The organism is Halomonas icarae, from assembly GCF_009901955.1.
GTDB lineage: Bacteria > Pseudomonadota > Gammaproteobacteria > Pseudomonadales > Halomonadaceae > Halomonas > Halomonas icarae.
Map to the genome: position 1 here is coordinate 3105082 of NZ_WUTS01000001.1, position 48755 is coordinate 3153836.

A 48755-nucleotide genomic window follows, 5' to 3' on the forward strand; every position below is an offset into this window, starting at 1 on the left:
GCTGGCGCTGGCCTTCCAGGCCTTCTTCCGCCAGGGGCGGCCGCTTGAGATGCCGGAGATCAGCTACAGCTTCTATCCGGTCTACTGCCGCCTCTACGGCATCGAGCGCCAGGCCCTGCCGCTGGCCGCCGACTGGTCGGTGGACCTCGAGGCCTTCTCGGCCACGGCCGGCGGCGTCATCTTCGCCAATCCCAACGCCCCCACCGGCCACGGTCATACCCGCGAGGCCCTCTCCACCCTGCTCGAGCGCATCACCGAGTCGGTGGTGCTGGTCGACGAGGCCTACGTGGACTTCGGGGGCGAGAGTGGGGTGCCGCTGGTGGAGCGCTTCCCCAACCTGCTGGTCACCGGCACCTTCTCCAAGTCCCGCAGCCTGGCCGGCCTGCGTCTGGGCTATGCGGTAGGCTCCCGGGAGCTGATCGAGGGGCTGGAGCGAGTCAAGGACTCCTTCAACTCCTATCCAATCGACAGCCTGGCCAGCGCCGTGGCCATCGCCTCCCTGGCCGACCGCGAGCACTTCGCGGCATGCCGAGGGCGAGTGATCACCACCCGTGAGCGCACCCGCGACCGTCTCGAACGGCTCGGCTTCGAGGTGCTGCCCTCCCAGGCCAACTTCCTGCTGGCGCATCACCCCGAGCAGGACGCCGCCCAGCTGTTCGTGGGACTGCGCAAGCGCGGCATCCTGGTTCGCCACTTCAATACCGAGGCGCTGCGCGATCATCTGCGCATCAGTATCGGCACCGAGGATGAGATGACCAGCCTCACCGAGACCCTGGAGACTCTCTGTCAGGCACCCGCCTGAGCCCGAAAGCCGGATGCCAGAAACACGAAAGCCCCATGGTGCTCAGGCACCATGGGGCTTTTCATGAGCTCACCCGCCTAGAAGTGCGGCTTGAGCTGCTGTACCAGCGCCTTGTAGAGGCGCGGACCGGCGGCCATCAGCCGACCATCCGCCTCCACCAGGGGCTGACCATCCGGGGTCCCCATCAGTGCGCCGGACTCCTTGAGTAGCAGGCTGCCGACATGCAGCTCCTGCTCCTCCAGCCCCAGCACGAAGGCGGCATCGGCACGACCGGAAGCGAGCTCGGCGAGGTCGAGCAGGCCGCTGCCGGTGGCGCGCTGCATCTCGATAAGCGGGCCCAGTTGCTGCACCAGGGTCAGATAGGCGGGCAGATGGCGGCTACGCAGGGTGGCGTCGGGCAGTCCCATGGCAATGCGCGTGCCGGTCACGGCATGGCGGCCAGGCACACGGATACGCTTGCCGTTGTGCTGGGCACCACGACCCCGGCTGGCCAGGTACTCGTCGTCGCTGAAGGGACAGATCACCACCGCATGCTCCGCACGACCCTTGATCAGGCAGACCAGCGACAGCGCGAAGCCGGGGGCAGCCACCTCGAGGTTGGAGTAGCCATGGAAGGGTTCGATGCGCCACAGCACATCGCGCCCCTCGCCTTCACCTTCACGGTGAGGCGTGAATCGACCGACGACGCCGTGCTGGGGATAACCGCGGGAGAGCTGACGCACGATCAGCGTCTCGGCGTTGCGCGCGGCATCTTGCAGCAGACGCTCGAGGTTGTGCTCTTGGTGGGAGTTCTCGATGCGCTCACGGATGCGCAGGAACTGTTCTCCGGCACTGCGAGCGGCGCGCAGCGCGTATTGGACCATCGGATGCATGATCGGGCCTTGGGGAGTCGGTGGTGTTAAAGAACGGGACGTTCACTCGAAACGATGTCGCGAATCCTAGCAGAAGCGCTCGGGACGCGCCATCCACGGCGGCGCTCGCATGCTAGACTGCGCCCCTAAACTTCCAGTAGCACCGGACCCTGACCCATGCTCGAGCGCATACGAATCGTCCTGATCGGCACCAGCCACCCCGGCAATATCGGCGCCACCGCCCGCGCCATGCACAATATGGGCCTGGCCGACCTGAGCCTGGTGGCACCACGTTGTGAGCCGATCACCGCCGAGAGCGTATCGCGCGCCTCGGGTGCCGACCATCTGGTACACGCCGCCCGAGTGGTCGGCACTCTGGAGGAGGCCGTCGCCGACTGCACCCTGACGGTGGGCGCCAGCGCCCGTTCGCGCACCCTCCCCTGGCCGATGCTCTCGCCACGTGAGGTGGGTGACCGCCTGCCCGCGGAGCTGGTCGAGCCTGATGCCCGGGTGGCGCTGGTATTCGGTCGAGAGGACAGCGGCCTGACCAATGCCGAGCTGCAGCGCTGTCATGCTCATGTGCACATCCCCACCAACCCCGACTTCAGCTCGCTGAACCTGGCCGCGGCGGTGCAGGTGCTCGCCTATGAATGCCGCCAGGCCTGGCTGACAAGTGAGCCTGCCGATACCGATGAGCCCACGAATCCCGACCAGGTCCTGGCCAGCCATGCCGAGCTCGAGCACTACTTCGCCCACCTGGAGCGCACTCTCGTCGCCATCGGTTTCCATGACCCGGCCAAGCCTCGCCAGCTGATGGCCCGGCTGCGCCGCTTTACCCTGCGGGCCCGCCCCGAGCGCATGGAGCTCAATATCCTGCGCGGCATCCTCACGGAGACCGAGAAGCTCGCCCCGCCACGCGATGACTGAAAAGGCAAGGCACCGGTGAAAAGCCCCGTTTCGCCTTGAAGGCCTTCACCGGCGCCCCCACACTAAAATGACCATCCGCGGCGGCTGCCGCCCTGCCCATCCAAGCCCAAGGACCGCTGCATGTTTCAACGCCTGCGTGAGGACATCAACAGCGTTTTCGACCGTGACCCGGCGGCGCGCAACTTCCTCGAAGTGCTGACCAACTACCCGGGCCTGCACGCCCTGCTGCTCCACCGCCTGAGCCATCGCCTGTGGCGCGCCAACCTGCGCTGGCTGGCCCGCAGCCTCTCCACCTTCTCGCGCTGGCTCACCGGCATCGAGATCCACCCGGGGGCCACCATCGGCCGGCGCTTCTTCATCGACCACGGCATGGGCGTGGTGATCGGCGAGACCGCCAGGGTGGGCGACGACGTCACCCTCTACCAGGGGGTAACCCTGGGCGGCACCAGCTGGAACAAGGGCAAGCGCCACCCCACCCTGGAGGATGGCGTGATCGTCGGTGCGGGCGCCAAGATCCTAGGCCCCTTCAGCGTCGGCACCGGCGCCAAGATCGGCTCCAATGCCGTGGTCACCAAGGAGGTGCCGGCCGGCGCCACCGTGGTGGGCATACCCGGCAAGATCGTCAAGCGCGAGGAGCCGGATACCGCCGACACCCTGGACGTGGATCCGGGTCGCCGCGAGGCGATTCGTCGCAAGTTCGGCTTCGACGCCTATGGGGTCAGCGAGGACATGCCCGACCCGGTGGCGCGCTCCATTCAGGCGATGCTCGACCATATGCACGCCGTGGATGAGCGTCTCGAGCGCATGTGCCAGACCCTGCGCAAGGTCGACGCCAGCTACCGTGCCGGGGAGATGCCCGAGCTGCGCGACGAGGACTTCGCCGAGGTACTCGACGACCCCTGCAAGCCCCCCGAGAAGGAGCCCGAGAAAGCCCCTGCTTCCGACGACAGGCGCGATCGAGCCGACGAGGGGTCCGGCACGAATGGTTGACCTTGCCACTCGGTCTTTCCCATAATGCCGTTTCGACCCGCGCGCTCCCAGCGAGCCGATGATGACCCAACGCCGCTTCGGCGGTGCCGAGGACGCCATGCGCCTGACCACCAAGGGACGCTACGCCGTCACCGCCATGCTCGACCTGGCCATGAATGCCCATAGCGGACCCATCTGCCTGGCCGATATCGCGCGTCGCCAGGAGATATCGCTCTCCTACCTTGAACAGCTGTTCGCTCGCCTGCGCCGCGGCGGGCTGGTGGAGAGCGTGCGCGGCCCGGGCGGTGGCTATCTACTGGCCCAGGAGCCGCAAGCGATCTCGGTGGCCCGAGTGATCGACGCCGTGGATGAGTCGGTGGACGCCACGCGCTGTGGAGGCCTCTCCGACTGTCAGCAGGGAGATACCTGCCTGACCCACCATCTGTGGTGCGAGCTGTCGGAACATATCCACGGCTTCCTCGACGGCGTCACCCTCGGCCAGCTGGCCGACCGCCAGGAGATCCAGCGGATCGCCAGCCGTCAACGTCGTCGCCTCGATGGTGACGGCATCCTCGCCTCGGCGACGTGATCGCCAGGCCGAACTCGAGACTACCCGAGGCCATGACCACACCCGTCTATCTCGACTACGCCGCCACCACCCCCGCCGACCCCCGAGTCGCCGAGCTGATGGCGCGCCACCTGACCCTCGATGGCATCTTCGCCAATCCCGCCTCGCGCAGCCATATGCTGGGCTGGCAGGCCGAGCAGGCGGTGGAGAATGCCCGTCGCCAGGTGGCCGACTTGATCGGCGCCGACCCTCGCGAGATCGTCTGGACCAGCGGCGCCACCGAGGCCGACAATCTGGCCCTGACCGGCTTCCTGCGTGCCAACCGCCACCGCGGCCGCCACCTGATCACCTCGGTGATCGAGCACAAGGCGGTGGTGGATACCGCCCACGCCCTGGAGGCCGAGGGCTTCGACGTCACCTGGTTGACGCCGTCCCACGACGGCCGGATCAGCCCGGCACAGCTGCGCGAGGCGATGCGCGAGGACACCGTGCTGGTGTCGTTGATGGCGGTGAACAACGAGCTGGGAGTGATCCACGACCTGGCGGCCCTGGCCGAGGTGGCCCACGCCGGTGGCGCCGCCTTCCACGTCGATGCCGCCCAGGCGGTAGGCCGCCTGGACCTCGATGTACGGCGCCTCGGCATCGACCTGATGTCGCTCTCCGGGCACAAGGCCTACGGGCCCAAGGGCGTCGGCGCCCTCTATGTGCGGCGCCACCCCGATATTCGACTGGAGGCGTTGATTCACGGCGGCGGCCACGAGCGGGGCATGCGCTCCGGCACTCTGCCGACCCACCAGATCGTCGGCATGGGCGAGGCCTTCGCCCTCGCCGGCACCGAGGGTGCCGGCGACCAGGCGCGCATCGAGGCGCTGCGTGACCGCCTGCTCGACGGGCTCGCCGATCTCGACGGCATCCACTGCAACACTGCACTGGAAGCCTCCGTACCCAATATTCTCAATCTGGCCTTCGCGGGCGTGGAGGGCGAGTCGCTCTTGATGGCACTGCGCGATATCGCCCTCTCCACCGGTTCGGCATGCAACTCGGCGAGTGTCGAGCCATCCTATGTACTGAAGGGCATCGGTCTACCGCGAGCGCTGGCGCTCGCCTCGCTGCGCTTCAGCTTCGGACGCTTCACTACCGAGGCCGACATCGACCGGGCCCTGGAGGCCTTGCGCCACGCCCTGGTAGGCCTGCGCCGCCAGGCCAGATGACGCGTTCACGACTGGCGCACCCCCTGCAACAGCATTCACAACAGGAGAGAGACCCATGTCGCATCTCACTATCACCGACGCCGCCGCCGAGCAGATCCGTCGGGTACTCGACGAGCGCGGCCAGGGCCTTGGACTGCGTGTGTCGGTCAAGCCCAGCGGCTGTTCCGGCTACAGCTACGTGCTCGACTTCGCCGACGAGGCGGCCAATGACGACACCTGCTTCGAGGAGCATGGGGTCAAGGTCTTCGTCGCGCCTGAGGCCCTGGAGATGCTCGATGGCAGCGAGGTCGACTACGTCAACGAGGGGCTCAACCGCTATTTCCGCTTCAACAACCCCAACGTCAAGGATGAATGCGGCTGCGGTGAGAGCTTCACCGTCTAGGCCCGTCAACGAAACGACCTCGACCGGCTCGACCGTCGGCTGACCACCCAGAGGCGGCGACGATTGTTCAACGCCGCCCCGGGACGCTATAATCCTCGCCCAGTCGGCGCACCGCCGAACCATCGGACGCCGAGCCGCATCACCCGATTCACCGCGCCGCCCTGCTTGCCGCAAGCCAGAGGGCGGCGTGGCGCTATCCATCGATTTCCATCACCCTTACTGGAGACAAGCCCATGGCTACCCAACGCACCCTGTCCATCATCAAGCCCGACGCCGTCGCCAAGAACGCCATCGGCGAGATCATCTCGCGCTTCGAGAAGGCTGGCCTTCAGGTCGTGGCCGCCAAGATGCTCAAGCTGGACGACGACAAGGCCGGCGGCTTCTACGCCGAGCACAAGGAGCGCCCGTTCTTCAAGGATCTGGTCGGCTTCATGACCTCCGGCCCGGTGGTCGTGCAGGTGCTCGAGGGCGACGACGCCATCGCCAAGAACCGTGAGCTGATGGGTGCCACCAACCCCAAGGAAGCCGCACCGGGCACCATCCGCGCCGACTTCGCCGAGACCATCGACGCCAATGCCGTGCACGGCTCCGACTCCCCCGAGTCCGCCGAGCGCGAGATCGCCTACTTCTTCGGCGCCGACGAGATCTGCCCGCGCTGATCGAGACTCCGGGCGGGGCCCTGTCCCCGCCTCCCCTGCGCTCCCCCCTTCCCCGACCCGCTGAACGCCATGACCGCTGAAACCGCACCCCAGAAGACCAACCTGCTCGGCATGTCCCGCCAGGAGATGGAGGCCTTCTTCCTCTCCATCGGCGAGAAGAAGTTTCGCGCCGCCCAGGTAATGAAGTGGATCCACCACGAGGGCTGTGATGACTTCGCGGCCATGACCAATCTTTCCAAGGCGCTGCGTGAAAGGCTCGCCGAGGTGGCCGAAATTCGCGGCCCCGGCGTGGTCTACGAGGGCACCTCCAACGATGGAACCCGCAAGTGGGTGCTGGAGGTCGAGGACGGCAGCTACGTGGAAACGGTGCTGATCCCTGCCGATAATGGCAAGCGCCGCACCCTGTGTGTCTCTTCCCAGGTGGGCTGCTCGCTGGACTGCAGCTTCTGCTCCACCGGCAAGCAGGGCTTCCAGCGCAATCTCAGCGCCGCCGAGATCATCGGCCAGGTCTGGGTGGCCCAGCGCAGTGTGGGCCCGCGCAAGGATACTGCCAACCGCCCGGTTACCAACGTGGTGATGATGGGCATGGGCGAACCCCTGCTGAACTACGACAACGTCGTGCCGGCCATGAAGCTGATGCTCGACGATGACGGCTACGGCCTCTCCAAGCGCCGTGTCACGCTCTCCACCTCCGGCGTGGTGCCGATGCTCGACAAGCTTGGCGACGAGCTCGACGTGAGCCTGGCCATCTCGCTGCACGCTGCCAACGACGAGCTGCGCAACGAACTGGTGCCGCTCAACCGCAAGTACAACATTCGCACCCTGCTGGATGCTTGCCAGCGTTATCTGGCCAAGTGCGACGACACCCGCGTGGTCACCATCGAGTACACGGTGATCAAGGGGGTCAACGACCAGCAGGAGCACGCCCGCCAGCTCGCCGAGCTGCTGCGCGAGCTGCCATGCAAGATCAATCTGATCCCCTTCAACCCCTTCCCCCATTCGGGCTACGAGACACCGTCACGCAACCAGGTGGTGCGTTTCCAGCAGTGGCTCTATGAACTTGGCTACACCGCCCCGATCCGCTCTCCGCGGGGCGACGATATCGATGCGGCCTGCGGCCAGCTGGTGGGTCGGGTGAAGGACCGTACCCGTCGGCACGAGCGCTATATCAAGTCGATCCAGCTCGACGCCGACTGAAGGGGCCACCTTGACTTCAACCGGGCACAACGCTTTGATGGGTCCCTGCCTCCCTCCGGCTTCCGTCAGTCCGCGGCACACCGCCGGTGGGAGCCTGTCGATCCTCGGGAGGAGTTCATGATACGCCGCTCACGCCTCACCGGAAGCTCGCTGCTGCCTCTGGCCGCTCTGCTGGGCAGCCTTTGGCTGGCCGGCTGCGCCACCCAATCACAGGGGATCGCCTCCGCGGAGAGCGAGACCAGTCCGGCCGACGCCTACACCCAGCTCGGCGTCGCCTATCTGGAGCGCAACAACCTGCGGCGCGCCATGGGGGCGCTGGACCGGGCGCTGGAGATCGCTCCCGATGACCCTGAGGCGCTGCAGGCCATGGCCATGGTCTACCAGCGCCAGGGCGAAGAGACGCTGGCCGACGAGACCTTCCGCCGGGCGCTGACGGCCGATGCCGACCTCACCCGGGCCCGCAACAACTATGCGGCGTTCCTCTACGCGCGCGGTCGCGTGCGTGAGGCCTGCGACCAGCTCGAGCGAGCCTCGAAGGATGCCCAGTATCCCAACCGAGCCCAGCTGTTCGCCAACCTCGGGCAGTGTCATCGTGAGCTCGGCGAGGTGCCGGAGGCGCGGCAGAACCTGCTCCGCGCCCAGGAGATCGACCCACGCGCTCCGCGCAGCTACTTCACCCTGGCCGAACTGGAGTATGCCGAGAACCAACTGCCCCAGGCTCGAGCACAAATTGAGGCCTTCATGCGCCTGGCCGGCCCGCGTCCTGAAGCGCTGAGACTGGCCAGCGACATCGCCAGGGCCCAGGGCGACGGCACCACTGCCGCCTTCTATACCCAACAGCTGGAGGGGCGTGGCACCACGCCCTGACCCGAGAACGCCACCAAGGATGCGCCGCCATGAGCGACCCCCATGAACAGGACCTGCATGCTGATGCCACGGCCTCGCCCGGCGAGCAGCTGAGGCGTGAACGCGAGAGCCAGGGCCTTTCCCTCTCCGAGGTGGCCGGTGCGCTCAACCTGAGGCCGGCGGTGATCCGTGGCCTCGAGGAAGACAGCTACGAGGAGGTGCCGATCGCCACCTATCGGCGCGGCTACCTGCGCGCCTATGCGCACCTGCTCGGTATCGACGACACCCCGGTACTGGAAGCCTATCGCGCCCGCTTCGGCAGACATGACGCCGCCCAGCGTCAGGTCACACCGGTTCAGATCAGCAAGCCCCCCTCACGTCTGGGCGCCTGGCTGTTCCGCCTGGTCTCCCTGCTGGTTCTTGCCGGCCTGATCGGCCTGACCCTGATGTGGTGGCAGAGCCGTGGCGGGGGCGAGCCGCCGAGCATCGGCAAGAGCGACCCGGTTGCCGTAGACCGGCTCGATGGCACCGCCAGCGTAACCGAATCCGAGGCTTCGGCCACTGCCGAACCGGACAGCCTGCCGCCGCTGCCCGACGAGCCTACGCCGGTGGAGCAAGCCTCTGTCGAGAGACCCGCCGAGGCCGCCGAAGACGCCTTGCAGGAGAGCAGCACTTCGTCGGTCACGCCGGATCCGAATATCGAGGCTCTCGCCGACGCCGAGACACAGGAGCCGACCAGCGCCGAAGCCGCTGTCGAGCCGGAGGAAGGCACCGAGTCCGCCGCCGACAGCGCGTCGAGTGCTACGCCGGCCGATGCCGGCCGCCTGGCGTTTACCTTCAACGAGCAGTCATGGACCGAGGTCTTCGACGCCACCAACCAGCGCGTCTTCGTTGGCCTGCAGGAACCCGGCACCACGGCCACCGTCGAAGGCGAGCCGCCCTTCCGACTTACCGTAGGCAACGCCTCCGGTGTCGAGCTGGTCTGGCAGGGCGAAAACATAGACCTCGCCGAGCGCGCCGGTGCCAGCAATGTCGCCCGCTTCACCCTGGGAGAATGATTCCGTCACCATGCACGCACAATCCCCTATCGTCCGTCGCAAGTCACGCCAGATCCACGTCGGCAGGGTAGCCGTCGGGGGCGATGCCCCCATCTCGGTGCAGAGCATGACCAATACCGACACCCTGGATGTGGCCGCCACCGTGGCGCAGATCCGCCAGCTCGAGACCGCCGGTGCCGATATCGTGCGCGTCTCGGTACCCGACATGGAGGCCGCCGAGGCCTTCGGTCGCATCAAGCGCGAGGTCGAGGTACCGCTGGTCGCCGACATCCACTTCGACTACAAGATCGCCCTGCGCGTCGCCGAGCTGGGCGTCGATTGTCTGCGTATCAACCCCGGCAATATCGGCCGCGAGGATCGCGTACGCGCGGTTGTCTCGGCGGCCCGCGATAACGGCATTCCAATCCGTATCGGCGTCAATGCCGGCTCGCTGGAGAAGGATCTACAGAAGAAGTATGGCGAGCCCACGCCGGCGGCCTTGGTCGAGTCGGCCATGCGTCATATCGATCACCTCGAGCGCCTCGACTTCCCGGACTTCAAGGTCAGCGTCAAGGCCTCCGACGTCTTCATGGCGGTGGCCGCCTACCGTGACCTGGCCACACGCATCGAGCAGCCGCTGCACCTCGGCATCACCGAGGCCGGTGGGTTGCGCTCGGGTACCGTCAAATCATCGATTGGCCTTGGCATGCTGCTGATGGACGGCATCGGCGATACCATCCGCGTATCACTCGCCGCCGATCCGGTAGAGGAGATCAAGGTCGGCTTCGACATGCTCAAGAGCCTTCGCCTGCGCTCCAAGGGCATCAACTTCATCGCCTGCCCCAGCTGCTCACGCCAGAACTTCGATGTTATCGGCACCATGAATGCCCTGGAGGAGCGTCTCGAGGACATCATGACGCCGCTCGATGTCTCGGTGATCGGCTGCGTGGTCAACGGCCCGGGCGAGGCCAAGGAGACCGATATCGGCCTCACCGGTGGCTCCCCGGCCAACCTCGTCTATATCGACGGCAAGCCGGCCTCCAAGCTGCGTAACGACCATCTGGTCGATGACCTCGAGCGACTGATCCGCGACAAGGTGCGCGAGAAAGAGCAGACCGAACAGGACGTGATCGCCCGCGACGCCTGAGTCGCCGGCATCCATCAAGGAGCCACCGTTGAGCAAGTCCCAAGCAAGTCCCAAGGCGCCAGCCAAGAAGATCCAGGCCATTCGTGGCATGAACGACCTGCTGCCGGAGCAGTCCGCCCTGTGGCAGTACTTCGAAGGCAAGGTCCGCAACCTCATGGCCCGTTACGGCTATGCCGAGATCCGCACCCCTATCGTCGAGCAGACCGCACTGTTCTCCCGTTCCATCGGCGAAGTGACCGATATCGTCGAGAAGGAGATGTATACCTTCGCGGATCGCAACGGAGACAGCCTGACCCTGCGCCCCGAGGGCACGGCGAGCTGCGTGCGCGCCGCCATGGAACATGGTCTGCTGCACAACCAGACCCAGCGCCTCTGGTACCAGGGACCGATGTTCCGCCACGAGCGCCCCCAGAAGGGGCGTTACCGCCAGTTCCACCAGGTCGGCGTGGAGAGCTTCGGTCTCGAGGGGCCGGATATCGACGCCGAGCTGATCCTGCTCTCGGCACGCCTGTGGCGCGAACTGGGGCTGATGGAGCATGTCACCCTGGAGCTCAACTCCCTGGGCTCCTCCGAGGCTCGCGCCGCCTACCGCGACACCCTGGTGGCCTACTTCGAGCAGCATCACGAGCTGCTGGATGAAGACTCCCGGCGCCGCCTCACCAGCAACCCTCTGCGCATCCTCGACTCCAAGAACCCGGAGATGGCCGAAATGCTGGCCGGCGCTCCCCAGCTGCTCGACCATCTGGACGCCGAGTCCCGCGAGCACTTCGCGTCGCTCCGCGCCCTGCTCGATGCCGCCGGCATCGACTATGTGATCAACCCGCGCCTGGTGCGCGGTCTCGACTACTACAGTCGCACCGTCTTCGAGTGGACCACCCGCGCGCTCGGCAGCCAGGGCACGGTATGTGCCGGCGGCCGCTACGACGGCCTGGTGGAGCAGCTGGGGGGCAAGCCGACCCCGGCGGTAGGTTTCGCCATGGGCATCGAACGCCTGGTGCTGCTGCTCGAGACCCTTGAACTGATTCCCGATGCCGCCCGCGGCGAACTCGATCTCTATGTACTGCCCATGGACGATGCCGCGGCCGGCACCGCCCTGCAGCTGGTCGAGCAGCTGCGTGGCGACATGCCGACCCTGCGCGCCCAGCTGCACTGTGGCGGCGGCAGCTTCAAGAGCCGGATCAAGAAGGCCGACCGCAGCGGCGCTCGCCTGGCCCTGCTGCTTGGCGAGGACGAGCTTGCCCACGGCACCGCGACCCTGAAGTTCCTGCGCGAGGAGCGTGACCAGCGCAGCCTGGCCCGGGACGCCCTGGTCGACGAGCTGCACGATCTGCTGGCCTGAAGGCCCACACCAGACACACAAGGAGACCGCCCGTGGCGGAGCTGAGAACCGAGGAAGAACAGGTCGAGGCGCTCAAGCGCTGGTGGAAGGAGAATGGCCTCTCGCTGGTGGCCGGCGTGGCGCTGGCCGCCGCGGGCGTGCTGGGCTGGAATACCTGGCAGGGCTATCAGGAGAACCAGGCCACCGCCGCCTCGATGCGCTACCAGCAACTGGTCAACCTGACCGCCGGCAACGACCTCGATGAGGCGCAGCTCCCCGAGGCACGCGCCCTGGTGGACGAGATCGTCGATGAGCATGGCAAGACGCTGTATGCCGACCTGGCGCGCCTGATGGATGCCCGCCTGGCGGTCGCCCAGGGTGACCTGGCCGGCGCGCGGGAGCGCCTGCAGTCCCTGGCGGATGCCGGCTCGGACAACTATGTGGCCGGCCTGGCGCGGCTGCGCCTGGCACGACTGCTGGTCGCCGAGGGCGACGCCGATCAGGCACTGAACGTCCTGCAGAGTGGTGTCCCAGAGGCGCTGGCCGCCCAGCGGGCCGAGGTGCGCGGCGATGCCTATCACGCCCTCGAGCGTCGCGAAGAGGCCGCCACGGCCTGGCGTGAGGCACTGCGTCTCGCCGCGACCAACGAGCAGCCGCTCTATGGCGTGCAGCTCAAGCTCGACAATCTGGGGCTTGAGTCGCCGGATCTCGAAGGCTCGGCCCTGGAAACATCGAGCCGCGATACCACAAGCCATGACAACCGGGGGCTGGACGCATGAAACCGACCTTCCTGATCGCCGCCCTTGCGGGCCTGACACTGCTCGCCGGCTGTGCCGGCAACCAGGTGGAACCACAGTACCCGCCCACCGAGCTCCGGGATTTCGCGGCGAGCGCAGAGCTCGACACTGCCTGGCGCGAGGGCGCCGGTGACGGCCAGGGGCGTGCCGCCTATCCCATCGCACCGGCGCGCGAGGGCGATGCCCTGTTCGCCGCCGACTACCAGGGTGAGCTGTTCGCCTTCGATGCCATTACCGGCGACACTCGCTGGGAGACGGCGCTCGACGTGCCGGTCTCCAGCGCCCTCACCGCAGTGGCCGGAGACATCTACCTGGGCACCCGCGACGGCCAGGTGCTGGCGGTGAGCCAGCGTGATGGCAGCGTGCGCTGGCGTGCCCGCGTGCCCAGCGAGGTGCTGGCCGCCCCCCAGCCCAATCAACAGTTGCTGATCGTGCAGAGCGTCGACGGCTCCATCACCGCCCTGGATCGCGCCAGCGGCAATGAGCGCTGGCGTTATCAGGCCAACCTGCCCTCGCTGACCCTGCGCGGCACGGGCACCCCCACGACCATCGACCCGGTGACATTCGCCGGCTTCGCCAACGGCCGCCTGGTGGCACTGGACAACCGCAGCGGCCAGCCGCTGTGGGAGCGGCGCATCGCCGTGGCTCAGGGGCGCAGCGATATCGAGCGCCTGGTAGACCTCGCCGGCCAGCCGCTGCTGACCCCCGACGGCCGCCTCTTCGTGACCAGCTACAACGGCCGCCTGGTGGCCCTGGAGGCGACCCGCGGCGAGCCCCTGTGGGCCCGCGAGCTCTCCAGCTTCCACACCCCCCTGGTGGTGGGTGACTTCCTGTTCGTGGTCGAGGAGTCGGGGCGAATCCTGGCCCTGGCCGCCGACAGCGGGGAGGAGGTCTGGCGCAACACCGCGCTGGAGGGCCGTCGGCCTACCTCACCGGCATTTGCCGACGGCAAGCTGGTGTTCGGTGACTTCGACGGTTACCTGCACCTGATCGACGCACGCAGCGGCGAGATGGTTGGCCGTGAGCGCATCGACGGCTCCGGCATCGGCGTGCGCCCGGTCACCGACGGCAATCGCATTCATGTGCTGGCCAATGACGGCACCCTCGAGACCCTGGATATCCGATGACACCCGTGATCGCCCTGGTCGGCCGGCCCAATGTGGGCAAGTCGACCCTGTTCAACCGCCTGACCCGTACTCGCGACGCCCTGGTGGCCGACTTCCCGGGCCTGACCCGGGACCGCAAGTACGGCAACGGCATGCTCGGCGGCAAGGCCTACACGGTGATCGACACCGGAGGCATCAGCGGCGACGAGGCGGGCATCGATGCCGCCATGGCCGAACAGTCGCTGGCTGCCATCGACGAGGCGGACATCGTGCTGTTCCTGGTCGATGCCCGAGCCGGCCTCAATGTCGCCGACGAGGCCATCGCCAACCACCTGCGGGTCAACCAGAAGAAGACCTGGCTGGTGGTCAACAAGACCGACGGCCTCGACGAGGACAGTGCCACCGCCGAGTTCTGGGAGCTAGGCCTCGGTGAGCCTCGTCCCATCGCCGCCGCCCATGGTCGCAATGTCACCACGCTGATCGACGAGGTACTCGCCCCCTTCCCGGAGCGCGACGAGAGCATTCCGGCGGACACCGGCACCAAGGGCATCCGCATCGGCGTCATCGGTCGCCCCAATGTCGGCAAGTCGACCCTCGTCAACCGTCTGCTCGGCGAGGAGCGGGTAGTGGTCTATGACGAGGCCGGCACCACCCGTGACGCCATCGAGATCCCCTTCGAGCGCCGTGGCAAGCCCTATGTGCTGGTGGATACCGCCGGCGTACGGCGCCGCAAGAATGTCCGTGAAGTGGCCGAGAAGTTCTCGATCATCAAGACCCTGGAGGCGATCAAGGAGTGTCATGTCGCCATCATGGTGCTCGATGCCCGCTCGGGACTGGTGGAGCAGGATCTGCACCTGCTCGACTACGTGCTGACCACCGGCCGCGCCCTGGTACTGGCGGTCAACAAGTGGGACGGCCTGGAGAGCGAGGCCAAGGAGAAGATGCGCGCCGAGATCAAGCGCCGCCTGGGATTCGCCGACTATGCCGACCTGCACTTCATCTCGGCACTGCACGGCACCGGAGTCGGCGACCTCTATCCGTCGCTGGAGCGCGCCTTCGCCTCGGCCAACGCCCACTGGTCCACCAACCGCCTGACCAGCATCCTGCAGGACGCGGTGGAGTCGCACCAGCCGCCCATGATTCGTGGGCGCCGGATCAAGCTGCGCATGGCCCACCAGGGCGGCAGCAACCCGCCGATCATCGTGGTTCATGGCAACCAGACCGAGTCCCTGCCCGAGGCCTATCGCCGCTACCTGACCAACACCTTCCGCAAGGTGCTCAAGGTGCGCGGCACACCGATGCGCTTCGAGTTCCGCTCCGGCAAGAACCCCTACGACAAGATGGCAGGCGCCAGCGACCGCGAGAAGGCCAAGAAGCGCGAGCTCTCGCGCACCAAGGAGGCTCGCAACAGCCGCCGCTGACCCCGCCCCCTCGACCACAGGCGCCCGGCCCGCTTTCAGGAAATCCCTGGAACGTGCCGGGCGCCTTCGTGTCTGCTGATTCGTGTTTACTGCCTGTCATGCAGCCGCCGGCGACCCACCCAGTGGTTGGCAAACTGCCAGGCGGTGCGCCCGCTGCGCCCACCACGCAGGGTGGCGAAACGGATCGCCTCGGCCCGCGCCTCGGTGCCCCAATCCTCGGCATGCCCCAGCTGGGAGACCCAGTGACAGCACGCCTCCAGATAGACATCCTGGTTGAAGGGGTGAAAGCCCAGCCAGAGCCCGAAGCGGTCGGAGAGCGAGATCTTCTCCTCCACCGCATCGCCGTGGTGCAGCTCGTCGCCCACCAGCCTCGACCCGGCGTTGTCGCTCATCGACTCGGGCAGGAGATGGCGGCGATTGGAGGTGGCGTAGAGCAGCACATTGGGCGGAGGGCCGGTCAGGGCGCCGTCCAGCACGCTCTTCAGTGCCTTGTAGGCATCGTCGTGTCCCTCGAAGGAGAGGTCGTCGCAGTAGACCACGAAGCGCTGGTCATGGTGACGCAGCTGCTCCACCAGTGTCGGCAGACCGGAGAGGTCGTGGCGATCCACCTGTACCAGGCGCAGACCCTCGTCGGCCAGGCTATTGAGCAGGGCTCGGATAAGCGACGACTTGCCGCTGCCCCGGGAGCCCCACAGCAAGGCATGGTTGGCGGGCAGCCCCTGCAGGAAGGCCCGGGTGTTATCGATCAGGGCCAGCTTCTGGCGCTCGATGCCCATCAGATCATCCAGGCCTAGCGCATCCCGGGGCGGCACCGGCAGCAGTCGCCCTCCCAGGGCATGACGCTGCCACAGGGCGGCCACATCCCGCGACCAGTCCACCTCCACCGGAGCCGGCGGCAGCCAGTGCTCTACGCGATCCAGCAGGTGCAGCAGGCGACGCGTCAGCTCAGCGTCCATTGGCTTCTCCTTCGTAAAGTCCCAGGGAGTGCTACCCCTTCGGGGCTGGCTGGTGACATGCCTCCCTGAGGCAGTTTGAACCCGTAAGCGACGGTTGACCTCGCAAGCGTTCCGAGTATCTTGTGGCGAACTCGGACCTTCGTCCAGCGTCTTACAGGCTGGATGTCATCGCCCATCAAGGAGACCCGCCATGCGCTGGCTCAAACCCCTCGCCATCGGCGCGCTATGCCTGACCGTCGCCGCCTGCACCACCTCCCCCACCGGGCGCCAGCGCCTGACCCTGGTGTCCGATGCCCAGCTTGACCAGATGGGCGCCCAGGCCTTCGAGCAATACCAGCAGGAGCGCCCCATGGTGGGCGGCGCCACCCAGCGCTATGTACAGTGCGTGGCCGATGCCCTGGTGCGTGCGCTGCCACCCGAGCAGCGTCAGTCCCAGAACTGGCAGATTCGTGTCTTCAAGGCCGAGGATGCCAACGCCTTCGCCCTGCCCGGGGGCTATATGGGGGTCCATACCGGCCTGCTGGAGGTCGCCCGCAACCAGGACCAGCTGGCCGCGGTGATCGGTCACGAGATCACCCACGTGCTGGCCCGTCACGCCAACGAGCGTGTCTCCACCCAGACCGCAACCCAGCTCGGGCTATCGGTACTCTCCTCGGCCGCCGGCCTCGAGGGAGCGGGTGGCGAGCAGATCATGGGGGCCCTCGGCATGGGCGCCCAGTACGGCATCCTGATGCCCTTCTCGCGGAGTCACGAGAGCGAGGCCGACGAGCTCGGTCTCTACCTGATGGCCGAAGCCGGCTTCGATCCTCGTGCCAGCCTCGCACTATGGGACAACATGAGCGCCCAGGGCGGTGCCCAGCCACCCGCCTGGCTCTCCAGCCACCCCAGCCACGGCCAGCGCAGCCAGGCCCTGCAGGCGCGCATGGGCGATGCCCTGAGCCGCTACGAGCGCGCCCGTCAGGCCGGCCGCACGCCCAGCTGCTCGAGGTCCTGAGATGCTGAGACTCGGACTGCTGTTGCTGATCGTCCCCATGCTGGCACTGATGGGCGTCTACTTCTGGGAGTATTCGAGCGTGCGAGAGTGCACGCTCTCGGGGGGCCACTGGGACTATCTGGAAGGGGTGTGCCGCGACACCCCCCAACCCTTCGTCTCCTGGCTACAACGCTACCCCTGGCTGGTCAATGGCGGGATGCTGCTGTCGCTGATCGGTCTGGCGTTGTGCATGGTGGGGCTGTATACCAAGCGGCGGTAACCTCGCCTGCTTCTTCGAGGCATGCTGCTCCGCCGTGACCACTTTGGGCCAAGAGCTCGTCCGAAGATCCCAACCGAGGCAGAGCTGGCGGCTTGGCCGGGGGTCTGCCCCCACAGGATGCCAAGGGGTGCGCCAGCGCTGGAGTCGCCCCCGACAAGGGCCTACTCACCTCCTCTACAGCCCCTGGCGGAGCCGCTCCAGCACCGGGGCGGTATCGGGACGCACGCCCCGCCACTGGAAGAAGGACTCCGCCGCCTGCTCCACCAGCATGCCGAGGCCATCCACGGTGCGAGCGCCGCGCTCAGATGCCCAGCGCAGGAACACCGTGGGCTCGGCGCCATACATCATGTCATGGGCGGTAGCGCCGGCGGCAAACAGTCCATCGGGCAGTGGCGGCAGGTCGCCCGCCAGGCTCGCGCTGGTGCCGTTGATCACCAGATCGAACGGCCCCTCCACCCTGTCGAAGCCCCCCCCCGAGATCTCGCCCAGGTCCCCGAAGTCAGTGGCCAAGGCCTCGGCTTTGGCGGCGGTGCGATTGGCCACCAGGAGGCTCGCCGGGTGTCCGGCCAGCAGCGGCTCCAGAATGCCGCGCACCGCGCCACCGGCACCGAGCACCAGGATGCGCGCCCCGACCAACCTCACGCCATGGCGTTCCAGATCGCGCACCAGGCCGATGCCATCGGTGGTGTCGCCATGGGTCTGGCCGTCCACTCCCAGGATCAGGGTGTTGACCGCTCCGGCACGCCGGGCACGCTCGCTGAGCGTGTCGCAGAGGCGGAACGCCTCCTCCTTGAAGGGCACGGTGACGTTGGCCCCGCGTCCACCGCTGGCGGTGAAGCGCCGCCAGGCGCCGGGAAAATCGTCACGCGGCGCCTCGATGGCGGTGTACTCGATGGTATCGGCGGTCTGCTCGGCGAAGGCGGCATGAATAAACGGCGATCTCGAGTGGGCCACCGGGTGGCCGAAGACACAGTAGCGATCGGTCATGCTCCGTCCTCCTCCTGGCCCTGGCTTCGCCCCGTCTGCTCGCCGAGCCAGTCACGGGGGCGCAGATAGTCGCGGTAGAGACACTCCTCGGCACTGCCGGGCTCCGGGTGCCAGTCATACTCCCAGCTCGCCAGCGGTGGCATCGACATCAGGATCGACTCGGTGCGCCCACCGCTCTGCAGCCCGAACAGGGTGCCGCGATCCCACACCAGATTGAACTCCACATAGCGCCCCCGGCGATAGAGCTGGAAGGCGCGCTCGCGCTCGCTCCAGGGCGTATCGACCCGGCGTTTCACGATCGGCAGGTAGGCCTCGAGGAAGGCGTCGCCCACGGCACGCTGGAAGGCGAAGCTGCGCTCGAAGCCCCATTCATTGAGGTCGTCGAAAAAGAGCCCACCCACGCCGCGGGTCTCGTCGCGATGCTTCAGATGGAAATAGTCGTCACACCACGCCTTGTAGCGCGGGTAGACACCCTCGCCGAAGGGGGCGCAGGCATCCCGGGCAACCCGATGCCAATGGACCACATCCTCATGAACCGGGTAGAAGGGGGTCAGATCGAAGCCGCCGCCGAACCACCATACCGGCGCCTCGCCGGACTTCTCGGCGATCAGGAAACGGACATTGCCATGGCTCGTCGGCACATGGGGATTCTCGGGATGCAGCACCCAGGAGACCCCCACCGCATGGAAGCTGCGCCCCGTCAGCTCGGGGCGGGCCGCCGTGGCCGAGGGTGGCAGCTGTTCGCCGTAGACGTGCGAGAAATTGACGCCACCCTTCTCGAACACTCGTCCCTTCTCGATCACACGGGAGCGACCTCCACCGCCCCCCGGGCGCTGCCAGGCATCCTCGTGGAACACCGCTCCGCCATCCACGGCAGCCAGGGCGCTGCACAGGCGCTCCTGAAGGTCGAGCAGGTAGGTCTTGACGTCTTCGAGTTGCGGGTGGGCCAACGGTGCCTCCAGGCAGGATGAAAGAAGAGTGGATGGGTCAGGAGCGCAGCACCCGGCCACTGACCAGATCGCGAATGGTGCTGGGACGCGCGAGACCACCGAGCTCCCCCTCGACGACGGCATCGAGTTCGGTGCCGAAGAGGGTGCGCACCTCGTCGGCGCTCATCGCCGGCGGCTCGCTGGCCACGTTGGCCGAGGTGGAAACGATGGGACCACCGAAGGCCTCGCAGAGCGCCGCCACCAGGGGATGGGCGCTAACGCGCAGGGCCACTCGATCATGTTCGCCATGCACCAGGGGAAGGCTGCGCCCGTTATGGGGCACCAGCCAGGTATTGGGCCCAGGCCAGCTGGCTGCCAGGGGTGCCTGCTGCTCGGCGGGTAGCCCTTCCAGCCACGCGTCGAACTGGTCGATGCTCGCCGCGACCAGGATCACTCCCTTGGCAGGGTCACGCCGCTTGAGACGTAGCAGCCTGGCCAGGGCCTCCTCGTTGTCGGGGTCGCAACCCAGCCCCCAGACCGCCTCCGTGGGATAGGCGATCACCCCTCCCTGACGCAGGGTAGCGGCGGCTTGCTCGATCTGATGGGCCTGGCTCATGGGCTCTCCTCACTCGGCTGGGCGCGAATGGCCGAGAATTCTATCACGCCGCCGTGAGGCGCACCCAACCACCGGCGACCCGTGCCGCACGCCCTTCGAGCTCCAGTGTCAGCAGGCGTCGCTGGCACTCGGCGATATCGAGCCCGGTCAGCCCCACCAGCACGTCGGCCGGCGTCGGAGTCCCGCTCAGCCAGCGCAGCAGTGGGTCATCATCCCGACCTGAGGCCTCGGCAGTTATCGTGGCGGGCGTTACCGGAGCCTGCCACTGGGTAAGCTCGGCTAGAATATCATCGACCTCACGCACCAGCACCGCACCTTCGCGGATCAGGCGCAGACAGCCTCGCGCCTGAGGATTATGCAGCGAGCCCGGCAGGGCGAACACTTCACGGCCCTGCTCCCCGGCCAGTCGTGCGCTGACCAGCGAACCACTCTGCTCGGCCGCCTCCACCACCAGCACCCCACAGCTGAGCCCGGTCACGATACGGTTGCGACGTGGGAAGAAGCCGGCCCGGGCCGGGGTACCGGGGGGATGCTCGGAAAGCAGCAACCCCCCGGCATCACGCAGACGGGCATGTAGCCGATGATGGCGCGGGGGATAGATCACATCGACGCCACAGCCGAGCACCGCCACGCTGGTGCCACCGGCATCCAGGGCGGCCTGCTGGGCGGCGGCATCGATACCCAGCGCCATGCCGCTGACCACGCACCAGCCCCGTGTGGCGAGCTCACGGGCGAAGCCGGCGGCATTGGTCAACCCCTCGCGGGTGGCGCGACGGGATCCCACCATGGCCAGCTTGGGAGGCGCCAGGCTGGTGAGGTCACCCCAGGCCCACAACAGTGGAGGCGGGTCGGCAATCTCGGAGAGCAGGCCTGGCCAGGCGGGGTGCCCGGCGTGCAGCAGGTAGTGGTCGTCACTGGCCGCCGCCCAGGCCAGGGCAGCGTCCACCCGGGCCTCGAGCGGGCTGCGCGCGGGATGGTCGAGCCATAGCCGCAATTCCGAGGCGGCCCGCCGCGGCAACACCGCCAGCCAGCCGTCGGGCCACTGCGGCTGCCGGGCGAGCAGCTCGACCAGAGCCCCAGCACCGAGCCCCGGCAGGCCCGTCAGGGCCAGCCACTCCCGGGTGCCGAGGTTAGGCGTCGCCATTGCCAGGCCTCAGCGCAGGGCGGCGCTGACCGCCCGCCGCGGGTTGTGGACGCGATCCCCCACGGCCAGCGTTCGACTGGCCTCCATAATCAGGCCGTAGCTCATCTTCTGATAGGCCTTGAAGACCATCACCAGCCCGGCATCCTCCCCCGGCAGGCGCAGCTGCTCGCCGGTACGCGGGTCGCTGACCAGTTCGCCACGCTGCTCGACTCTCAGCACATGGCCGGGCTCGAGCCCGTCACGGCGGCCGCGATCCAGCGCCACGACCTGCAGGCGACCGATGAACTGCACGCCCCCGGGCACCGCCAGGATGGTGCCTTCCACCTCGCGCTCGGGCGCGCGGGGAACAAACTCGGTCACCAGCCCACGATCCTCCAGGGGCAGCACGATATCGCCGTTGCGCACCTCCTGCTGCGACGAGGTCACCTCCAGCACCGCCATCTCGGCCTCCTGACGCTCGCGGCGTGCCTGGCCGACCCCCTCCAGCTCGAGGCCCAGCAGCTCACCGCTGGCCGGGTCCAGGAAGCGCTCCCCCACGCGATAGAATCCTACACGACCGATGGCAGGCACCTCGCCCCGCGCATAGAGCCGATCCCCCACGCCGCTCATCAATCGGCGGTCGTCACCCCCTACCACATAGGCCAGCTCCTCGAGGGCCTCGGGATCATCGACGATGCGGTGTTCACGCAGGAAGTGACGAATATCCTCCAGGGGGATCGGGGTAATCGCTTCGCGATGCGGGATGGTGCGCATCTCCGGAGAAAGCCGCACCTGACCCTGGCCGCGTTCGAGCCCGATGCAGGGGCGACCATCGCAGTCATAGAGGTAGACCACGTCCCCGGGGTAAATCAGGTGCGGATTACGGATCTGGGGGTTGACCTGCCACACCTCGGGCCATTGCCAGGGGTGGCGCAGGAAGCGTCCCGAGATATCCCACAGGGTGTCACCCCGCACCACGGTATAGCGGTCCGGGGCATCACCGCGCAGGCCATCCTCCCAGCTCAACCCCTGGGCCTGAGCGCCGGCGGCCACGGCCAGGCCCAGCCCCGCCGCCAGGCCCAACCACGCGCGCCGCATCTTGCCGTCAACCGTTTGCCTCATCCCTGCTCTCCCCCGCGTGTCACCGACCAATGCCATGGAGCGCTACCGGCGTGATATAGTCTGATGTTATCGACGTGCTGCGATTCCGGCCCTGTCGCCGACGTACGCATCACACCTGGAATTAGTGTCATTGTGTAAATGACAGCATAACGGTGAAACCAACGCCATGGCCAAATTACCTATCCTCGAATATCCCGACGAGCGCCTGCGCACCAAGGCGGCGCCGGTGGAAGCGGTCGACGACGAGGTGCGCCGGCTGGTCGACGATATGCTGGAGACCATGTACGACGCCCGGGGCATCGGCCTGGCCGCCACGCAGGTGGACGTGCATCGCCGCGTCATCGTCATGGACGTCAGCGACGATCGCTCGACACCCCTGGTGCTGATCAACCCCGAGGTCTCGCCCATCGGCGAAGAGCGCGAGCCGATGCAGGAGGGGTGTCTGTCGATCCCCGAGTACTACGCCGATGTGCCCCGCGCCCTGCGTGTTCACCTCAAGGCACTGGATCGCGGCGGCCAGCCCTACGAACTGGAAGCCGACGGCCTGCTCGCACACTGTATCCAGCACGAGCAGGATCACCTCGAGGGTGTGCTGTTCGTCGACTACCTCTCGCCGCTCAAGCGCGACCGGGTGATCAAGAAGATGCAGAAGCGCCAGAAGTTGATGCAGGGCGCCTGAGCCTCCTCCGCCAGCTTCACGAAGGCCGACGCCGAACGCGTCGGCCTTCGTCGTTTACGGCAAGCTCCGTTATCATGCAGGTATCCACTTACGGCCAGGCTGTCCCCATGTCCCGACCCCTCAATATCATCTTCGCCGGCACCCCCGATTTCGCCGCCGAGAGCCTCGCGGCGCTGCTGGCCAGCCACCACCGCATCGTCGCCGTCTATACCCAGCCCGACCGCCCCGCCGGGCGCGGCCGCAGGCTGACGCCGAGCCCCGTCAAGCGGCTCGCCCTGGAACACGAACTGCCGGTCTACCAACCCGAGAGCCTCAAACCCGCCGAGGCTCAGGCCGAACTGGCCGCCATTGATGCCGATATCATGGTAGTGGTGGCCTATGGCCTGATTCTGCCGAAGGCGGTGCTCGATACGCCGCGACTCGGCTGCCTCAATATCCACGCCTCGCTGCTGCCGCGCTGGCGTGGTGCGGCGCCCATCCAGCGCGCCATCGAGGCCGGCGACGCCGAGAGCGGTGTCACCATCATGCAGATGGATGTCGGGCTCGACACCGGTGACATGCTGCTGGTGCGACGCACCCCCATCACCACCACGACGACCGGTGGCGAGCTTCACGACAGCCTGGCGACACTCGGTGGCGAAGCGATCGTCGAGGCACTGGATGCCCTCGTCGAGGAGGGCCTCGTGGCCACTCCGCAGCCCGAGGCAGGCGTTACCTATGCGGCCAAGCTCTCCAAGGCCGAGGCCGAGCTGGACTTTCGCGAACCTGCCGCGGCACTGGCCGCTCGAGTGCGCGCCTTCAACCCCTGGCCGGTGGCCTGGTGCACCTTCGACGCCGACCGCCTGCGCCTGTTGATGGCCGAAGCGAGCGATCTCGCCGCCAACGAGCCTCCCGTCGCGCCCGGCACCCTGCTCGAGCATGACGGCGACGCGCTGCGCATCGCCTGTGGCCCCAAAGGCCGTGAGGTGCTGCGCGTCACCCGCGCCCAGCTGCCCGGTGGCAGGGCACTGCCGGTCAAGGACCTACTGCACGCCCGAGCCGATCGTTTCCCCGCTGGCCTGCTCCTCGGCCACCATCACGAGGAGACCTCCTCATGAGTCAGCCCCCCTCCAACGGCAAGTCGCGCCGCACCGCCTCGCGTGGGCTGGAGAATGACGGCGGCCTGGCGGTCCGTGCCGCCGCCGCCCGCGCCCTGGTGCCGGTGATCACCGGCAAGGGGTCGCTTGCCGGCCTCGATGACCATCAGGTGGTAGCCCGCGACCGCGCCCTGTTCAAGGCGTTGTGCTTCGGTGCCTGTCGCACCCTGCCACGCCTTGAGGCGCTCTCCGGGAAGCTGCTGAACAAGCCCTTCAAGGTGCGTGATGCCGATGTCCAGGCGCTGCTGCTGGTGGGCATCTACCAGCTGCTCTACCTGCGCATACCCGCGCACGCCGCCGTCGGCGAGACCGCCGGCGCCGCTCGTCTGATCGGCAAGGAGTGGGCCACTCGGGTGCTGAATGGCTGCCTGCGCCGCCTGCAGCGTGAGTCCGCCACCCTGCTGGCCGACGTGGACCGCGACCCGGCGGTGGCGCTGCTGCACCCCAAGTGGCTACTCAAGTCGCTGCGCCAAGCCTGGCCGGATGACTGGCGCGCCGTGGCCGAGGCCAACAATGTCCCCGGCCCCATGACGCTGCGCGTCAATCGCCGTCATGGCGACCGCGAGGCCTATCTCGAGCGACTCGACGCGGCGGGCCTCGAGGGACGGCTGTGCGCCCATGCGCCGGATGGCATCACCCTGGAGACCCCCTGCGACGTCTTCGAGCTGCCCGGCTTCGACACCGGTCACGTCAGCGTTCAGGATGAGGCCGCCCAGCTTGCCACAGTGCTGCTCGGACCCACCCTGGCCCCCCGCCCCGGCGCCCGAGTGCTGGATGCCTGCTGCGCCCCGGGAGGCAAGACCAGCCATCTGCTGGAGGTCTTCGATATCGACATGCACGCAGTGGACAGCGACGCCGAGCGCCTGGCGCGTGTCGAGGATGCCCTGCAGCGCCTCGGCCTGAAGGCCCGCCTGGCCCACGGAGATGCCACCGCCCGCGACTGGTGGGACGGCACCCCGTTCGAGGCGATTCTGCTTGATGCTCCCTGCTCCGGCAGTGGGGTGATCCGGCGACATCCGGATATCAAGCGCCTGCGACGCGCCGCTGACATCAAGACCCTGGCCAAGCTCCAGGCACGCCTGCTCGACAACCTCTGGCCCCTGCTGCGCCCTGGCGGTACCCTGCTCTATGCCACCTGTTCGGTACTGCCCGAGGAGAACAGCGAGCAGGTCGCCGCCTTCCTGGCGCGCACCCCGGATGCCGAGGCGACCACACCGCGCGACGTCGCCTGGGGCCGCCCTGCCGGTGCCGGGCAGCAACTGCTGCCGGAGGCCGACAGTCACGATGGGTTCTTCTATGCCAGACTTAAGAAAGGCTAGTACTACAGTCGTAACTGAATAAGCTACAATGCATGTGGTTGATATGGAAGCGATCACAGGGTGAAGGATGCAAGAACTGGATCTCTCTGTCTCAGCATTGTTGGATGACCTGGCAGAGCGGTTAGGCCCGCTCTTTCCGCGTTCGGAAACGCGCGATCGCGCACTACGCTACCTCCAGGGTCTGCTCAGTCAGTGCGAACGTAAGAATAGCTGGCATCTGGCGCCTTGCCATGGGTTCATCCGTGTCAGTGATCCAAACACCGACACTACACGAAAACTTCAGATCAGGCACTTAGCAGAACGGCCATTCACACTCTCTACAGCCTCCGAGCTATACAGTATCGTAGGATTCCCCGTACCTTCAAAGGAAAAGTCTTCTCCGATCACGGCACCCACAATCGCTGGCGTCCCTGTCGACTGAATCTGCCCCCCATTCATTATCACAAGACCACTAAACCTGTCATCACCCCCAAAAACTAGCGTTCCCCCATCAATGACGACAACACCACTTGCAGAGCCAGGACTGACTGTCTGACCCGGCCCAGCGTAAAAAACCTCACTAGAACCAGGTGCTTTTCCTACAGCCTCTTTAATCTCCTGGCGAATAACCTTCTTGATCGCCACCCAGCCATCTTCACTAATGTCATAACCTGAAAAACCCAACGACTCCTTGAACTCGTTGTATTGGTCCTTTGTATAAATCTCGTCACCCAACACTCCACCACCCGTTGACGACCCGGTAGCAGTAGAATTCCTATCCGCCATTATAACTGCAGGCACCATAACTTTATTTCCATCGCCATCAAGAATTGGTTCAGGGCGATTCGATCCGGTTGTTTTCCCATCCATTTTCCGGTCGGTGCCGTCAATGGCAGGCCCGGAATTACCCTGCCCGGGCATGAAATCACACTCACTACCCAGACAGCTCACTGTCGCCTCAGGGAAAAAACCAAGGAAAGCGCCAGACACCCTTACAAAAACCGGATTGCTTTCAGATATAACCGTTTCTTCTTCACCACCCACACCCTGCATTAACGAACCCATGGCAACAATATAGTCACCTTCCAACAGTCCACTTCCAAAGGCTCTTTCTGGCAATTCCATGTAGCAGGCCAAGCTGTCGCCTGTGGATAAGCATGATTCAGATGCAACATCCTTTGAGCCCAAAAGCTCATTAAAGCTGGACCAACGAAGGCCACCATCACCCCAGTCGTAGTTAGTAACAACACTCCTTGAGATCTTGTCTCTTGGAGCCGAGGCAAGGGCAGTCAGCATTGCGGAGGCCGCATGTTCTGCATTCATCTGCGCCTGAGCAGCTGCCTTGAAATTCCCCGCCATACGCTCATCAACCATGGACGAATGCATGCTGGTCACCCCCAGCATGAGCGAGACCGCTATCACCGACAGCACGACAAGCAGCGCGGCGCCCCTTTGTTGCTTCACGTTGCTTGTACCCGGTAGCGTTTTCACGAAATGTTAGGCCTCAATCGTTTCAGTATCAGCGCGCGTGAGAGCCAACACTGTTTTCTTGACCCGTCACTGCAGTGCCGCACAACCGAAGTGGCATACAAACCTTTCCGTTAGCGACAGCCGCCACCATCTTACCCCATCCTTCACCGGGCGCGTGAGCCCTCACTCTTGGCCTACCCACCGGCAACCACGGCGTGCAGCTTGCCTCCTGTTGTAAACATGCCGCCATGGCGCTATAACCCAGTGATCTCTCGGTTGTTCCTACTCCACCTGCCTGTCTCCATCAGTACAATTTGCATCGGCCCATGCCAGCCTGGATCACTGCCCTCTGGTTAGCCAGATGGGCGTTGCCGTGAACAACCCGGCGGAGGCACAACTAGCAAAGCAATCAAGGCTATCGTGCGCCCCAACCGGAAATGTTGAACCGAGAGGTCTTTGACCCACCCTTTAGGTAATCGCGATAGTTCTCGCCAATCAGGTTAAACGCCCCTTCAACTGCTGTCTCGTTGAAATATACCGACCCTTTCTTCCCACCACCGCTGAACATCAAGTTGAGATGCTGCGAGCGCTTGGAGAAGTCAAAAACTTGTGAGTCGTCGTCTAATGTTTTCATGTGCGGATTCGCCGCAAGAACCAGTCCTTCTACCACCGCAGTCCCCCCGAGAGCCAGGTCACCGCCTAGGTAGACGAGCACTCCACAAAACTTCTTGTTTCCCGAATGATCAAAACTATTCACAACCGCAAACTTATAAACCGAGCATGAATCATCCTTACCGACAAAATCAGAGTCCGACAAAGTGGTAGAAGTATTGCCTGACTCCATCGCCACCTGATAAATTTCGCCCAGAAAGGCCATGGAATCCAGACCAGTCTGCCCTAAGTTACCCCCATAATCGTAACCATCAGGGAACGTATCCTTTGAGGCGATGCTATCAAGAGTTGATGAGTTAAGCTCCACACCTTCGTAATACATGGAGCTAACACTCCCAGTTCCCGAGTCTTCGTCACCGAAGTCACCACCCGCCACCCTAGAGTTTTCAGAGGTGGGGTACCAGACCTCCTCCTTCCCTGGATTACTCCCAACCTTTTTATTTATATTGTGAATACCACCATAGATGTTTAACGCAGCGGAAACACCACCGTATGAAGAAACGAGGTCCACGACCAATGGCTCACTGACGGCGATCACCCCGCCACCCTCCACCACGACCCCCATCGCAGCGACATACTGGTTTCCCGCATTATCCTTAATAAAGCGATAGTAGCATTCGGTTTGCGTTCCTGGACACACATCCAAGCTCAGACTATCCGGCGACAACTTCCCCTTTTCTCCCGTAAACTTCACCCAATCTATCGCATGTAGGTTATTAATATTATACTCATCAGGAATTATAGAGCTAACACCATAATAAATAGAGACCACTCCCTCGGCGGCGGCTTTTTCCGCAGCCATCTGTGCTTGAGACTGTGCCTTGTAATTCCCCGCCATACGCTCATCCACCAAGGAGGATTGCATGCTGGAAATCCCCATCATCAGCGCCATCACCAGCATCACCAGTGTAACCGTCAGTGCGCTTCCGTTCTGTTGTTTCATGTTATTACTCCAACAAGGCCGACACACCAAGCAACTTACTTGGCCAGGGCGGCCACTCGATTCACGGCATGGAAGGTGATTCCCTCTGAATCGGAGTCACAGTCCTCATCCCCCGGCTCGGCGATCAGACAGAAGGTCACCTTATAGATGCCATTTTCCTCATCAGTCTCGATTACCTTGAGACCTTGGCCATTCGGGCCAAACCCGGTCACCAGAGGCTCAGGTTTAGCAATCAAACTGCCGCACTGCTGCTTCATCATCAGCGCCCACCCTTCAGAGGGACTGATGGCTTCTCCATCAGACACATAGTAATCACGTCCAACAACCTCTCCAGCATTACACCCATCCGCCTTGGAGACAGACCGGAATTGCAAGCTCAAGGTGTGCGGATCCGTGCTATCGTCCCAATCGATAAAGCCATTGTCGGAACGACGGATATCGCGAATGATCATCTCGGCGGAATAGGTCAGCGCTGCCTGCTTATTGCCCAGCAGCTCTACCAGACGAAAATTCTGCAGTCCCATTAGAAAGAGCTGTCCAGCCCCAAGTATGATGATCAGACCGATCGCCATGGCGATCATCATTTCAACTAAGGAAAAACCTGACTGGCTGTGACCAGAGCTGCGCATAAACTCTCTTCTCAATTCATATTCGGCAAGCGGAAACTGTATGTGAAATTGCCATCACCTTCCGCGCGGCGTTCTACCCACTTGACGACGACTTGATATTCACAACTACCAAGGGCATTACCATCCTCATCTGTATCTCGCAGGAGGCTTCCAGCATCAGGGATGACTACCCCTTCCCCTATCACCCAAGCGTTTTTCCAATCTTTCTCAATAGTGGATAAAGCAGTAGTTTCCGATGTATCTTCACCAGGACAGTATCGTTCTTCACTTTTGGCCAAGTACTTCCATGCTCGCTCTTGGGCATCAACAGCAGCAAGCGAGACTACAGAGCGCTGATACCCTATATGCGCCCCCTGCAGTGCCTTGAGCTGCATACCGGCTACCCCCAACAGGCCAATGGAGAGCACTAACAGCGCGATCAACGCTTCGATCAGGGTAAACCCTCGTGATGCCATCATCGCTTTCATGGTGATTCAAGACTCCTCAACTGGCAGAGGCTTGCCGACCCGGCCGAAACGGCTGACGGCGATCTTCTTGGAAGCTACCGAGCCGGCGTCATGGGCCAGGGTGATACAGCCGGCGCTGCAGTCGTCGGAGTCATCATCGATACGGCCCGTGGCATTGAAGGTGATCACCAAGTCCTCCTCATTCACCTCCTCTACTGTCAGCTTGCCACTGCCACCGGCTCGCTGTCGCAGCAGGTTGCCTTCATCATCCTTCACCTGATAGGACCAGCCTTGTGCGAGCTCGAAGCTCACCGGCTCGCGGCGCTTGATGGCTTCACTACGCGCGAACCGAAGCCCGGTCAGGATCTCGTTATATTCTGAAGCCATCTGCTGGTCGGCCACCATGTTGCGATATCCAGGCACGGCAACCGTCATCAAGATAATCGCTACTGCCATGGTGATCAGCAGTTCGATCAGGGTAAAGCCTCGCTGCGCCATCTAGTCAGTCCTCAGGACAGTCCGTTGTGACTTCCCCGGTTGCATTGATCGCCAGGCACTGCTCCTCGACATTCGCCCCAGATTCTGCCGTGGCAGCCAGTGAATACGAGGCGGCACTGCTGGAAGAGAACGCGAAACTATACGTTTCGGTAGCATTCAAATCCGGATCGCAGCTGCTGTAGCTGTAGTTTTCGGTATAACAGCGCTCTACTGCTGCAGCCCCCTCCATCAGCCTGGCCTCGGCCTCGGCAGTATTTGCGCGGGCCACATACTGGGTGTAACTCGGATACGCAATCGACGCCAAGATGCCGATGACGGCAACCGCAATCATCAGCTCGATAAGACTGAAGCCGGCGCTGTGCCGGGCAGTGCCTGCCGGACGCCGGGGAGTGCGTTGAGAGGTGTCGATGATCACGCGTGACGTCTCCCTACGAGTGATGTATTTGTTTCAGTATGTATCAAGAGGCGAGACTCCGGTAGGGTGATGGACCAAAAATGTCATGCTGCCAGGGTGAGCGGCATCCTGCACATATGCCATGACGGGCTAGGCGCTGAGTCGCTGCTGGCTACAGGGCATGATCGTCACCCCCTGACACCCATTCCCGTGTGGTGCGCCGCACACCCCTTCCCGGGAGACAGAAACGCCGCCGTCTTCCGGGTGACGGCGGCGTTTCCGGCTTGGCGCGGGCGGTGATTGCGGCGCCGCTACTCGCTGACGATCACGCGCTCACGCAGCTCGCGGGGCATGGAGAAGGTGATGGTCTCCTCGCGGCCGGCGAGCTCCTCGGGGGCGCTGGCGCCGAGGCTCTTGAGCCGCTCGATCACGCCCTGCACCAGCACCTCCGGGGCGCTGGCGCCGGCGGTGACGCCGATGGCATTGACGCCCTCGAGCCAGGCCGGGTCGATCTGGTCGGCGTTGTCAACCAGATAGGCGGGGGTGCCGACCCGCTCGGAGAGCTCACGCAGGCGGTTGGAGTTGGAGCTGTTGAGGCTTCCCACCACCAGCACCAGGTCCGCGCCGTCGGCGAGTTCGCGCACGGCGTCCTGGCGGTTCTGGGTGGCGTAGCAGATGTCATCCTTGCGCGGCCCCTGGATGTCCGGGAAGCGGGCGCGCAGGGCGTCGATCACCTTGGCGGTGTCATCCATGGAGAGGGTGGTTTGGGTAACATAGGCCAGGCGACTCGGATCCTTCACCTCGAGCGTGGCCACGTCCTCCTCGTTCTCCACCAGATGAATGGTGCCGCCGAGGCTGGTGTCGTAGCGCCCCATGGTGCCTTCCACCTCGGGGTGGCCGGCGTGGCCGATCAGCACGCACTCCTGACCACGGCGGGCGTAGCGCAGCACCTCCAGGTGCACCTTGGTGACCAGCGGGCAGGTGGCGTCGAACACCTTGAGGCCACGCTGCTCGGCCTCCTCCTGAACGGCGCGAGAGACGCCATGGGCGGAGAAGATCACGATCACGTCGTCGGGTACCTCATGGAGCTCCTCGACGAATACCGCTCCCCGCTCGCGCAGGCTGTCGACCACGAAGCGGTTATGGACCACCTCATGACGCACGTAGATCGGCGGACCGAACACGTCCAGCGCACTGTTGACGATCTCGATGGCGCGGTCGACGCCAGCGCAGAAGCCACGGGGATTGGCGAGCCTGATTTGCATGGTGAAAAATTCCTTGATGCGAAGCAGCATCAGTCAAACTGATTGCCAAGGCTGGCGAGCTTTAGAACGTTTGGCGTGAGCTTTTGGGTCAGACCCCAGCATAGCCGCCAAGCATGGCATTGTGCACAAAGCGAGGCAAACCCGACGCCTCCAAGGCTTTCCATCAGAGGCGCCGCCAGGCGTGGGGTGGCTTAGTGGGTAGTGGCCGGCACTACGTCGATGATCTCGACCTCGAAGGTCAGGGTACGCCCCGCCAGCGGGTGGTTGAAGTCCACGTCCACCTGCTCCCCCTCGATGGCGCTGATCACGCCGGGCAGCTCGCCGCCGGCGGGGTCGGCGAAGGACATCACGGTGCCGATCTCCAGGGGCTCTTCACCGAAGTCCTCGCGCTTGAGGCGCTGGATGTTCTGCGGGTTGTGCTGGCCGAAGGCGTGCTCCGGGGTGATCTCGAAGGTGGCGCTCTCGCCGGCGCTCATGCCCTTCATGGGGTGTTCGAAGCCGGGCGGCAGGTTGCCGTCGCCCAGCTGGAAGGTGGCCGGGGCCTTGTCGCGGGTGGAGTCCACCACGGTGCCGTCTTCCAGCTTGAGGGTGAAGTGCAGGGTCACTTCCATGCCCTCGTCGATGCGGTGCTGCGGGCTGTTCTGGTCGGTCATGGGTATCAGACTCGAATAAGGTGAAGATCGCCCGATAAATCGGGCTCCTGCGATAAAATCCTTGTCAGTTTCGCTGGCGGGCTCGGCGCTTCTCGCCGAACACCGACTCCCAGATCAGCCCGATGGCGCCCAGGGTGATGCCGATGTCCGCCACGTTGAAGGCGGGGTAGTACCAGCCCGCCGCGTGGAAGGAGAGGAAGTCGACCACATAGCCGTGCACCAGGCGGTCGTAGAGGTTGCCCAGGGCGCCGCCGATGATCATGGCCAGCGACGCCGCGAGCAGCGTCTCGTCGCGCTTGAGCCGGCGCATCCAGAGCGTCAGCCCGATGCTGGCCCCCACCGCGATGGTGGCGAACAGCCAGCGCTGCCAGCCTGGGTGGCTGGCCAGGAAGCTGAAGGCCGCGCCGGTGTTGTGCAGCAGCGTCAGGTTGAAGAACGGCAACACCTCCACCGGCCGGGCGTACTGCAGCCAGGCGGAGGCGGCGTACTTGGTGGCCAGGTCGAGCACGACCACCGCCAGCGCCAGCCATAGCCAGCGCAGGGGCTGGTGCACCGGCGGTATGGGCGACACCTCACGCATAGTGACGCGTCTCGCCCGGGCCATCCGGCAGGTTGCTGATGCAACGGCCGCAGAGGTCGACATGCGCGGCGTGGCTGCCCACATCCTCGCGGTGGTGCCAGCAGCGCTCGCACTTCTGGTTCGGGCTCTCGTTGACGGCGACCCTGAGGCCCTCGAGCTCGGTGGCCTCGGCCCCCTCGGGCGTTTCACCCTCGGCCAGCGGTGCCAGGCGCACCTCGCTGGTCAGCATCACGAAGCGCAGCTCGTCGCCCAGCTTGGCCAGCGTGGCGTGCAGGGCATCGTCCACGTAGAGGGTGACCTCGGCGGCCAGGCTGCCCTTGATCGCCTTGGCGTTACGGGCGTCTTCCAGGCACTTGTTGACCGCCTGCTTGACGTTGAGCACCTGCTCCCAGAAGTCGCGGCCCATCTCGGCGTCATCGGCCAGGGTCTCGAGCCCGGTGTAGTACTCCTCGAGCAGCACGCTGTCGCCGCGCGTCCCGGGGATATGCTCATGGATCTCCTCGGCGGTGAAGCTGAGGATCGGCGCCACCCAGCGCGAGAGCGCCTCGACCACGTGGTAGAGTGCGGTCTGGGCACTGCGGCGCGCCACCGAGTCGGCCTGGGTGGTGTACTGACGATCCTTGATCACGTCCAGGTAGAAGCCGCCCAGCTCGCGGGCACAGAAGCCGTGCACCTGCTGGTAGACATCCAGGAAGCGATACTCCTCATAGGCGGTCTCGATGCGCGCCTGCAGCTGGGCGGCACGGTCCACCACCCACTGGTCCAGGGCCAGCATCTCATCGAACGGCAGCGCGTCACGCTGCGGCTCGAAGCCGTTGAGGTTGGCGAGCAGGAAGCGCGAGGTGTTGCGGATGCGGCGATAGACATCGGCGGTGCGCTTGAGGATCTCGTCGGAGACCGCCATCTCGCCGGAGTAGTCGGTGGAGGCGGCCCACAGGCGCAGGATGTCGGCGCCGAGCTTGTCCATCACCTGCTGGGGGGCGACCACGTTGCCCACCGACTTGGACATCTTGCGGCCCTGGGCATCCACGGTGAAGCCGTGGGTGAGCAGGCCACGGTACGGCGGGTGGCCGTCGATGGCGCAGCCGGTCAGCAGCGAGGAGTGGAACCAGCCGCGGTGCTGGTCGGAGCCCTCCAGGTAGAGGTCGGCGCGCGGGCCGCTCTCATGGCCGTGGGGGTGCGAGCCACGCAGCACATGGCGATGGGTGGTGCCGGAGTCGAACCACACGTCCAGGGTATCGGTGACCTTGTCGTAGTCGGCAGCCTCCTCGCCCAGCAGCTCGGCGGGATCGAGGCGGAACCAGGCATCGATGCCCTCGGCCTCGACACGCTTGGCGGCCTCCTCCATCAGCTCGACCGTGCGCGGATGCAGCTCGCCGCTGGCCTTGTGCAGGAAGAACGGAATCGGCACACCCCAGTTGCGCTGGCGGGAGATACACCAGTCGGGACGGTTGGCGATCATGCTGTGCAGGCGCGCCTTGCCCCAGGCCGGGGTGAAGCGGGTGGCCTCGATGCCCTCGAGCGCACGCTCGCGCAGGGTGCGACCATCCTTGCCGGCCACGTCCATGCCCACGAACCACTGGGCGGTGGCGCGGTAGATCACCGGCGTCTTGTGGCGCCAGCAGTGCATGTAGCTGTGGGTGATCGGCTTGTGAGCCATCAGCGCGCCGACCTCCTCGAGCTTGGCGACGATCTGGGGGTTGGCCTTCCAGATCATCTGGCCACCGAAGAACGGCAGGCTGTCGACGTAGACGCCGTTGCCCTGCACCGGGCTCTCGATCTCGTCGAAGGTCATGCCGTGGGCTCGGCAGGTCACGAAGTCATCCACGCCGTAGGCCGGCGCCGAGTGGACGATGCCGGTGCTGCCCACTTCACACTCCACGTAGTCGGCCAGATAGACCGGCGACAGGCGCTCATAGAGCGGATGGCGGAAGCGGATGCCGTCGAAGGCCTCGCCACGGGCGGTGGCGATCACCTCGCCGCTCAGGCCGAAGCGCTCCAGGCACGACTCCACCAGCTCCTCGGCCAGCACCAGCAGCCGCTCGCCGGTGTCCACCAGGGCGTAGGTGAACTCCGGGTGCATGTTGAGCGCCTGGTTGGCGGGAACGGTCCAGGGCGTGGTGGTCCAGATGACCACCGCGGCCGGCTTGGGCAGCGCCTCCAGGCCGAAGACGGCCGCCAGGCGGTCCGCGTCCTCGATCGGGAAGGCCACGTCGATGGCGTCGGACTGCTTGTCCTGGTACTCCACCTCGGCCTCGGCCAGTGCCGAGCCACAGTCGAAGCACCAGTTGACCGGCTTCAGCCCCTTGAACACATAGCCGGCCTCGACCATGTCGGCCAGGGCGCGGATCTCGCCCGCCTCGTTGGCGTAGTCCATGGAGCGGTAGGGGTTGTCCCAGTCGCCGACCACGCCCAGGCGCACGAAGTCCTTGAGCTGCTCCTGGATCTGCTCGGCGGCATACTCGCGGCACAGCTCGCGGGCACGCTCGGGCTCCAGCTGCTTGCCGTGGGTGGTCTCCACCTTGTGCTCGATGGGCAGGCCATGGCAGTCCCAGCCGGGCACGTAGGGGGCATCGAAGCCGGCCAGGTTCTTCGACTTGACGATGATGTCCTTGAGGATCTTGTTGACGGCGTGACCGATATGAATGCTGCCATTGGCGTAGGGAGGGCCATCGTGCAGCACGAACAGCTCACGACCCTGGCGCGCCTCGCGCAGGCGGTGGTAGATATCCTGCTGCTGCCACTGGGCCAGCCGCTCGGGCTCGCGCTTGGGCAGCATGCCGCGCATGGGGAAGTCGGTTTCTGGCAGGTTCAGAGTGGGCTTGTAGTCGCTCATATTCTGGGGATCAGCCGTCGTCATGGTCGGCGGAGATACCCGCCGAGGAATCGAGTGTCACGGCCTCGCGCGCCAGCGGCGCCGATGCCAGAGGAAGAGAATCATCGTTACCGAAGGTCTCGGGGTGCCGAGCGCTCTTAGCACCGGCTTCGGGGTGCAGAGAACCGTTAGCACCGGCTTCGGGGTGCTTAAAGAAATAATCGCGAGCACGCTGCTGGTCGAGACCGATCTGATGCTTGAGCGCCGCGAAGTCCTCGAACTTCACCTCGCCGCGCAGCTTGGCACAGGGCACCACCACCAGACGCTCGCCATAGAGGTCACCGTCGAAGTCGAACAGGTGCACCTCGAGCACCGGCCGCACGCTGCCCACCGTGGGCCGCCAGCCGATATTGGCCACCCCCGGCAGGCGGCGACCATCGGGCAGCTCGGTCAGTACCGCATAGACCCCATGCAACGCCAGTGAGCGCATCGGCTGGGGCAGGTTGGCGGTGGGCACGCCGATGGTGCGGCCAAGCTTCTGGTCGGCCACCACGCGGCCGCCCAGACGATAGGGCCGCCCCAGCAGGCGTGCCGCGGCCTCGAAGTTGCCGCTGGCCAGCAGGGTGCGAATACGGCTGCTGGAGACCCGCTCATCGTCGATGGTAAAGGTGCGGGTATGCTCCACGCCGAAGCCTTCGGTCTCGCCCACCGCGGTCAGCAGATGAAAGTCGCCACGGCGGTCGCAGCCGAAGCGGAAGTCATCGCCCACCACCAGGTGGCGCACGCCCAGCCCCTGGATCAGCACCCGCTGGATGAAGGCCTCGGCGGTCAGGCTGCGCAGGGCGTCGTTGAACGGCAGGCAGAGCACACGCTCCACCCCCGCCTCGCCGAGCAGCCGCACCTTGTCGCGCAGGCGGGTAAGCCGCGGCGGCGCCTGGTCTTCGGCGAAGAACTCGCGGGGCTGTGGTTCGAACACCACCACCGTCACCGGCAGGCCGAGACGTCTGGCCTGCTCGCGACACTGCTCGAGAATCGCCTGATGCCCGCGGTGGACCCCATCGAAGTTGCCGATGGTGGCCACGCAGCCACGATGCTCGTCGCGCAGGTTGTGCAGTCCTCGAATCACTTGCATGGCGTGCTGGAGCCCCGCTCGGCGTCGAATGGTGGTTAAATCGTCGATTATACCGGACAGACGGCCCCTTGACAGCCGGGCCCGCCTAGCCCTTCATCCTGAAGTGCCTGAGCCGCACCCCGGTGGCGGCCAGCCAGGCGAAGTAGAGGCCCGCACCGCCGATCACCAGCGCCGCCAGCCAGGCGACACGCTGCCAGACACCCCAGCCGAGCCACGCCTGCCAGTCGGGAGAGAACCACCAGAGGCCGAGCCCCATCACCGCGCAGCCACCCAGCAGCTGTACCGCATAGCGACCCCAGCCGGGCTGGAACACCAGCACGCCCTGCTTCCTGAGCAGCCAGCCCAGCAGGCCGGCGTTCATGAATGCCGAGAGCGCGGTGGCCAGCGCCAGGCCCGCGTGGGCCAGGGGCCAGATCAGGATCAGGTTGAAGACCATATTGGCGACCATGGCGATGATGCCGACCTTCACCGGGGTCTTGGTGTCCTGGCGAGCGAAGAAGCCCGGCGCCAGCACCTTGATCAGCATGAAGGCCACCAGCCCCAGGGAGTAAGCCCGCAGGCTCATCGCCGCCATGGCGATATCGCGCTCGGTCATGGCGCCGTAGTGGAACAGCGAGATCAGCAGAGGCTCGGCGAGCAGGGTCAGGGCCAGGGCCGCAGGCAGACCCAGCAGCAGCACGGTGCGGATCGCCCAGTCGAGCATGGCGCTGAAGTGCTCGCCGGACTGCTCGGCATGGCGGCGCGACAGGGCCGGCAGGATCACGGTGCCGATGGCGATGCCGAACACCCCCAGCGGCAGCTCCACCAGACGGTCGGAGTAGTAGAGCCAGGAGACGCTGCCCGCCGCCAGCAACGAGGCGAGCACGGTGTCCAGCAGCAGATTGATCTGTGATACCGAGACGCCGAACAGCGCCGGCACCATCAGCTTCATGATCCGTTTGACGCCGGCATGGGCGAAACTGGGCCAGGGCCGCGGCGCCAGCCCCAGCCGCACCAGGAAGGGCACCTGGAAGGCGAGCTGAGCCACACCGGCGATCAATACCCCCCAGGCCAGCGCCATGGCCGGCTCGCTCATCAGCGGGGTCAGCAGCAGCGCCGCCCCGATCAGCGAGAGATTGAGCAGCACCGGGGTGAAGGCCGGCACCGCGAAGCGGTTCCAGGTGTTGAGCACGCTGCCGGCAAAGGCCGTGAGCGAGATCAGCAGCAGATAGGGGAAGGTGAGGCGCAGCATGTCGGCGGTGAGCGCCAGCTTGGCCGGGTCACGACCGAAGCCGGGGGCAAACACCCATACCAGCCAGGGGGCGGCAAACATGGCCAGCGCGGTCAGCAGGAACAGCACCGCGGCCAGGCTGCCGGAGACGGCATCGAGCAGTTCGCGCACCTCGCGTCGGCTGCCCCGGGTGGCGTACTCCGAGAGCACCGGCACGAAGGCCTGATTGAAGGCGCCCTCGGCGAACAGCCGGCGCATGAAGTTGGGGATCTTGAAGGCGACGAAGAAGGCGTCGGCCCCCTGCCCCGCGCCGAACAGCGCGGCGATCACCACGTCACGCGCCAGCCCCATCACCCGCGAGAGCATGGTCATCACGCTGACCACCAGGCCCGAGCGCATCAGCCCGCCGCCCTTGGGGGCCACTACCCTGTCGTTCTCGTCCACCGCTGCCGGTGGCGCCTGTTCGCGATCCGCCACGTCTGTTCCTCGGCTTGATAACTAACGGCCACAAAAAAACCGGCCGCAGCCGGTTTTTTCACGAGATGCCGGCCAGTGGCCGGCTCTCGATGGCATCGGACCGGCTTAGGCAGCCAGGGCCTTGATGCGCTTGTTCAGGCGGCTCTTCAGGCGCGCGGCCTTCTTCTTGGAAAGCACGTCCTTGTCGGCGATGCGGTCGATGACCGGCTGCGCCTTCTGGAAGGCGGTCATCGCCTCGGCGTGGTCACCACCGTTGATGGCGGTGATAACGCGCTTGATGTAGGTGCGGACCATGCTGCGCTGACTGGCCTTCAGGACACGACGACCTTCGGCCTGACGGGCGCGCTTGCGAGCTTGCTTGCTGTTTGCCACTTGCTGTCTCCTTGGAGATTCTTCGCCGCCCATGTAATGACGGCTGCGATAACGTATTGATCCGGCAGCAAAGAGTCATCTTTACCGCCGGTTTGGCCATCTGGCCGACCGCTGCTGGTGCGGCGATCGTTCACGGGCCGTGTCTGAGAGGATGGCGCATCCTACCATAGCCCGGGCGGGGCTTGCCAGCATGTCTACAAGGCCATCGCTGCTGCGAATCCAAGGGGCGCTGGGGACAAGCCGAAGAGAAGGTCCTACGCCAGGGAAGGCGTCGGTAGCGCCCAGGGAGGGGTTCACAGCGCCTTCTCGTCGGTCCGGCGCTCCGGGGCTTGTCGCCAGATCAGCCCCGAGCCACCAGGCTGTTAAATCGTTAACGATAGCCCTGACCTACAGCACCACCAGATTGTCGCGATGGATCAGCTCCGGTGCTTCCATAAAGCCGAGGATCGCCTCGATCTGGTGGCTGGGCTGCCCGATGATGCGCTGTGCGTCGTCGAGCCCATAGTTGACCAGCCCCTTGGCCACCCGCTCGCCCTGCTCGTCGACACACAGCACCATATCGCCGCGCCGAAACTGCCCGGCGGCCGCCCTCACCCCGACCGGCAGCAGGCTGGAGCCGCTTTCGCGCAGCACCTTCACCGCGCCGGCGTCCAGGGTCAGGGTGCCGCGCACCTGGAGCTGCCCGGCCAGCCAGCGCTTGCGCGCCGCCATGGGGGCCTGATCGGGCCGCAACAGGGTGCCCAGGCGCTCGCCATCGACCAGCCGAACCAGCACATCGGACTGACGACCGCTGGCAATGGCGGTGACGGCACCGGAGCGCGCCGCCAGGCTGGCGGCACGAATCTTGGTGGTCATGCCGCCACGCCCCAGCGCCCCGCCGCCGCCGGCCACGGCCGCCAGGGCCGGGTCGTCGGCACGCCCCTCGGCGATCAGCCGGGCCTCGGGGTTCAAGCGCGGGTCGGCGTCGAACAGCCCCTCCTGGTCGGTGAGGATGACCAGGGCGTCGGCCTGCAGCAGGTTGGCCACCAGGGCCCCCAGGGTGTCGTTGTCGCCAAAGCGGATCTCGTCGGTGACCACGGTGTCGTTCTCGTTGATCACCGGCACCACCCGCAGGTCGACCAGGGTGCGCAGCGCCGAGCGTGCATTGAGGTAGCGCTTGCGGTTGGAGAGGTCATCGTGGGTCAGCAGCACCTGGGCGGTGAGCAGGTCATGGCGCGCGAAGTGGCCCTCGTAACACTCGGTGAGGCCATTCTGGCCTACCGCCGCCGCGGCCTGCAGCTCATGCACCGCCGAGGGGCGCGCCTGCCAGCCGAGTCGCACCATGCCCGCGGCCACGGCGCCGGAGGAGACCAGCACCACCTCGATGCCACGCCGATGCAGCGTGGCGATCTGATCGACCCAGCCGCCGATCGCCGCCTCGTCGAGATCACGCCCGTCGTTGGTCAGCAGGGCGCTGCCGATCTTTACCACCACCCGGCGGGCGCCCTTCAGCGCCTCGCGACCCATCACCTGCTCGTCACTGTCCATTCGCTCATAACCCTGGCATCCATGGGGTCAGACCCCCAACCAGATGGGGTCTGACCCCATCGACTCCCGGCACCGACAAGAGCTCTCTCAGGGCGCGTATTCAACTTCGACATCGTAGTCGTCGTCATCGAAGTCATCATCGTCCTCGGCGGAGGGCTTGCGCTTGCGCCCCAGGCGCGCCTCGGTACGGGCCACTGCCTCTTCCTCCATGCGCTCGCGCATCTCGCGGGCGCGCTCGGCGGCCTCCTCGTCCTCGTTCTCCAGGCGGCGCTGCTCGGTGAGCCAGCGGTAGGCCGCCTGCACCAGCGCATCGGTGCCATCGCTGCCGATCGCCGAGACACGGAACACCGGGCCCTCCCAGCCCAGGCGACGCACGATCTCGTCGGCCGTGGCCTCGCGCTCCTCCGGCGGGAGCAGGTCGAGCTTGTTGAGCACCAGCCAGCGTGGCAGCTCGGCCAGGGCCGGCGAGAACTCGCCCAGCTCGTGGATGATCGCCTCGGCGGCCTCCACCGGGTCGGACTCGTCGAAGGGCGCCACATCCACCACGTGAAACAGTAGCCGGGTGCGGGTCAGGTGCTTGAGGAAGCGCAGCCCCAGGCCGGCGCCATCCGAGGCACCCTCGATCAGCCCCGGCACATCGGCCATCACGAAGTGCTCGTGCATGCCGAGCTTTACCACCCCCAGGTTGGGCACCAGAGTGGTAAAGGGGTAGTTGGCCACCTTGGGCTTGGCCGCGGAGACGGCACGGATCAGCGTCGACTTGCCCGCGTTGGGCAGGCCCAGCAGCCCCACGTCGGCCATCACCTTCATCTCCAGACGCAGGTTGCGGCGCTCGCCATCGGTACCTGGCGTGGTGCGACGCGGCGCACGGTTGGTGGAGGACTTGAAGTGGATATTGCCAAGCCCGCGGCGGCCACCCTGGGCGACCAGCACCACCTGGCCGATCTCGGTGACGTCGGCGATCACCTCGAGGGTGTCCTCGTCGATCACTGTGGTACCCACCGGCACCTTGACGTGCAGGTCCTCACCGGCCTTGCCGCTCATCTGCCGACCCATGCCGGGCTGGCCGTTCTGGGCCTTGTAGAAGCGCTGGTACTTGAAGTCGATGAGGGTGTTGAGGGCGTCGTCACCGATCAGGTAGACGCTGCCACCATGGCCGCCGTCGCCGCCATCGGGGCCACCCTTGGGCACGTATTTCTCGCGCCGGAAGCTGAGGCAGCCGTTGCCCCCCTTGCCGGCTTCCACAATGATCGAGGATTCGTCGACGAACTGCATCTGTCACTCTCCAGGCTGCCTGTACCGCTCCGGCCGCCATAATAAAGACAAGAAGGCCCCGCCATAGCGGGGCCTTCTCGCGGCAAGAATCAGGAGTCTCAGGCAGAGACGACGCTGACGAACTTGCGGTTCTTCGGACCCTTGGTCTCGAACTTGACCACGCCTTCGTCCAGAGCGAACAGGGTGTGGTCCTTGCCGATACCGACGCCAGTGCCGGCGTGGAACTTGGTGCCGCGCTGGCGAACGATGATGTTGCCGGCGGTCACGGCCTGGCCACCGAAGAGCTTGACGCCAAGGCGCTTGGATTCGGAATCGCGACCGTTACGGGTAGAACCCGCTGCCTTCTTATGTGCCATGGTATAAACCTCCGTTCAGGGGGATGGACCGCTTAGGCGGAGATCCCGGTGATCTTGACTTCAGTGAACCACTGACGGTGGCCCTGACGCTTCATGCTGTGCTTGCGGCGACGGAACTTGATGATGGTGACCTTGTCGCCACGGCCGTGGGAAACGACCTCGGCAGAGACCTTGGCACCGTCAACCAGGGGAGCGCCGACCTTGACCTCGTCGTCGCTGCCGACCAGCAGCACTTCGTCGAAGTCGATGGACTCGCCGGTCGGGACTTCGATCTTCTCGAGCTTCAGGGTCTGGCCTTCCTGAACGCGGTACTGCTTGCCACCGCTCTTGATAACTGCGTACATGCTTTTCTCTCCAGGACTCATCGGGTTGGGCTCTTCGTCGGCCTGCTTCGAGTGGCGCCCCTTTCGGCAACCATCTGACAGGGAGCGAGATGAGTGGGTCGCGAATTATAACGACAGGCGACCCGGCAGACAACCCGCGAGATGGGCGTTTCTGCCGCCGCCTTGACGCCCCCGAGGACGCCCCATAGCATGGCCGGCAATCCAAGGCCAGCAGGGGGCCGCCTCGCCCCGGCCCAACCGACTGTTGATACCGCCTACATGCCCATCCACGCTTCCGCTTCCGACACCGCCGCCGCCTCCCCGATCCATGCCGTCGTGGCCGAGGACTTCGCCGCCGTCAACCGCACCATCATGGCCAAGCTCGGCTCTCGCATCCCGCTGGTCGAGACCATCGGCCAACACATCATCGTCAGCGGCGGCAAGCGCCTGCGCCCGCTGCTGGTGCTGCTGGCGGCCCGTGCACTGAGCTACCAGGACGATCGGCATATCACGCTGGCCACCCTGATCGAGTTCATGCACACCTCCACCCTGCTGCATGACGACGTGGTGGACGAGTCGCACCTGCGTCGCGGCAAGGCCACCGCCAACGACGCCTGGGGCAACGCCCCCTCGGTGCTGGTCGGCGACTTCCTCTACTCGCGCTCCTTCCAGATGATGGTCGAGGTGGGCTCCATGCGCATCATGGATGTGCTCTCCTCCGCCACCTGCGTGATCGCCGAGGGCGAGGTGCAGCAACTCACCAATGTGGGCAACCCGGATATCGACGAGGCCGCCTACTTCGAGACCATCCAGGGCAAGACCGCCATGCTGTTCGAGGCGGCCAGCCATAGCGGCGCCATCCTCGCCGAGGCCACTCCCGAGCAGGAGACCGCCTTGAAACTCTATGGCCGCTACCTGGGCCTGGCCTTCCAGCTGATCGACGACCTGCTCGACTATCAGGGCGATGCCGAGGCGATGGGCAAGAACGTCGGCGACGACCTGGCCGAAGGCAAGCCCACCCTGCCGCTGATTCAGGCCATGGCCAAGGGCACCCCGGAGCAGACCAAGGTGATCCGCAAGGCGATTCGCCAGGGGGGGCTGGATCACCTGCAGGAGGTCCTGGAGATCATCAACGCCACCGGCGCCCTGGAGTACACCCGCCAGCGCGCCGTGGAGATGGCCGATCTGGCCCTGGCTCAGCTCGAAGCGCTGCCCGAAAGCCCCTACCGCGACAGCATGGCCGAGCTGGCCCACCTCGCGGTGGATCGCCAGGCATAAAAAGACCTGGCGGGGTTGCATTTTCCCGCCACCTGCGTAAACTACGCTGCGTCGATCAGGGACACCCCTCGAGAACGACATCGGAGTATAGCTCAGCTTGGTAGAGCGCTGCCTTCGGGAGGCAGAGGTCGTAGGTTCGAATCCTGCTACTCCGACCACTAATTCAATGACTTAGATGATAAGTGATGACTTACGGTAGCAGCGGGCGCTGCCAAAAACCGTCCCCCACAAGTCCACTATCATCAAGTCCCGAAGAACCGGCCCACAGCGGCCGGTTTTTTCGTTTCTGCCTGCCCCCGGGAGGCAGCGCGAGTCGCACAGAAAGCCCGAACCCACAGCACAAGCCTTGGACTCGGGCCCGACACCCCAACTGAGGACATCAGGCTTCAATCAGCGTAGCGCCTGCGCCGGACAAGTGCAGCCCCTTCCTTTCAGAACGGATAGCGGACGAATCCGTCCGCACCGAGGATGCAACGGTCTAATGCGATCGATATGCCAGATCCTCAACAGCCCTTGGCACAGCTTCGTCCAATGATCAGTGGTAGGATCAGGTTCAAACCTTGCTGGCGAATACCGTAAACGGTCCACAAACCCCATCTTCTGCATCTAAATAGTGTCCGTCAGACTGGTGTCACCCGACCCCAAGGAGGAGTCCTCCTTGGGGTCGGGTGACACCAGTCTGACGGACACTATTTAGATGCAGAAGATGGGGTTTGTGGACCGTTTACTCGATTTCCACTGCGTAGTTCAGCATCGACCTGAGCACGTTCCAAGACCGCTTGATGGACGAATACGCGAGCCCCCTTCCCTCCATCGCCAGTTGCCAGGCGAGAAGATCCTGTTTCCCCAACTCCAGCAACTCACGACTCCGCCAGTCACGGAAATCGCGATTGAGTCGCTTGAGATCCTCGCTGCCTTGCTTGTTGCGCATCAGGTGCTCGCGGAAAGGGCCATCGGCGAATTCCGCAAAGGTCACTGCCGAGACTTTCTGGTCCTTAGCCTCCAGGAGCTCCCGACGCTTACGCTCACGCTCGATGTGGGGCTCAATACCGTTGGCAATACCTGCCAGCCAACCTGTGACGATTTCTCTGGCGGCATCAGCAGATACCCCTGGCCACCTACCGACTTTCACCGCTGGACGCTTACGCTCGACCTTGGACCGGTATCGATAGAAGAACGACACCACCGACTGATCACGACTGAGCAAGCATGAAAACCCCATGATCAGGGTATCCCTGATCTCTGACACTCCCTTCTTCTTAGCATCATGAATAGCAGCTTCGGTGATACGACGCGAAATGACATTTCTGGACATAGCCCAATCCTCAGCAGAGTGGATGACTGGAGCCCCTGATGCACAGCATCAAGGGCCCGCCCAGCCGTCCACGAGCCGTCCACAAGCGTTCTGACTCACCACAGAACGATGGACGAACGGGGTGTCCACAAACTTATGCTAAGGATATTTAGGCTTTCAAGTTATCGGAAAATCGATGCCAATTGCATACATTTAGGCTCATATTTTACCGACATCGGCAACATTAGTGCTTGCAGGTGCGCTCTTCGGGAGGCAGAGGTCGTAGGTTCGAATCCTGCTACTCCGACCAAAGAATTCAGTAAAAACGGCCACTTAGCTCAATGGAGCGGTGGCCGTTTTGCGTTGCCAGCCTTCCAGGTACAAATAGGTTCCAAGTGCCAGAAAGTCGTCTGCACAGGCTGCACAAGCGGCTGGGGGCAGCGCGATCACGCCTGCCATGCTCAACTCAGCGACTTCGCCAGCGAGGACGAGTGCCAAACCTGGCTGGCACAGCGGCTCAACCATTTCGTCAACGTTTCCCGCCCGCGGCTGAAGGCGATGGCCAGGCAAAGGAAGCCTGCTGACTGTTACAGGACCTCGATGAACTCTCGCAATCGGTCCGCCGTGACGATCAGACCACAGGCCGCCAGGGTGTCGAGGTACTCCTCGGCGCTTCTTGGCGGCTTGCGCAGGCTGGCACGGTGGCGATGGACGGTCCTGAGCACCAGCCCCTCATTCAGCTCGAACTGCTGCTCCAGGAAGGTATCGGGATGGACGGCCTCGATACCGAAGCGGGCCAGGGTATCGGCCGGGAAGTCTTTCAAGTTGAAGGTGACGATCAATTGCGCCCCGGCGCGAATGGCTGCGGCCAGCACGTGGCGGTCGTCAGGGTCGGGCAGCTCGAGAGCGGGGATCAACGGCTCGTGCCCGGTGACCAGCGCATCCGGCACCGCCCGATTCATGAGCTTGACGGTTCGCGGCAGCGCTTTGGCAAGCTCTGGGCGATTATTGAGCAGGTTGCGCGTCCACTCGTCGTGAATCTGCTCGGTCCAGTGCGCCGCGTAGAGCCCCGAAGTGGCCAGTCTCATCAGCAGATCCCGCAAGGGTGCGGGGTAGAGCACGCAGGCGTCGTAGACGACCACGAAGCGCATCAGTAGCCCATATCCAGGTCCTGAGCCTGGTCGGCCAGCTCCTGAAGGGCGGCCTCGGAGACCTCCTCCTGCTGGCGCTTGTAGGCCAACAGATCCTGCAGGCGAATGCGACGGTGTGTGCCCACTCGGGAGAAGGGAACTGCACCCTCCTCGAGCAGCTTGACCAGGTGGGGCCGCGAGACATTGAGCATGTTGGCGGCTTCCTGGGTCGTCACCTCGGCATGGGTGGGGAGGATGGTCACGGCATTGCCCTGTGCCATCTCGGTCAGCAGGTCACGCAGCAGCACCAGCGCCTGACGGGGCAGCACCAGGTCCGCCCCATCCAGCTTGATATGCGCACGGTCGCTGTCGGGCCGCTCGCGTAGCAGCTGGCTAAGCTCGGTGGCGCTGGCCCTGGCCAGGTGGGTGAGCTCGAGGTTGTCGGGCACGGTATCTTGAGTGGCAACGTTCATGTCATGTCCTCCACGCGGCCCGCTACTGCAGGCTACCGTCTCGTGTTCTATCGGTACCTGCCAGGCTATTCGAAATAAACAAAAATCGCAATATCCGAAACAGGCTGCTGACCTGTCACTGGCATGCTGAGGGAAATGAATTCACACAGATAGCCACAGCATGGGAGGACCCGAAAACACGGATGCTGGAGAAGCCCTTCATCGACCAGTACTTCCTGAAGAGCGAGGACGTTAAACGGCCACTTAGCTCGATTGAGCGGTGGCCGTTTTGCGTTGCCGACGACTCCCGCCTGCCTCAAGCGGGGGTCATGTGATAGCTCAGGTCACGGTGATCACCCCGCAGCCGGCGATATGGCTGACCTTATGGGAGACACTGCCGAATATCATGCCGCGCACATTGCCGAGCCCACGGCTGCCCATCACGATGACGTCGGCGCCAATCGTTTCCGCCTGCTCCTTGATCTGCTCGGCGGGACGCCCCTGAGACACGCTCTCCTTCACGTCCAGGCCGTCGAGATCGACCAGGGAGCGCGCCTGATCGATCACCTTGCGAGCCTTGTCCCTCATCGCCTGCGCCATCTGCTCACGCTCCTCCTCGGAGAAGGGGTCGGCGGAGCCACCGACAAACAGCCCGACGTTGTCCGGCGGATACTCCGCCACGGTCATCAGATGCAGCGTCGATGCCCCGGCACGAGCCAGGGAGGCGGCGACCCTCAGCGCCTTGATGGCGTGTTCGGAACCGTCGAGGGGAACCAGAATCTTGGCGTACATGGCGTCACTCCTGCAGCAGCCGAGAGGTAAGGGGCGCGGCACGGCCCGCTTCTCTCAGCATAGCCCTTCGGTAGGGCTTCGCTTCGCTCCAAGCCCCCTCCCCGGTCTTCGCCGGCATGACGGTGGCATCAGTCGTCGTCCTCGTCAGTCTCGCCCCCCGCCGCCTGTCGCCGGGAGTGCGCCTTGCGGGCCCGATTGCGCCGATAGAGTCGCACCAGGGCGATCCATAGCGCGGCCACCACCATGGCCGCCAGGGTCCAGCCCTGCCAGGGGCGGGCGGCGTCGCCCATGACGGTTTCCAGGGTGATGATCAGAATAAAACCCAGCGCCTGACTGGCGATGGCCAGGGCACGCAGGGTGTCGAAGGCAGGCTTGGCCATGGCGGCTCCCGGTGGCGGATGCTTCGGCTAGGATCGGACCCCGCGGATGACAGCCCCGCCAACCGGCAGTAGGCTTGGCAGGATCCAGGATCGGCTGCACCACATTGTACCCCCTGGCCTTTCGTTCGCCGACCCTGCCCTCAAGGAGCCACACCCCTAAGGAGTCGCCACCCCATGGATGCCATCGCCCTGGGTCCCGTCCTGCTCTCGCTGCCGCGCCTCTACGCCTTCGTGGCTGCCCTGCTACTACTGGGTGCCAGCGCCTGGCTGCTCGGCCTGCCCCGGCGCGCCCACTCCCGCTGGTTCAATGGCCTGCTGCTGGCCTGGCTGCTCGGCGCGAGGATCGGCCATGTGGCGCTCCACCCTGATGCCTATGCCGCCGCCCCGCTGGATGCCCTCAAGCTGTGGCAGCCCGGCTATCACGGGCTCTGGGGCCTGATGGCCGGCCTGATCTGGAGCGGCTGGATGCTGCGCGACCACCTGGGCCGTCTGGTTGGCGCCATGGCGCTACTGGTCGTGGTCTCGGCACTCTGGCTGGCCACCGTCACCCTGGCGCCCTTCGGCGGTGGCATGGCTCTGAAGACCCTGCCCGACCTCGCTCTGGAAAACCTCGAGGGCGAGACCGTCAATCTGCGTGAGCTCGAGGGCGAGCGCGTCGTGCTGAATCTATGGGCCACCTGGTGCCCGCCCTGCCTGCGCGAGATGCCGCTGCTGGCCGAGGCGAGCGCTCGGGACGATGTTACCGTGGTGGTGGCCAACCAGGGCGAGTCGCTGCTGCAGGTGGTGCGCTACCTCGACGACCAGGCACTCGACTTTCGCTACCCGCTGCTCGACCCACACCAGGAGCTGATGGTGCTCAGCGAGTCTCCCGGTCTGCCCACCACCCTGCTGTTCGACACCCGGGGTCACGCCGTGGAGCAGCATGTCGGCGAGCTGACCCGTGCCCAGCTGGACACCTGGTTGGCACCGCCGCCCTAGCACTACAGTCGTAACTGAATAAGCTACAATGCATGTGGTTGATATGGAAGCGATCACAGGGTGAAGGATGCAAGAAC

General features: G+C 65.2%; 51 protein-coding genes and 1 tRNA gene (1 of these 52 running past the window's edge). 23 read left to right on the top strand and 29 right to left on the bottom strand.

Annotated features, from left to right (window positions below; all coding sequences use genetic code 11):
* A protein-coding gene (gene hisC / locus GRB80_RS14240) for a histidinol-phosphate transaminase (protein ID WP_161424007.1) crosses the window boundary here: on the top strand, nt 1–802 show its 3' portion. It extends 263 nt beyond the left edge of the window; 802 of the gene's 1065 nt are visible here — the last part of the coding sequence; its start codon lies beyond the left edge, outside the window; it ends in the stop codon at nt 800–802.
* 77 nt (nt 803–879) lie between these two features.
* On the opposite strand, the gene GRB80_RS14245 is transcribed toward hisC, so the two are convergent.
* Entirely contained in the window at nt 880–1674 is a 795-nt protein-coding gene (locus tag GRB80_RS14245; RefSeq protein ID WP_132043643.1) for an inositol monophosphatase family protein, read from the bottom strand.
* 156 nt (nt 1675–1830) lie between these two features.
* On the opposite strand from GRB80_RS14245, the gene trmJ reads away from it, so the two are divergent.
* The 14 genes from trmJ to der all read left to right on the top strand — a co-directional run bounded on the left by trmJ (nt 1831) and on the right by der (nt 15238).
* Complete coding sequence (trmJ, locus tag GRB80_RS14250; RefSeq protein ID WP_132043641.1) at nt 1831–2580, top strand: tRNA (cytosine(32)/uridine(32)-2'-O)-methyltransferase TrmJ; 750 nt, start codon at nt 1831–1833, stop codon at nt 2578–2580.
* A gap of 120 nt (nt 2581–2700) precedes the next feature.
* The gene (cysE, locus tag GRB80_RS14255) at nt 2701–3570 is read left to right on the top strand and encodes a serine O-acetyltransferase (protein ID WP_132043639.1); all 870 of its coding nucleotides are present in this window, start codon (nt 2701–2703) and stop codon (nt 3568–3570) included.
* Between the two features lie 97 nt (nt 3571–3667).
* The gene (locus tag GRB80_RS14260) at nt 3668–4138 is read left to right on the top strand and encodes an Rrf2 family transcriptional regulator (protein WP_132043731.1); all 471 of its coding nucleotides are present in this window, start codon (nt 3668–3670) and stop codon (nt 4136–4138) included.
* A gap of 32 nt (nt 4139–4170) precedes the next feature.
* Entirely contained in the window at nt 4171–5328 is a 1158-nt protein-coding gene (locus tag GRB80_RS14265; protein WP_132043637.1) for an IscS subfamily cysteine desulfurase, read from the top strand.
* Between the two features lie 55 nt (nt 5329–5383).
* On the top strand, nt 5384–5710 hold the full coding sequence (locus tag GRB80_RS14270; RefSeq protein WP_132043635.1) for a HesB/IscA family protein: 327 nt from the start codon (nt 5384–5386) through the stop codon (nt 5708–5710).
* Between the two features lie 233 nt (nt 5711–5943).
* Nucleotides 5944–6369 (top strand): nucleoside-diphosphate kinase, encoded by a 426-nt coding sequence (gene ndk, locus GRB80_RS14275; protein WP_132043633.1) that lies wholly within the window; start codon nt 5944–5946, stop codon nt 6367–6369.
* A gap of 69 nt (nt 6370–6438) precedes the next feature.
* Nucleotides 6439–7566, top strand: coding sequence for a dual-specificity RNA methyltransferase RlmN (rlmN, locus tag GRB80_RS14280; RefSeq protein ID WP_161424008.1), 1128 nt, complete (start codon nt 6439–6441; stop codon nt 7564–7566).
* Nucleotides 7567–7683: 117 nt separating this feature from the next.
* Nucleotides 7684–8433 (top strand): type IV pilus biogenesis/stability protein PilW, encoded by a 750-nt coding sequence (pilW, locus tag GRB80_RS14285; RefSeq protein WP_161424009.1) that lies wholly within the window; start codon nt 7684–7686, stop codon nt 8431–8433.
* Between the two features lie 29 nt (nt 8434–8462).
* Nucleotides 8463–9470, top strand: coding sequence for a RodZ domain-containing protein (locus GRB80_RS14290; RefSeq protein WP_161424010.1), 1008 nt, complete (start codon nt 8463–8465; stop codon nt 9468–9470).
* 10 nt (nt 9471–9480) lie between these two features.
* Nucleotides 9481–10596 (top strand): flavodoxin-dependent (E)-4-hydroxy-3-methylbut-2-enyl-diphosphate synthase, encoded by a 1116-nt coding sequence (ispG, locus tag GRB80_RS14295; RefSeq protein ID WP_161424011.1) that lies wholly within the window; start codon nt 9481–9483, stop codon nt 10594–10596.
* Between the two features lie 28 nt (nt 10597–10624).
* Nucleotides 10625–11935 carry a histidine--tRNA ligase gene (gene hisS, locus GRB80_RS14300; protein WP_272922920.1) on the top strand — a complete coding sequence of 437 codons (1311 nt, stop codon included), beginning with the start codon at nt 10625–10627 and terminating at the stop codon, nt 11933–11935.
* A gap of 32 nt (nt 11936–11967) precedes the next feature.
* Nucleotides 11968–12693, top strand: a complete 726-nt coding sequence (locus tag GRB80_RS14305; protein ID WP_161424012.1) for a YfgM family protein — start codon at nt 11968–11970, stop codon at nt 12691–12693.
* On the top strand, nt 12690–13838 hold the full coding sequence (gene bamB / locus GRB80_RS14310) for an outer membrane protein assembly factor BamB (protein WP_161424013.1): 1149 nt from the start codon (nt 12690–12692) through the stop codon (nt 13836–13838). Before GRB80_RS14305 ends, bamB begins: the two co-directional genes overlap by 4 nt.
* On the top strand, nt 13835–15238 hold the full coding sequence (der, locus tag GRB80_RS14315) for a ribosome biogenesis GTPase Der (RefSeq protein WP_132043619.1): 1404 nt from the start codon (nt 13835–13837) through the stop codon (nt 15236–15238). Before bamB ends, der begins: the two co-directional genes overlap by 4 nt.
* An 86-nt stretch (nt 15239–15324) precedes the next feature.
* On the opposite strand, the gene GRB80_RS14320 is transcribed toward der, so the two are convergent.
* Nucleotides 15325–16194 (bottom strand): ATP-binding protein, encoded by an 870-nt coding sequence (locus tag GRB80_RS14320; RefSeq protein WP_132043617.1) that lies wholly within the window; start codon nt 16192–16194, stop codon nt 15325–15327.
* Between the two features lie 190 nt (nt 16195–16384).
* Between GRB80_RS14320 and GRB80_RS14325 the strand changes: the two genes are divergently transcribed.
* Both GRB80_RS14325 and GRB80_RS14330 read left to right on the top strand, forming a co-directional pair.
* On the top strand, nt 16385–17188 hold the full coding sequence (locus tag GRB80_RS14325; protein ID WP_161424014.1) for a M48 family metallopeptidase: 804 nt from the start codon (nt 16385–16387) through the stop codon (nt 17186–17188).
* A gap of 1 nt (nt 17189) precedes the next feature.
* The gene (locus tag GRB80_RS14330) at nt 17190–17447 is read left to right on the top strand and encodes a hypothetical protein (RefSeq protein ID WP_132043613.1); all 258 of its coding nucleotides are present in this window, start codon (nt 17190–17192) and stop codon (nt 17445–17447) included.
* A 174-nt stretch (nt 17448–17621) separates the two neighbouring features.
* On the opposite strand, the gene aroE is transcribed toward GRB80_RS14330, so the two are convergent.
* Genes aroE through GRB80_RS14355 form a run of 5 tightly spaced genes read right to left on the bottom strand, consistent with a single transcriptional unit; the run spans nt 17622 to nt 22224 of the window.
* Nucleotides 17622–18434, bottom strand: a complete 813-nt coding sequence (aroE, locus tag GRB80_RS14335) for a shikimate dehydrogenase (protein WP_161424015.1) — start codon at nt 18432–18434, stop codon at nt 17622–17624.
* Entirely contained in the window at nt 18431–19384 is a 954-nt protein-coding gene (hemF, locus tag GRB80_RS14340) for an oxygen-dependent coproporphyrinogen oxidase (RefSeq protein ID WP_161424016.1), read from the bottom strand. The genes aroE and hemF overlap by 4 nt, the downstream gene beginning before the upstream one ends.
* Nucleotides 19385–19421: 37 nt before the next feature.
* The gene (gene tsaC, locus GRB80_RS14345; protein WP_161424017.1) at nt 19422–19979 is read right to left on the bottom strand and encodes an L-threonylcarbamoyladenylate synthase type 1 TsaC; all 558 of its coding nucleotides are present in this window, start codon (nt 19977–19979) and stop codon (nt 19422–19424) included.
* A gap of 43 nt (nt 19980–20022) precedes the next feature.
* Nucleotides 20023–21123 (bottom strand): DNA-processing protein DprA, encoded by a 1101-nt coding sequence (gene dprA, locus GRB80_RS14350; protein WP_132043605.1) that lies wholly within the window; start codon nt 21121–21123, stop codon nt 20023–20025.
* A 9-nt stretch (nt 21124–21132) separates the two neighbouring features.
* Nucleotides 21133–22224: a LysM peptidoglycan-binding domain-containing protein gene (locus GRB80_RS14355; RefSeq protein ID WP_237562001.1), complete on the bottom strand. Its 1092-nt coding sequence runs from the start codon at nt 22222–22224 to the stop codon at nt 21133–21135.
* 166 nt (nt 22225–22390) lie between these two features.
* On the opposite strand from GRB80_RS14355, the gene def reads away from it, so the two are divergent.
* The 3 genes from def (at nt 22391) to rsmB (ending at nt 25358) form a co-directional block, all read left to right on the top strand.
* Nucleotides 22391–22903: a peptide deformylase gene (def, locus tag GRB80_RS14360; RefSeq protein ID WP_161424018.1), complete on the top strand. Its 513-nt coding sequence runs from the start codon at nt 22391–22393 to the stop codon at nt 22901–22903.
* 107 nt (nt 22904–23010) lie between these two features.
* A complete protein-coding gene (gene fmt / locus GRB80_RS14365; RefSeq protein ID WP_161424019.1) occupies nt 23011–24000 on the top strand; it encodes a methionyl-tRNA formyltransferase in 990 nt (329 codons plus the stop codon).
* Nucleotides 23997–25358, top strand: a complete 1362-nt coding sequence (gene rsmB / locus GRB80_RS14370; RefSeq protein ID WP_132043597.1) for a 16S rRNA (cytosine(967)-C(5))-methyltransferase RsmB — start codon at nt 23997–23999, stop codon at nt 25356–25358. Before fmt ends, rsmB begins: the two co-directional genes overlap by 4 nt.
* Nucleotides 25359–25637: 279 nt before the next feature.
* On the opposite strand, the gene GRB80_RS14375 is transcribed toward rsmB, so the two are convergent.
* The 17 genes from GRB80_RS14375 to rplU all read right to left on the bottom strand — a co-directional run bounded on the left by GRB80_RS14375 (nt 25638) and on the right by rplU (nt 42395).
* Complete coding sequence (locus GRB80_RS14375) at nt 25638–26828, bottom strand: pilus assembly PilX family protein (protein WP_161424020.1); 1191 nt, start codon at nt 26826–26828, stop codon at nt 25638–25640.
* A 394-nt stretch (nt 26829–27222) separates the two neighbouring features.
* Nucleotides 27223–28422: a pilus assembly PilX family protein gene (locus GRB80_RS14380; protein ID WP_161424021.1), complete on the bottom strand. Its 1200-nt coding sequence runs from the start codon at nt 28420–28422 to the stop codon at nt 27223–27225.
* Between the two features lie 35 nt (nt 28423–28457).
* On the bottom strand, nt 28458–29051 hold the full coding sequence (locus GRB80_RS14385; RefSeq protein WP_161424022.1) for a PilW family protein: 594 nt from the start codon (nt 29049–29051) through the stop codon (nt 28458–28460).
* Nucleotides 29052–29062: 11 nt separating this feature from the next.
* On the bottom strand, nt 29063–29518 hold the full coding sequence (locus GRB80_RS14390; protein ID WP_237562002.1) for a prepilin-type N-terminal cleavage/methylation domain-containing protein: 456 nt from the start codon (nt 29516–29518) through the stop codon (nt 29063–29065).
* Nucleotides 29519–29524: 6 nt separating this feature from the next.
* On the bottom strand, nt 29525–29995 hold the full coding sequence (locus GRB80_RS14395) for a GspH/FimT family pseudopilin (RefSeq protein ID WP_161424372.1): 471 nt from the start codon (nt 29993–29995) through the stop codon (nt 29525–29527).
* A gap of 4 nt (nt 29996–29999) precedes the next feature.
* Nucleotides 30000–30410, bottom strand: a complete 411-nt coding sequence (locus GRB80_RS14400) for a type IV pilin protein (RefSeq protein WP_161424023.1) — start codon at nt 30408–30410, stop codon at nt 30000–30002.
* A gap of 290 nt (nt 30411–30700) precedes the next feature.
* Nucleotides 30701–31654, bottom strand: coding sequence for a 4-hydroxy-3-methylbut-2-enyl diphosphate reductase (gene ispH / locus GRB80_RS14405; RefSeq protein ID WP_132044197.1), 954 nt, complete (start codon nt 31652–31654; stop codon nt 30701–30703).
* 191 nt (nt 31655–31845) lie between these two features.
* A complete protein-coding gene (gene fkpB / locus GRB80_RS14410; RefSeq protein ID WP_161424024.1) occupies nt 31846–32307 on the bottom strand; it encodes an FKBP-type peptidyl-prolyl cis-trans isomerase in 462 nt (153 codons plus the stop codon).
* Nucleotides 32308–32371: 64 nt separating this feature from the next.
* A complete protein-coding gene (gene lspA, locus GRB80_RS14415) occupies nt 32372–32887 on the bottom strand; it encodes a signal peptidase II (RefSeq protein ID WP_161424025.1) in 516 nt (171 codons plus the stop codon).
* Entirely contained in the window at nt 32880–35723 is a 2844-nt protein-coding gene (ileS, locus tag GRB80_RS14420; protein ID WP_202597236.1) for an isoleucine--tRNA ligase, read from the bottom strand. Before ileS ends, lspA begins: the two co-directional genes overlap by 8 nt.
* Before the next feature lie 10 nt (nt 35724–35733).
* Nucleotides 35734–36834, bottom strand: a complete 1101-nt coding sequence (ribF, locus tag GRB80_RS14425; protein ID WP_161424027.1) for a bifunctional riboflavin kinase/FAD synthetase — start codon at nt 36832–36834, stop codon at nt 35734–35736.
* Nucleotides 36835–36919: 85 nt separating this feature from the next.
* Nucleotides 36920–38443, bottom strand: coding sequence for a murein biosynthesis integral membrane protein MurJ (gene murJ / locus GRB80_RS14430; protein ID WP_161424373.1), 1524 nt, complete (start codon nt 38441–38443; stop codon nt 36920–36922).
* Nucleotides 38444–38626: 183 nt separating this feature from the next.
* The gene (gene rpsT, locus GRB80_RS14435; protein WP_132044187.1) at nt 38627–38893 is read right to left on the bottom strand and encodes a 30S ribosomal protein S20; all 267 of its coding nucleotides are present in this window, start codon (nt 38891–38893) and stop codon (nt 38627–38629) included.
* Nucleotides 38894–39280: 387 nt separating this feature from the next.
* Nucleotides 39281–40420 (bottom strand): glutamate 5-kinase, encoded by a 1140-nt coding sequence (gene proB / locus GRB80_RS14440; protein WP_161424028.1) that lies wholly within the window; start codon nt 40418–40420, stop codon nt 39281–39283.
* 87 nt (nt 40421–40507) lie between these two features.
* A complete protein-coding gene (cgtA, locus tag GRB80_RS14445) occupies nt 40508–41695 on the bottom strand; it encodes an Obg family GTPase CgtA (RefSeq protein WP_132044183.1) in 1188 nt (395 codons plus the stop codon).
* A 98-nt stretch (nt 41696–41793) separates the two neighbouring features.
* Complete coding sequence (gene rpmA / locus GRB80_RS14450) at nt 41794–42051, bottom strand: 50S ribosomal protein L27 (protein WP_132044181.1); 258 nt, start codon at nt 42049–42051, stop codon at nt 41794–41796.
* Nucleotides 42052–42083: 32 nt separating this feature from the next.
* Entirely contained in the window at nt 42084–42395 is a 312-nt protein-coding gene (rplU, locus tag GRB80_RS14455) for a 50S ribosomal protein L21 (RefSeq protein ID WP_132044179.1), read from the bottom strand.
* A gap of 258 nt (nt 42396–42653) precedes the next feature.
* On the opposite strand from rplU, the gene ispB reads away from it, so the two are divergent.
* Both ispB and GRB80_RS14465 read left to right on the top strand, forming a co-directional pair.
* Entirely contained in the window at nt 42654–43652 is a 999-nt protein-coding gene (gene ispB / locus GRB80_RS14460) for an octaprenyl diphosphate synthase (protein WP_161424029.1), read from the top strand.
* An 81-nt stretch (nt 43653–43733) separates the two neighbouring features.
* Nucleotides 43734–43810: transfer RNA gene (locus tag GRB80_RS14465), tRNA-Pro, on the top strand.
* Nucleotides 43811–44376: 566 nt separating this feature from the next.
* On the opposite strand, the gene GRB80_RS14470 is transcribed toward GRB80_RS14465, so the two are convergent.
* The 5 genes from GRB80_RS14470 to GRB80_RS14490 form a co-directional block, all read right to left on the bottom strand.
* Nucleotides 44377–44967, bottom strand: coding sequence for an Arm DNA-binding domain-containing protein (locus GRB80_RS14470; protein WP_161424030.1), 591 nt, complete (start codon nt 44965–44967; stop codon nt 44377–44379).
* Nucleotides 44968–45533: 566 nt separating this feature from the next.
* Entirely contained in the window at nt 45534–46097 is a 564-nt protein-coding gene (locus tag GRB80_RS14475) for a PIN domain-containing protein (protein WP_161424031.1), read from the bottom strand.
* Nucleotides 46097–46549, bottom strand: coding sequence for a helix-turn-helix domain-containing protein (locus GRB80_RS14480; RefSeq protein ID WP_132044173.1), 453 nt, complete (start codon nt 46547–46549; stop codon nt 46097–46099). Before GRB80_RS14480 ends, GRB80_RS14475 begins: the two co-directional genes overlap by 1 nt.
* A 318-nt stretch (nt 46550–46867) precedes the next feature.
* Nucleotides 46868–47320 carry a universal stress protein gene (locus tag GRB80_RS14485; RefSeq protein ID WP_161424032.1) on the bottom strand — a complete coding sequence of 151 codons (453 nt, stop codon included), beginning with the start codon at nt 47318–47320 and terminating at the stop codon, nt 46868–46870.
* A gap of 128 nt (nt 47321–47448) precedes the next feature.
* Nucleotides 47449–47700 carry a hypothetical protein gene (locus GRB80_RS14490; protein ID WP_132044169.1) on the bottom strand — a complete coding sequence of 84 codons (252 nt, stop codon included), beginning with the start codon at nt 47698–47700 and terminating at the stop codon, nt 47449–47451.
* Nucleotides 47701–47874: 174 nt separating this feature from the next.
* Here GRB80_RS14490 and GRB80_RS14495 point away from each other — a divergent pair, with 174 nt between their 5' ends.
* A complete protein-coding gene (locus GRB80_RS14495; RefSeq protein ID WP_161424033.1) occupies nt 47875–48678 on the top strand; it encodes a TlpA family protein disulfide reductase in 804 nt (267 codons plus the stop codon).
* Nucleotides 48679–48755: the final 77 nt, after the last annotated feature.

Bases quoted from the DNA above. Each gene is read 5' to 3' on its own strand.
- proB (WP_161424028.1), bottom strand. From the start codon at position 40,420: ATGGACAGTGACGAGCAGGTGATGGGTCGCGAGGCGCTGAAGGGCGCC.
- GRB80_RS14480 (WP_132044173.1), bottom strand. From the start codon at position 46,549: ATGAACGTTGCCACTCAAGATACCGTGCCCGACAACCTCGAGCTCACC.
- GRB80_RS14245 (WP_132043643.1), bottom strand. From the start codon at position 1,674: ATGCATCCGATGGTCCAATACGCGCTGCGCGCCGCTCGCAGTGCCGGA.
- GRB80_RS14380 (WP_161424021.1), bottom strand. From the start codon at position 28,422: ATGAAACAACAGAACGGAAGCGCACTGACGGTTACACTGGTGATGCTG.
- rplU (WP_132044179.1), bottom strand. From the start codon at position 42,395: ATGTACGCAGTTATCAAGAGCGGTGGCAAGCAGTACCGCGTTCAGGAA.
- fkpB (WP_161424024.1), bottom strand. From the start codon at position 32,307: ATGACCGACCAGAACAGCCCGCAGCACCGCATCGACGAGGGCATGGAA.
- fmt (WP_161424019.1), top strand. From the start codon at position 23,011: ATGTCCCGACCCCTCAATATCATCTTCGCCGGCACCCCCGATTTCGCC.
- rpmA (WP_132044181.1), bottom strand. From the start codon at position 42,051: ATGGCACATAAGAAGGCAGCGGGTTCTACCCGTAACGGTCGCGATTCC.
- murJ (WP_161424373.1), bottom strand. From the start codon at position 38,443: ATGCGCTCGGGCCTGGTGGTCAGCGTGATGACCATGCTCTCGCGGGTG.
- ribF (WP_161424027.1), bottom strand. From the start codon at position 36,834: ATGCAAGTGATTCGAGGACTGCACAACCTGCGCGACGAGCATCGTGGC.
- dprA (WP_132043605.1), bottom strand. From the start codon at position 21,123: ATGGCGACGCCTAACCTCGGCACCCGGGAGTGGCTGGCCCTGACGGGC.
- rlmN (WP_161424008.1), top strand. From the start codon at position 6,439: ATGACCGCTGAAACCGCACCCCAGAAGACCAACCTGCTCGGCATGTCC.
- GRB80_RS14290 (WP_161424010.1), top strand. From the start codon at position 8,463: ATGAGCGACCCCCATGAACAGGACCTGCATGCTGATGCCACGGCCTCG.
- GRB80_RS14325 (WP_161424014.1), top strand. From the start codon at position 16,385: ATGCGCTGGCTCAAACCCCTCGCCATCGGCGCGCTATGCCTGACCGTC.
- GRB80_RS14330 (WP_132043613.1), top strand. From the start codon at position 17,190: ATGCTGAGACTCGGACTGCTGTTGCTGATCGTCCCCATGCTGGCACTG.
- cgtA (WP_132044183.1), bottom strand. From the start codon at position 41,695: ATGCAGTTCGTCGACGAATCCTCGATCATTGTGGAAGCCGGCAAGGGG.
- aroE (WP_161424015.1), bottom strand. From the start codon at position 18,434: ATGACCGATCGCTACTGTGTCTTCGGCCACCCGGTGGCCCACTCGAGA.
- pilW (WP_161424009.1), top strand. From the start codon at position 7,684: ATGATACGCCGCTCACGCCTCACCGGAAGCTCGCTGCTGCCTCTGGCC.
- ispG (WP_161424011.1), top strand. From the start codon at position 9,481: ATGCACGCACAATCCCCTATCGTCCGTCGCAAGTCACGCCAGATCCAC.
- GRB80_RS14485 (WP_161424032.1), bottom strand. From the start codon at position 47,320: ATGTACGCCAAGATTCTGGTTCCCCTCGACGGTTCCGAACACGCCATC.
- GRB80_RS14470 (WP_161424030.1), bottom strand. From the start codon at position 44,967: ATGTCCAGAAATGTCATTTCGCGTCGTATCACCGAAGCTGCTATTCAT.
- trmJ (WP_132043641.1), top strand. From the start codon at position 1,831: ATGCTCGAGCGCATACGAATCGTCCTGATCGGCACCAGCCACCCCGGC.
- GRB80_RS14355 (WP_237562001.1), bottom strand. From the start codon at position 22,224: ATGAGGCAAACGGTTGACGGCAAGATGCGGCGCGCGTGGTTGGGCCTG.
- ispH (WP_132044197.1), bottom strand. From the start codon at position 31,654: ATGCAAATCAGGCTCGCCAATCCCCGTGGCTTCTGCGCTGGCGTCGAC.
- ileS (WP_202597236.1), bottom strand. From the start codon at position 35,723: ATGAGCGACTACAAGCCCACTCTGAACCTGCCAGAAACCGACTTCCCC.
- cysE (WP_132043639.1), top strand. From the start codon at position 2,701: ATGTTTCAACGCCTGCGTGAGGACATCAACAGCGTTTTCGACCGTGAC.
- GRB80_RS14260 (WP_132043731.1), top strand. From the start codon at position 3,668: ATGCGCCTGACCACCAAGGGACGCTACGCCGTCACCGCCATGCTCGAC.
- GRB80_RS14395 (WP_161424372.1), bottom strand. From the start codon at position 29,995: ATGGCGCAGCGAGGCTTTACCCTGATCGAACTGCTGATCACCATGGCA.
- GRB80_RS14390 (WP_237562002.1), bottom strand. From the start codon at position 29,518: ATGAAAGCGATGATGGCATCACGAGGGTTTACCCTGATCGAAGCGTTG.
- ispB (WP_161424029.1), top strand. From the start codon at position 42,654: ATGCCCATCCACGCTTCCGCTTCCGACACCGCCGCCGCCTCCCCGATC.
- bamB (WP_161424013.1), top strand. From the start codon at position 12,690: ATGAAACCGACCTTCCTGATCGCCGCCCTTGCGGGCCTGACACTGCTC.
- GRB80_RS14265 (WP_132043637.1), top strand. From the start codon at position 4,171: ATGACCACACCCGTCTATCTCGACTACGCCGCCACCACCCCCGCCGAC.
- rsmB (WP_132043597.1), top strand. From the start codon at position 23,997: ATGAGTCAGCCCCCCTCCAACGGCAAGTCGCGCCGCACCGCCTCGCGT.
- der (WP_132043619.1), top strand. From the start codon at position 13,835: ATGACACCCGTGATCGCCCTGGTCGGCCGGCCCAATGTGGGCAAGTCG.
- def (WP_161424018.1), top strand. From the start codon at position 22,391: ATGGCCAAATTACCTATCCTCGAATATCCCGACGAGCGCCTGCGCACC.
- tsaC (WP_161424017.1), bottom strand. From the start codon at position 19,979: ATGAGCCAGGCCCATCAGATCGAGCAAGCCGCCGCTACCCTGCGTCAG.
- lspA (WP_161424025.1), bottom strand. From the start codon at position 32,887: ATGCGTGAGGTGTCGCCCATACCGCCGGTGCACCAGCCCCTGCGCTGG.
- GRB80_RS14270 (WP_132043635.1), top strand. From the start codon at position 5,384: ATGTCGCATCTCACTATCACCGACGCCGCCGCCGAGCAGATCCGTCGG.
- ndk (WP_132043633.1), top strand. From the start codon at position 5,944: ATGGCTACCCAACGCACCCTGTCCATCATCAAGCCCGACGCCGTCGCC.
- GRB80_RS14320 (WP_132043617.1), bottom strand. From the start codon at position 16,194: ATGGACGCTGAGCTGACGCGTCGCCTGCTGCACCTGCTGGATCGCGTA.
- GRB80_RS14475 (WP_161424031.1), bottom strand. From the start codon at position 46,097: ATGCGCTTCGTGGTCGTCTACGACGCCTGCGTGCTCTACCCCGCACCC.
- GRB80_RS14490 (WP_132044169.1), bottom strand. From the start codon at position 47,700: ATGGCCAAGCCTGCCTTCGACACCCTGCGTGCCCTGGCCATCGCCAGT.
- GRB80_RS14495 (WP_161424033.1), top strand. From the start codon at position 47,875: ATGGATGCCATCGCCCTGGGTCCCGTCCTGCTCTCGCTGCCGCGCCTC.
- GRB80_RS14385 (WP_161424022.1), bottom strand. From the start codon at position 29,051: ATGCGCAGCTCTGGTCACAGCCAGTCAGGTTTTTCCTTAGTTGAAATG.